General features: G+C 68.2%; 46 protein-coding genes and 2 rRNA genes (2 of these 48 running past the window's edge). 19 read left to right on the top strand and 29 right to left on the bottom strand.

Translation table 11 applies throughout. From position 1 onward, the window contains the following. The 8 genes from F0P95_RS05060 to F0P95_RS05025 form a co-directional block, all read right to left on the bottom strand. Nucleotides 1-1,905, bottom strand: the 5' portion of a protein-coding gene (locus tag F0P95_RS05060; protein WP_182335924.1) for an N-acetylmuramic acid 6-phosphate etherase family protein. 135 nt of this gene lie to the left of the window's left edge; the window shows 1,905 of its 2,040 coding nt (coding positions 1-1,905); the start codon lies at nucleotides 1,903-1,905; the stop codon falls past the left edge of the window. A gap of 58 nt (nucleotides 1,906-1,963) precedes the next feature. After that, on the bottom strand, nucleotides 1,964-2,722 hold the full coding sequence (locus tag F0P95_RS05055) for an N-acetylmuramoyl-L-alanine amidase (protein ID WP_182335923.1): 759 nt from the start codon (nucleotides 2,720-2,722) through the stop codon (nucleotides 1,964-1,966). Between the two features lie 143 nt (nucleotides 2,723-2,865). Beyond that, nucleotides 2,866-5,754: a TonB-dependent receptor domain-containing protein gene (locus tag F0P95_RS05050; protein ID WP_182335922.1), complete on the bottom strand. Its 2,889-nt coding sequence runs from the start codon at nucleotides 5,752-5,754 to the stop codon at nucleotides 2,866-2,868. 525 nt (nucleotides 5,755-6,279) lie between these two features. Next, nucleotides 6,280-7,836, bottom strand: coding sequence for a serine hydrolase domain-containing protein (locus F0P95_RS05045; protein ID WP_182335921.1), 1,557 nt, complete (start codon nucleotides 7,834-7,836; stop codon nucleotides 6,280-6,282). Between the two features lie 17 nt (nucleotides 7,837-7,853). Then, a complete protein-coding gene (locus F0P95_RS05040) occupies nucleotides 7,854-8,684 on the bottom strand; it encodes an N-acetylmuramoyl-L-alanine amidase (protein WP_182335920.1) in 831 nt (276 codons plus the stop codon). Beyond that, the gene (lysA, locus tag F0P95_RS05035; RefSeq protein ID WP_232528785.1) at nucleotides 8,681-9,925 is read right to left on the bottom strand and encodes a diaminopimelate decarboxylase; all 1,245 of its coding nucleotides are present in this window, start codon (nucleotides 9,923-9,925) and stop codon (nucleotides 8,681-8,683) included. The genes F0P95_RS05040 and lysA overlap by 4 nt, the downstream gene beginning before the upstream one ends. 130 nt (nucleotides 9,926-10,055) lie before the next feature. Beyond that, entirely contained in the window at nucleotides 10,056-13,049 is a 2,994-nt protein-coding gene (locus F0P95_RS05030) for a TonB-dependent receptor (protein WP_182335918.1), read from the bottom strand. Nucleotides 13,050-13,098: 49 nt separating this feature from the next. Next, nucleotides 13,099-14,583, bottom strand: a complete 1,485-nt coding sequence (locus F0P95_RS05025; RefSeq protein ID WP_425515909.1) for a transglutaminase-like domain-containing protein — start codon at nucleotides 14,581-14,583, stop codon at nucleotides 13,099-13,101. Between the two features lie 126 nt (nucleotides 14,584-14,709). Between F0P95_RS05025 and F0P95_RS05020 the strand changes: the two genes are divergently transcribed. The 7 genes from F0P95_RS05020 (at nucleotide 14,710) to F0P95_RS04990 (ending at nucleotide 22,486) form a co-directional block, all read left to right on the top strand. Next, the gene (locus F0P95_RS05020; protein ID WP_182335916.1) at nucleotides 14,710-16,158 is read left to right on the top strand and encodes a C40 family peptidase; all 1,449 of its coding nucleotides are present in this window, start codon (nucleotides 14,710-14,712) and stop codon (nucleotides 16,156-16,158) included. After that, entirely contained in the window at nucleotides 16,155-17,252 is a 1,098-nt protein-coding gene (locus F0P95_RS05015; protein WP_054661435.1) for a dipeptide epimerase, read from the top strand. The genes F0P95_RS05020 and F0P95_RS05015 overlap by 4 nt, the downstream gene beginning before the upstream one ends. A 78-nt stretch (nucleotides 17,253-17,330) precedes the next feature. Next, a complete protein-coding gene (locus F0P95_RS05010; protein WP_182335915.1) occupies nucleotides 17,331-17,468 on the top strand; it encodes a hypothetical protein in 138 nt (45 codons plus the stop codon). 677 nt (nucleotides 17,469-18,145) lie between these two features. After that, complete coding sequence (locus F0P95_RS05005) at nucleotides 18,146-19,000, top strand: MurR/RpiR family transcriptional regulator (protein WP_054661432.1); 855 nt, start codon at nucleotides 18,146-18,148, stop codon at nucleotides 18,998-19,000. A 71-nt stretch (nucleotides 19,001-19,071) separates the two neighbouring features. Beyond that, nucleotides 19,072-19,803, top strand: a complete 732-nt coding sequence (locus F0P95_RS05000) for a L,D-transpeptidase family protein (protein WP_182336785.1) — start codon at nucleotides 19,072-19,074, stop codon at nucleotides 19,801-19,803. Nucleotides 19,804-19,985: 182 nt separating this feature from the next. Further along, on the top strand, nucleotides 19,986-21,254 hold the full coding sequence (locus F0P95_RS04995; RefSeq protein ID WP_182335914.1) for a dicarboxylate/amino acid:cation symporter: 1,269 nt from the start codon (nucleotides 19,986-19,988) through the stop codon (nucleotides 21,252-21,254). Between the two features lie 86 nt (nucleotides 21,255-21,340). After that, nucleotides 21,341-22,486, top strand: coding sequence for a PQQ-dependent sugar dehydrogenase (locus F0P95_RS04990; RefSeq protein ID WP_182335913.1), 1,146 nt, complete (start codon nucleotides 21,341-21,343; stop codon nucleotides 22,484-22,486). Between the two features lie 60 nt (nucleotides 22,487-22,546). Here F0P95_RS04990 and F0P95_RS04985 read toward each other — a convergent pair whose 3' ends face one another. The 5 genes from F0P95_RS04985 to tsaD form a co-directional block, all read right to left on the bottom strand. Further along, nucleotides 22,547-23,041 carry a CcdC protein domain-containing protein gene (locus F0P95_RS04985; protein WP_182335912.1) on the bottom strand — a complete coding sequence of 165 codons (495 nt, stop codon included), beginning with the start codon at nucleotides 23,039-23,041 and terminating at the stop codon, nucleotides 22,547-22,549. Between the two features lie 99 nt (nucleotides 23,042-23,140). Continuing rightward, nucleotides 23,141-25,315 carry a glycoside hydrolase family 3 N-terminal domain-containing protein gene (locus F0P95_RS04980; protein WP_182336783.1) on the bottom strand — a complete coding sequence of 725 codons (2,175 nt, stop codon included), beginning with the start codon at nucleotides 25,313-25,315 and terminating at the stop codon, nucleotides 23,141-23,143. An 86-nt stretch (nucleotides 25,316-25,401) separates the two neighbouring features. Next, nucleotides 25,402-26,670 (bottom strand): mechanosensitive ion channel family protein, encoded by a 1,269-nt coding sequence (locus F0P95_RS04975; RefSeq protein ID WP_182335911.1) that lies wholly within the window; start codon nucleotides 26,668-26,670, stop codon nucleotides 25,402-25,404. Between the two features lie 68 nt (nucleotides 26,671-26,738). After that, nucleotides 26,739-27,092 carry a dihydroneopterin aldolase gene (gene folB, locus F0P95_RS04970; RefSeq protein WP_054661414.1) on the bottom strand — a complete coding sequence of 118 codons (354 nt, stop codon included), beginning with the start codon at nucleotides 27,090-27,092 and terminating at the stop codon, nucleotides 26,739-26,741. A 96-nt stretch (nucleotides 27,093-27,188) separates the two neighbouring features. Beyond that, nucleotides 27,189-28,214 (bottom strand): tRNA (adenosine(37)-N6)-threonylcarbamoyltransferase complex transferase subunit TsaD, encoded by a 1,026-nt coding sequence (gene tsaD / locus F0P95_RS04965; RefSeq protein ID WP_056931558.1) that lies wholly within the window; start codon nucleotides 28,212-28,214, stop codon nucleotides 27,189-27,191. Nucleotides 28,215-28,413: 199 nt separating this feature from the next. On the opposite strand from tsaD, the gene rpsU reads away from it, so the two are divergent. From rpsU to F0P95_RS04935, 6 genes are all read left to right on the top strand, one after another. Then, complete coding sequence (rpsU, locus tag F0P95_RS04960) at nucleotides 28,414-28,629, top strand: 30S ribosomal protein S21 (RefSeq protein WP_002808376.1); 216 nt, start codon at nucleotides 28,414-28,416, stop codon at nucleotides 28,627-28,629. A 135-nt stretch (nucleotides 28,630-28,764) separates the two neighbouring features. Then, a complete protein-coding gene (locus F0P95_RS04955; protein ID WP_056931559.1) occupies nucleotides 28,765-29,211 on the top strand; it encodes a GatB/YqeY domain-containing protein in 447 nt (148 codons plus the stop codon). A gap of 97 nt (nucleotides 29,212-29,308) precedes the next feature. Beyond that, entirely contained in the window at nucleotides 29,309-30,187 is an 879-nt protein-coding gene (locus tag F0P95_RS04950; protein ID WP_182335910.1) for a YihY/virulence factor BrkB family protein, read from the top strand. 57 nt (nucleotides 30,188-30,244) lie between these two features. After that, entirely contained in the window at nucleotides 30,245-31,978 is a 1,734-nt protein-coding gene (gene dnaG, locus F0P95_RS04945; RefSeq protein ID WP_182335909.1) for a DNA primase, read from the top strand. A 20-nt stretch (nucleotides 31,979-31,998) separates the two neighbouring features. Next, entirely contained in the window at nucleotides 31,999-32,496 is a 498-nt protein-coding gene (locus F0P95_RS04940) for a protein tyrosine phosphatase family protein (protein WP_182335908.1), read from the top strand. A gap of 34 nt (nucleotides 32,497-32,530) precedes the next feature. Beyond that, nucleotides 32,531-33,517 (top strand): bile acid:sodium symporter family protein, encoded by a 987-nt coding sequence (locus F0P95_RS04935; RefSeq protein ID WP_182335907.1) that lies wholly within the window; start codon nucleotides 32,531-32,533, stop codon nucleotides 33,515-33,517. A 64-nt stretch (nucleotides 33,518-33,581) separates the two neighbouring features. Here F0P95_RS04935 and cyoE read toward each other — a convergent pair whose 3' ends face one another. From cyoE to F0P95_RS04915, 4 genes are read right to left on the bottom strand one after another with little or no spacing between them, the layout of a single operon-like run. Next, nucleotides 33,582-34,475, bottom strand: a complete 894-nt coding sequence (gene cyoE, locus F0P95_RS04930; protein WP_182335906.1) for a heme o synthase — start codon at nucleotides 34,473-34,475, stop codon at nucleotides 33,582-33,584. A gap of 4 nt (nucleotides 34,476-34,479) precedes the next feature. After that, nucleotides 34,480-35,643, bottom strand: coding sequence for a COX15/CtaA family protein (locus F0P95_RS04925; RefSeq protein ID WP_182335905.1), 1,164 nt, complete (start codon nucleotides 35,641-35,643; stop codon nucleotides 34,480-34,482). An 11-nt stretch (nucleotides 35,644-35,654) separates the two neighbouring features. Then, the gene (locus F0P95_RS04920) at nucleotides 35,655-36,230 is read right to left on the bottom strand and encodes a hypothetical protein (RefSeq protein WP_054661388.1); all 576 of its coding nucleotides are present in this window, start codon (nucleotides 36,228-36,230) and stop codon (nucleotides 35,655-35,657) included. 27 nt (nucleotides 36,231-36,257) lie between these two features. Further along, nucleotides 36,258-36,971, bottom strand: a complete 714-nt coding sequence (locus F0P95_RS04915) for an SURF1 family protein (protein WP_182335904.1) — start codon at nucleotides 36,969-36,971, stop codon at nucleotides 36,258-36,260. A gap of 57 nt (nucleotides 36,972-37,028) precedes the next feature. Here F0P95_RS04915 and F0P95_RS04910 point away from each other — a divergent pair, with 57 nt between their 5' ends. Next, complete coding sequence (locus F0P95_RS04910; protein ID WP_054661382.1) at nucleotides 37,029-37,247, top strand: twin transmembrane helix small protein; 219 nt, start codon at nucleotides 37,029-37,031, stop codon at nucleotides 37,245-37,247. 81 nt (nucleotides 37,248-37,328) lie between these two features. Here the strand turns inward: F0P95_RS04910 and F0P95_RS04905 are convergent, their stop codons facing one another. From F0P95_RS04905 to F0P95_RS04885, 6 genes are all read right to left on the bottom strand, one after another. Continuing rightward, a complete protein-coding gene (locus F0P95_RS04905; protein WP_182335903.1) occupies nucleotides 37,329-38,204 on the bottom strand; it encodes a cytochrome c oxidase subunit 3 in 876 nt (291 codons plus the stop codon). A 21-nt stretch (nucleotides 38,205-38,225) separates the two neighbouring features. Then, entirely contained in the window at nucleotides 38,226-38,813 is a 588-nt protein-coding gene (locus F0P95_RS04900; protein WP_182335902.1) for a cytochrome c oxidase assembly protein, read from the bottom strand. After that, nucleotides 38,810-38,944 (bottom strand): hypothetical protein, encoded by a 135-nt coding sequence (locus tag F0P95_RS17655; RefSeq protein WP_256363883.1) that lies wholly within the window; start codon nucleotides 38,942-38,944, stop codon nucleotides 38,810-38,812. Before F0P95_RS17655 ends, F0P95_RS04900 begins: the two co-directional genes overlap by 4 nt. Nucleotides 38,945-38,955: 11 nt before the next feature. Further along, nucleotides 38,956-40,566, bottom strand: a complete 1,611-nt coding sequence (gene ctaD, locus F0P95_RS04895) for a cytochrome c oxidase subunit I (RefSeq protein WP_054661373.1) — start codon at nucleotides 40,564-40,566, stop codon at nucleotides 38,956-38,958. A 64-nt stretch (nucleotides 40,567-40,630) separates the two neighbouring features. Further along, complete coding sequence (gene coxB / locus F0P95_RS04890; RefSeq protein ID WP_182335901.1) at nucleotides 40,631-41,563, bottom strand: cytochrome c oxidase subunit II; 933 nt, start codon at nucleotides 41,561-41,563, stop codon at nucleotides 40,631-40,633. Between the two features lie 17 nt (nucleotides 41,564-41,580). Further along, on the bottom strand, nucleotides 41,581-42,054 hold the full coding sequence (locus tag F0P95_RS04885) for a DUF2244 domain-containing protein (protein WP_054661367.1): 474 nt from the start codon (nucleotides 42,052-42,054) through the stop codon (nucleotides 41,581-41,583). 303 nt (nucleotides 42,055-42,357) lie between these two features. Here F0P95_RS04885 and putA point away from each other — a divergent pair, with 303 nt between their 5' ends. Continuing rightward, nucleotides 42,358-45,564, top strand: coding sequence for a bifunctional proline dehydrogenase/L-glutamate gamma-semialdehyde dehydrogenase PutA (gene putA / locus F0P95_RS04880; RefSeq protein WP_182335900.1), 3,207 nt, complete (start codon nucleotides 42,358-42,360; stop codon nucleotides 45,562-45,564). Between the two features lie 72 nt (nucleotides 45,565-45,636). Here putA and pnuC read toward each other — a convergent pair whose 3' ends face one another. Further along, complete coding sequence (gene pnuC, locus F0P95_RS04875; RefSeq protein ID WP_182335899.1) at nucleotides 45,637-46,242, bottom strand: nicotinamide riboside transporter PnuC; 606 nt, start codon at nucleotides 46,240-46,242, stop codon at nucleotides 45,637-45,639. A gap of 124 nt (nucleotides 46,243-46,366) precedes the next feature. After that, nucleotides 46,367-47,746, bottom strand: coding sequence for an outer membrane protein transport protein (locus F0P95_RS04870; RefSeq protein ID WP_054661358.1), 1,380 nt, complete (start codon nucleotides 47,744-47,746; stop codon nucleotides 46,367-46,369). A 215-nt stretch (nucleotides 47,747-47,961) separates the two neighbouring features. Here F0P95_RS04870 and F0P95_RS04865 point away from each other — a divergent pair, with 215 nt between their 5' ends. Then, entirely contained in the window at nucleotides 47,962-48,654 is a 693-nt protein-coding gene (locus F0P95_RS04865; RefSeq protein ID WP_054661355.1) for a rhomboid family intramembrane serine protease, read from the top strand. Between the two features lie 39 nt (nucleotides 48,655-48,693). After that, nucleotides 48,694-49,017 carry a DUF1820 family protein gene (locus tag F0P95_RS04860; RefSeq protein WP_182335898.1) on the top strand — a complete coding sequence of 108 codons (324 nt, stop codon included), beginning with the start codon at nucleotides 48,694-48,696 and terminating at the stop codon, nucleotides 49,015-49,017. Nucleotides 49,018-49,170: 153 nt separating this feature from the next. Here the strand turns inward: F0P95_RS04860 and F0P95_RS04855 are convergent, their stop codons facing one another. Then, nucleotides 49,171-50,580, bottom strand: coding sequence for a S41 family peptidase (locus tag F0P95_RS04855; RefSeq protein WP_182335897.1), 1,410 nt, complete (start codon nucleotides 50,578-50,580; stop codon nucleotides 49,171-49,173). 114 nt (nucleotides 50,581-50,694) lie between these two features. Further along, complete coding sequence (locus tag F0P95_RS04850; RefSeq protein ID WP_269150864.1) at nucleotides 50,695-51,975, bottom strand: murein hydrolase activator EnvC family protein; 1,281 nt, start codon at nucleotides 51,973-51,975, stop codon at nucleotides 50,695-50,697. A gap of 91 nt (nucleotides 51,976-52,066) precedes the next feature. On the opposite strand from F0P95_RS04850, the gene F0P95_RS04845 reads away from it, so the two are divergent. Then, nucleotides 52,067-52,723: a DUF4097 family beta strand repeat-containing protein gene (locus tag F0P95_RS04845; RefSeq protein ID WP_182335895.1), complete on the top strand. Its 657-nt coding sequence runs from the start codon at nucleotides 52,067-52,069 to the stop codon at nucleotides 52,721-52,723. Between the two features lie 59 nt (nucleotides 52,724-52,782). Beyond that, nucleotides 52,783-54,498 (top strand): M28 family metallopeptidase, encoded by a 1,716-nt coding sequence (locus tag F0P95_RS04840; protein ID WP_182335894.1) that lies wholly within the window; start codon nucleotides 52,783-52,785, stop codon nucleotides 54,496-54,498. A gap of 532 nt (nucleotides 54,499-55,030) precedes the next feature. On the opposite strand, the gene rrf is transcribed toward F0P95_RS04840, so the two are convergent. Together rrf and F0P95_RS04830 are read right to left on the bottom strand one after the other, a co-directional pair. Then, nucleotides 55,031-55,145 (bottom strand): 5S ribosomal RNA (rrf, locus tag F0P95_RS04835). A gap of 124 nt (nucleotides 55,146-55,269) precedes the next feature. Continuing rightward, nucleotides 55,270-57,671 (bottom strand): 23S ribosomal RNA (locus tag F0P95_RS04830) (it continues 476 nt past the right edge of the window).

Here is a 57,671-nt window from a genome sequence, read left to right as displayed (position 1 = left end):
CGCCGCCTCCGGCAGGCGTGCGCGCTGGTCGATCGCCTCGTACAACACGGCATTGGCCTCGGCATAGCCCAGCAGGTCGGTGGCGCCATGCTGCGCGCGCCAGCGCTTGCCATCGAGCACGGCGTTGACGTGCGACTGGATCAGGTAGGTGGCACGGCCGATCAGCTTGAGATTGCCCGGCTGCACCGCGGTCATGGTGTTGCCCACGGTGCGCCCGAGCCGCGCCATCACCGCGGTCGAATGCGCGTTGAGCAGCATCTTCAGCGCCAGCGTGCGGTCCAGGCCGAGCGGATCGTTGCCCTGCGGCAGTTCCAGCGCGATGTCGCGGGGCATGCCGTCCAGCGCCTTGCCGGCATCGCCGGAGGCCGCGCCGCGCCCCACGGTGACGGTCAGCCGGCCGGCGCCGGCGTCGCCGAACGCCTGCCACCATTGCCGGGCCAGCGCATCCATCGGCTCGCCGGCATAGCGCAGCAGCACGCCCAGGTCGCCCGCCTGCGGCGGCAGCCGCTCGCGGTTGGCCGGCGACCAGGACAGGTCGTACAGCGCCTGCTGCTCGGCGCCGGCGCGTTCCAGGCTGCGCAGCGCGGTGACGCGCAGCGCCGGGTCGTCCACCTTCTGCTCGAACTGCGGGCGGTACTGCGCGGCATCCAGCCCGTGGAACGGGCGGTGCAGCAGTGCGTCCCAGGCCGCCTGCGGCGTCGCCACCGGCGCCCAGACGCGGATCCACGACGCCGGCGGCGTCGTATCGGTGCGGTCCAGCGGCGCCAGCCGGAATGTCGGCGCGCGTTCGGTCACGTCCACGAACACCGGCATCAGCGCCTGCCCGGCCAGGTAGGTGGCGTGGTGGCCACCGGCGTAGGCCTGGGCCTCGCGCACGGTCCACTGCGCCAGTTGCGGGGCGCTGGCGGCCACGCTGCGCTGCAGGCCGGCGAAGCCGCGCAGGCGGCTCTCGAGGGTGTCCTTGGCATCCAGCCCCAGGCGCCGTGCGTCGGCCGCGTCCAGCTGCGGCAGCAGCAGCGCGCGCAGCGCGTCTTCCAGCACCAGCCCCAGCGCGTACAGGCTGGTGGTGGTGGCCTGCATGCGGGTGGACCCGGTGATGGCCTGCGGGCCGGTGGGCAGCGCGATCTTGTGGATGCGCGCATCGTCGAGCACGCGACGGCTGCGCTCGAACGGGCGCAGCACCTCGTCCGGGTTGTTGTAGACGAACCAGACCCGGTCGGTACCCGCGCCACGCTGGTCGGCGGCGGCCAGCGCGGTGCCGATCACCGCCGAAGTCTCGCCTCCCTCGGTCACCGCGAACACCACGTCGTCGGCGCTGATGCCGTCGTCGCGCATCTGCAGCGCGCCGATCAGCTGCAGGTCCTCGAAGCCCTCCAGCGAGCTGATCAGCGCGCGGTCGCCGCCGGTGATTTCGCCGCGCACGCGCTCGCCCAGGCCCGCCGGCAACGCAGCGGCGACGCGCGGCCATGCCGGGTCGTCCTGCAGGCGCTTCCAGAACGGCCGCCACACGCCGCTCTCCAGCGTTTCGGCCAGGCGCCCGGTGGAGCCGGTGCCATAGAAATAGATGCGATGGCCGTCGCGCAGCGCACGCTGCACCGCCGCCGAGGCCGCATGCAGGCGGGCCATGCGCTGCGGATCATCGGCCAGCGCGGCGAAGGCGCGGGCCACGTCCTCGTCGACCGAGAACAGCTGCGACAGCGCCTGCGCCGGATCGTGCGCGGCCACTTCGCTCAGGTTCCAGGTGCGGGGATGACGCTGTTCGGTCAGCAGCGTGTGCAGCTGGAACTGGGTGCGCTGCTGCACGAATTCGGTGGAGGCCGGCGCCGGCGACAGGCCCAGCCGGCCGGTGCCGTCGGCGGCGAGGGCAGCCGGGCTGATCGCCGCCAGGCTCAGGGCGAACGTCATGGCGATGCGTCCGGTACGGGGGGAAGATGCACGGTTGGGTCGAGTCATGCGGCCGGCCTCAGCGGTGGGTGGCCGGTGCGGCCGGTGCGGGCGTGGCCAGCGCATGCAGGATGCGCAGGTCCTCGGCGTCCAGCTCGCTGCCGCCCTGGCCACGGAAATGGTTGCGGAACGCGCGCACGGTGGCGGCGCGGTCGTCCAGCGGGTAGCCGATCAGGCGCAGCGCGGTCCACGGGTCGAACCCGTCCGGTGCCGGCGGCGCATCGGCGGCCGGCCAACGGCCGAAGCCGGCGTCGGCCAGGCGCTTCCACGGGAACAGCGGGCCCGGGTCGGGCTTGCGCGTCGGCGCCAGGTCCTGGTGGCCGATGATCTGGCTGCGCGGGATGCGCAGGCGCGTGCACAGGTCGTCCAGCAGCACCAGCAGGCTCTGCATCTGCGCTTCGGCGAACGGCGACTTGCCGTCGTTGTCCAGCTCGATGCCGATGGAGGCGGAGTTGAGGTCGGTGAACGGGCCCCAGCTGCCGGCACCGGCATGCCAGGCGCGGCGCTCGTCGCTGACCAGCTGGTAGCGCGTGCCGTCGGCGCCGATCAGGTAATGCGCGCTGACCGGGCCGCCACTGTTGCGGCCGCGCAGCGTATCCAGGCTCTGCTGCACCGATTCCTGCTCGGTGAAGTGGATGACGATCAGGTTGGGCCGGCGCACGTCCTGGTTCGGCGAAGGCACCCAGCCTGCCAGCGGGTTGCGCGGCGGCGCGTGGCCGCAGGCGGTGAGCAGGGCCAGCAACGCGGCCGGGAGCAACAGCTTGGTGGACATCTTCATCAACGCCTCGCTTGCACGACGGTGGTGCGTGAATCAAGGCAGGACCGGCGAGCGGCCTGCCGACAACACGAAGAAAGCGCCTTCGCCGCCGCCGGTTGCCGGGCGGCGGCGAAAGGGGCCCGGGGACCGGGCCCGCGGTTGCGTCACTGGAAGCGGTACTCCAGCAGCAGGTTGAAGGAACGGCCGCGCGGGTCGGCCACGCGCGCTTCCCAGCCCGCGCCGTCGCCGTCGTCCAGGTAGCGGACGGTGAACGGCGGATCGGTGTTGAGCAGGTTGCGGATGCCGAACGTCGCCTTCAGGTTCTCCATGCCCGTCCAGGTCAGGCTGTAGTTGTAGGTGATGTAGGCATCGACGTTGCCGTCCCACGCCGGCGGGTTGTAGCCGTTGACGACGCCGCCCGGCTTCCAGTCCTTGTAGCCGCCACGGTAGACCTGGGTCAGCGTGTGCGCCCAGTCGCCCCTGGCCCAGCCGGCGCTGACGGTGTGCTTCCACCTGATCGGCAGGTTGTAGTAGCGCTCGTACTCGCCGACCAGGTTGTCGCTGTAGGGCAGGCTGTCGAAGGTCTTGGTCCTGAACGTGTCCAGGTAATTGCCGTTGAGGTGGATGTTCCAGGTACCGCCGGCCAGGTCGCCGCGCACGTTGGAGTCCAGCTCGATGCCACGGGTCAGGGTACCGCCGGTGTTGATGTAGCGCTGGTCGATGGCGATGATCTTGCCGCCCGAGTCGCGGATGAAGTTGGAGGCGTACAGCGGGTAGTTGGCCGTCATCGTCGACAGGTTGAAGCCGCTGCGGATCGTGTTGGTGCGCTCGATCTCCCACCAGTCGACGCTGACGTTGAAGTTGCCGTTGGGCGCGATCACGAAGCCGATGCTGCGCTGTTCGGCCTCTTCCGGCTTCAGGTTCGGATTGCCGCCGGTGATGATGTCCGGGCGGATCTGCTCGCTGCAGTTGGCCACGTCCGGGTTGTACTGGCCCTTCGGACAGGTCGCCGGATCGGCCAGGTCCAGGCCGGTGTACTGGGTCTCGGTGACGCCGCGGAACAGCTTGGCGAAATCGGGCACCTTGAAGCCGGTGCTGTAGGAGCCGCGGAACACCAGCCAGTCCATCGGCTGCCACTTGAACGAGTACTTCGGATTGGTGGTGCCACCGAAGCCGTCGTAACGGTCGTGGCGCACGGCCAGGTTGACCTCCAGGCTGTCGACCACCGGCAGGTTGACCTCGGCGAACACCGCCTTGACGTTGCGCTGCTTGGGCGACATGTAGTTGGAGGCATCGCCGGGAACACCGAACACGTAGGCGTTGCCGGCCACCCATTCGGCCGGGCCGCCGAACTCGTATTCCTCGCGGCGCAGGTCAACGCCCGCCGCCGCCTGCACGTCGTTGTCGCTCCACAGGCGGAAGCCGAGGCTGCCGCTGAAGCTGGCGTCGAAGGTGGTCGTGGTCGAGGTGCCTTCGTAGATCTGCAGGCCGCTGGCGTCGGCCGCGGCCAGCGCGTCGTAGGCCGCCTGCGACTGGCTCTGGCCCGGCATCAGGAACGGGTTGAGCACGCCGTTCTTCAGTGCCGCCTTCAGCTGCGGGGTGTAGTAGTAGCCACCGGCGGTCATCGACTCGGCCTTGCTCTGCGCGCGCGACAGGCCGATGTTGTAATCCCAGCTGCCGAGGCTGCCGGTCATGCCCAGCAGCGCGCGGTAGGCCTTGGTGGTGGTCTCGATCTGGCGCGGGCCGCAGACTTCGCAGCGCCAGCGGTAGGCGATGGGGCTGCCGTAGACCAGGTTGGCCTGGTTGCCGAAATAATCGTGCAGCTGGTTGTAGATGGCGTCGTAGGTCGCCTTGGTGTTGGCGTTGAGCTCGTAGGCATCGAGCTGGGTCGCGCTGGCGTTGATGCTGGTGGTGATCTGCTGCGCCTCGAACTGGCGCTTGGACGTCACCTTCGAGCCCATGAACTCGGCGAAGAACTCATGGTTTTCGCCGACCTTGAAGGTGGCGCGGCCGATGCCCTGCACCGTGTCCACTGGCTGCTGGATGGTGCGCGCGCGGCCGTAGTCCCAGGCGCAGCCGAAGCTGGCACCGGGGCTGGCCCAGATCTTGTCGCCGTAGTCGCCCATCATGTCGCCGCCGTTCTCGCAGCCGGCGCCGCCGGGCAGGCGCAACGTGTTGATGGTGGTCTTGGTGAGGCCGGTGACCGGGTCCTTCAGGCCGCCGCCGATCATGCTGCCGGTGCCGGTGACGATGTTGGCGAACGGCGTGCCGCGGGTATCCGGCGACAGGCCGCGGTCGGCCTGGAAGCTGTTGACGAAGTCGCGCTGGTTGCCGCGCAGGATCTTGTTCTGCTTGACGTTGACCGCGGCCCAGACGTTCCAGCGGTCGTTGTCCAGGTCGCCCCAGCCCCCCAGCAGGCTGCCGTGGAAGATGTTGCCGCCGCCTTCCTGGGTCACGTCCGCACCGGCGGTGAGGGTGATGCCCTGGTAGTTGTTGCGGGTGATGAAGTTGATCACGCCGCCGATGGCGTCGGTGCCGTACACGGCCGACGCGCCGTCGCGCAGCACTTCCACGCGCTCGATCGCGGCGAACGGGATCGAGTTCAGGTCGACCACCTGGCCCGCCAGGCCGTGCGCGGCGACGCGGCGGCCATTGAGCAGCACCAGGGTCGCGTCGGCACCCTGTCCGCGCAGGTTGGCGCCGGACACGCCGTTGTTGCCGCGGGTGCCCGGGGGGGCGACGCCGCTGTTGGCGGCCAGGCTGTCCGGGCCGCTGCTGGCGATGTTCAGCTGCTGCAGCAGCTGTTCGGCCGACGTGATGCCCTGGGCCTCGATCTCGGCCTTCTGGATGATGGTGACGGGCATCGCCGCTTCGACATCGGTGCGCTTGATGCGCGAGCCGGTGACTTCGATCTTGTCGAGCGTGCGCGCTTCGGGCGACGCGGCGGCGGCCGTGGGCTGGGACTGCGCGAACGCGGCCAGCGGGCTGCCGAGCGCCAGCAGCAGGGCGGCGCTCAGGTGGTGCATTCGTGGGGGACGTACGGTTGCGAACATGCTCTCTCTCCAGAAAGGGACGCGTAACGTGGGTGCTGCAGGAGCGATGCCGGCGCACTTACATATCCGTGCTGGCGGGGGTACGTCGACCATCCATCGATCCTCAAGGGGGGCGGCAGGATTCCGCCAAGGCAATGGGATCCACGGCCACCGCTGCGGGGGCCGTGCCTCTCCTTCCATGGTTGCACCGCACCGGGGAGCGTCCTTGTCTGCCGGCCTGCAACATGCCAAGCCCCGACTGCAGGCCTGTCCAGCGTCGGGATTGCCCGTCCGGGACGCTGCGTAGAGCAGGCCCGGGCGGAAAAAACGGCCAGCGCGCGCGCCCCCGTCCAAACCCCGTTTCACAGCTGTTTAACACGGGCCGAATCCGGTGGTCAATAAACTATTCCCCATACCCCAAGGCTATGGAAATAAAATATTTTCGTGATGCGGCGCACAACATCCGCGGCATCACCACCGGGCATCGCGTGGCCATGACGGACGTGCGGCCGGCATGGGCGCCGGCCGTCACCTTCACCCGCGTATTCAGGGGCAATCGCCGACGCGGCGGAATTCCAGGTCCGGGTAGTCGTAGCTGAAGTCGATATCCGGATCGATGGCGCGCATGCGCAGGGTGCGCTGCGCACCCTCGCCGGAAAACTCCAGCCATGCCTCGGCATCTTCACCCAGCCCCTGCCACTGCACCCAGGGGCGGCCAGCCGAACGCATGACCTGGCCGCGCAGGGCCGGCGATTTCACCGCGGCGAACGCGATGCCGGTACCAGCCGGACACAGCGTGACCTGTCCGAACCAGGGGTCGCTCCACACCCCGGCATCGGCGCCGAACTCACGCGCGGCGACCGCGACGGCCGGCGCCAACACCGGGCGCACGTGGCCCTCCGAGCGGCGCTGCGTGCGCTCCCGTTCCAGCAGCCCGGCGTAGTGCAGCACGTCATGGCCGGCGGCTGGCGCGGTCTGGCGCTTGAGCAGGGCCTGCATCAGCGCGGTGCGCGCGTCCTCGCCCTCGCCATTGATCAGGATCACCACGCCGCCACGCCGGTCCGGCAGCAGTGCCAGCGACGAGTACATGCCCGACAACGTGCCGGTATGGGCCACCTTCCATTGCCCGTCCATGTCCGACAGGCGCCAGCCGTAGCCGTAGGCCAGGAAGTGGGTGTTGTCCCAGTCGCGCAGGCGCTGGCCGATGGGCATCGGCATGTGCGCGGTCCACAGCGCGCGGCGCTGGGTGGCGTCGAGCCAGCCCGGCGCCCGCGCCGGATCGAGCAGCGCCTGCATCCAGCGCAGCATGTCATCGACGCTGCAGCGCACGCCGCCGGCGGCCATCGACGGGAAGTCGGACGCGACGTCGCCATCGCGCCCCACCACCACGTTGCGGCCGTCCTTGCGGTAATGCGGCTGGGCGACATTGCCCGCCTTCGCCGGCGACCAGTCGCCGACCTGGCAACGGTCCATGCCCAGCGGCACGAAGATCTCCTGCCGCACCAGCGCCGCGTAGGATTTGCCGCCGGCAGCGGCGGCCACCTCGCCGGCCACCACGTACAGCAGGTTGTCGTAGGCGTAGTCGGCGCGGAAGCTGCCGGCCGGCTTGAGGTGCGCCAGCCCGGCGATGATGTCCTGGCGGGTGAAGTGATTGGGCTCCGGCCACAGCATCAGGTCGCCGGCGCCCAGTCCCAGGCCGCTGTTGTGGATCAGCAGGTCGCGGACCTGCATGTTGCGCGTCACCCACGGGTCGTACATGCGGAACGCGGGCAGGTACCTGGTCACCGGATCGTCCCAGCGCAGGCGCCCGGCCTGCACCAGCCGCGCCAGCACCGCCGCGGTCATCGCCTTGGTGTTGGAGGCGATCTTGAACAGCGTGTCGCCGTCGACGCGCCGTCCCTCGCCGGCGGCCAGCTCGCCGCGGGTGGCGACATGCACCACCTTGCCGTCCTCGATCACGCCCACCGCCAGGCCCGGCAGGCGGTAATGCTCAAAGGCCTGCTGCACCGCCGCATCGTAGAACGCGGCATCGGCATCGGCGGCGGGTGCGGCGGCGTGGGCGATGCCCGGCAGCAGGGCGAGGCAGAGCAGGATCGGTTTCATCGACGCGCTCCGTGCCGTTACGGCGTATCGGCCGTGGTCGGCGCCGACGGCGCCCGGGCCTGCAGTAGCGACCGGCTCAGGCCGTACAGGATGCGCCGGTCCTCGGCATCGAGCTCGGCGCCCTGGCTGCGCATGCCGCGGAAATGATGGCGGAAGGACTGCAGGGCGTTGGCGCGGTCGTCCAGCGGATAGCCGATGGCGGCCATCGCCAGCCAGCCGTCGAACTCCGGCGGCGGATCGCCGGCGGCCGGGTCGGGCCAGATGCCGAAGCCGGCCTCGTGCAGGCGCTTCCAGGGGAACAGCGGGCCCGGGTCGATCTTGCGCCCCGGTGCCATGTCCTCATGGCCGATGACCTGCTGGCGCGGGATCCCCTGGCGCCGGGTCACGTCGTCGAGCAGCACGATCAGTTTTTCGATCTGCACATCCGGATACGGGCTGTAACCGTCGTTGTCGATCTCGATGCCGATCGACGCCGAGTTGAGATCGGTAAGGGTGCCCCAGCGCCCGTCGCCGGCGTGCCAGGCGCGCTTGCGCTCGTCCACCAGCTGGTACAGCGTGCCGTCCTTGCCCAGCAGGTAGTGCGCGCTGACCGGGCCGTTGCTGTTGGCGGTCCGCAGCGTGTGCAGGCTGCCCTCGGCGGTCTTGCCGGCGGTGTAGTGCAGCACCACGACCACCGGGCGCCGCGCATCGAAGTTCGGCGAACGTTCCCACCGGGCCAGCGGATTGCGGTGCGCGCACGCACTCAGCAGCACGAGCAGGAGCAGCGCAACCAGCAGCCGCGGCAGCCCATGGGCCGGCCCACGTCCACCGGCCCGCGCCTGGGCAGCACGGGCTTTCCGATGCGTCATGTCCGCCTCCAGTCATTGGCCGGCTGTTCGCCGGACAGCATTTCATCCAGGCTCTGGCGGCGGCGCACCACCGCATAGCGGTCGCCGTCCACCAGTACCTCGGCCGGCAGCGGGCGCGAGTTGTAGGTGGATCCCATCGAGGCGCCGTAGGCACCGGCGCCGAGGATCGCCACCAGGTCGCCGGCCTCGCAGCGCGGCAGCTCGCGTGCGGTGGCGAAGGTATCGCCGGTCTCGCACACCGGCCCCACCACGTCGTAGGTGGCGGGCTCGCGGGCGGCCGCCGCGCCCACCGGCACGATGTCGTGCCAGGCGTCGTACAGGCTGGGGCGCAGCAGGTCGTTCATCGCCGCGTCCAGCACCAGGAACCGGCGTGCCTGGCCGTGCTTTTCCAGCAGCACGCGGGTCAGCACGATGCCGGCCTCGGCAACCAGCCAGCGGCCCGGTTCGACCAGGATGCGCCCGCCGAAGCCGGCCAGCGCCTGGCGGATCGCATCGGCATACGCGCGCGCGTCCGGCGCCTGCTCGCCTTCGCGATAGCGCACGCCCAGCCCACCACCGACGTCGATGCTGGCGATGGCGTGCCCGGCGGCGGCCAGTTCCTTCCAGAACGCGGCCATGCGCGCCAGCGCCTCGCGCACCGGGTCCAGGCTCAGCAGCTGCGAGCCGATATGCATGTGCAGCCCGTCCAGGCGCACGTCGGGCCATTGCGCCTTCGCATCGAACCACGCGCGCGCCTCGGCGATGGAGACGCCGAACTTGTTCTCCGCCTTGCCGGTGGAGATCTTGGCGTGGGTCATGGCGTCCACGTCGGGATTGATCCGCACCGATGCGACTGCGGTGACGCCGCGCGCGGCGGCGATGCGCTGGATCGCGTCGAGCTCGGCACGCGATTCGATGTTGAAGCGGCCGATGCCGACGTCCAGCGCCAGCGCGATCTCGGCGTCGGACTTGCCCACGCCCGAGAACACGATGTCGGCCGCGGCGATGCCGGCACGCAGCGCGCGCTCCAGTTCGCCACCGGACACGATGTCAGCGCCCGCGCCCTCCTCGGCCAACAGGCGCAGTACCGCGCCGTTGCCGTTGGCCTTGACCGCGTAGCGGATGCCGGCGTCCAGCCCGGACAGCGCCTCGCGCAGCGCGCGCACACGCTGGCGGATGGCCGGCGCGGCATAGACATACAACGGGGTGCCTTCGCGGGCCGCCAGCGCGGGGAGATCAGCCTGCCGGAACGCCTCCGGCAAACCGCAGTGGTCATCTCGTGTGAATCCCTGATCCAAGGCATTGCTCCAAAAAAAGATGGCGGCCCCCATGCAAGGGCCGCCAGAGGAGGAACTCAGTACCACAAATCCATCATGGTGCGCCGCGGCCTGGTCAGAAGTTCCAGGTCACGACCAGATTCGTGTAGCGCGGTGCCTGCCAGTGGGTGCCCTCGCCGAAGTAAGGCATCTTCGTCCCCGGGGTGCTCTCGTAGCGGGAGTGGACGTTGACGACGGCCTGGCGGTTGAGCAGGTTGTAGACGGACAGGCGTGCCTTCAGGTCGATGCCTTCTACCGGCAGGGTCCACATCACGCTGGCGCCCAGGTCGACCACCCACGGCATGCGACCAAACGCACCACGCTCGGTGTAGACCAGCTCGCGGTTGGCCCAGCTCGAACAATTGGCGGTGCACAGCCAACCCGAACCACCACCGCTGTACTCGCCCGGGCCACCCGCATTGCGGTTGTCGTTCGGCCACACCACGCCAAACGCGGTGATCGGGCCGCCGGAACGTGCCGACAGGGTGCTGCCGAAGGACCACTGCTCGTTGAGCTTGAAGGTTCCGCGCAGCTTGAACTGGTGGCGCGCGTCATTGAACGTCACGCCATAGCGCTCGTTGACCGCTGGGTGGTCGTAGTACTGCACCAGGTTGGTGTCGTTGTAGCCGGTATCCGAGTTCACCGGCCCTTCGATGTTGCCTTCGCTCTTGGACAGGATGTAGCTGGCGTTGAACGCCCACTTGTCATTCCAGGCACGGTCGAGCTGGAACTCCAGCGCCTTGTAGGTACGCTTGGGCTTCTTGTAGCCCATGATGGCGCCGCTACCCGATGCCTTGTAACCGTCCTTGGACGAATCCAGGGTGACCCAGCTGTTGGTATCCGGGCACCACAGCTGATTGGTTTCACCCGGATTGATGATCGGCCAGTCACCCGAGTACCAGGGGCAGCCCTCGACATGGTTGATGCGCACGTCCTCGACGGCGCGGGTCATGCGCCGGTAGGTGGCGTTGACGCCGTATGACCACTCTTCGTTGAGCGCCTGCTGGAAGCCGAGGATGAACTCGTCCTGGAACACCTGCTTGAGGTCACGCGCCACCGCCGTGCGCACGTCCGAAGGTGCCGGAGCGTTGCCATCGGTATTGACCGGGCCGATCTGCTGGCCCAGCACGGGCACCAGGTAGGTGTTGCCGGTCGAGCTCTGCTTCTGCGACCAGCCCTGGAGCACGTAGTAGGTGTGCTCGTCGGTGGTGCCGCCGCCGAAGTAGTCGGCGATCTTGTTGGTCAGCGGGGTGTAGTAGCGGCCGGCGTTGCCGAACACCTTCATCGAGCCGTCACCCTGCACGTCCCAGCTGAAGCCCAGGCGCGGCGAGATCATGTCGCTGAAGGTGCTCTTGGCGAACGTGGCGCCGGAGGCCAGCTTGTTGTGGAACTGGTCGAAGCGCACGCCGAGGTTCAGCAGCAGGTTCGGGGTGACGTTCCAGTTGTCTTCCACGTAGAACGCCTGCGCCTTGGTGCTGACCGGCGAACCGGTGACCTTGTAGCGGGCATCGATGATGTCGGTGACGCCGGGCGGCAGCACCACGCCATTGACCGAGCTGCCGGCGTTGACCACCAGCGCCTGGTACATGAATCCGTCGCCCGGGTAGACCACCGAGCTGTCCGAATCCATCACTTCCTGGTCCAGGCCGAAGCGGAGCAGGTGGTCGCCCAAGGTCCACTCGAAGTCCAGACGCGCCGCTTCGCGCTTGTCGTCGCGACTGCTGATGGCGGCATTGGTCGGGTGGCAGCCCTCGTTGGTCTTCGGGCCGTACTTCTTGGTGTAGCTGGACGCCAGGGTGATGATGCTGCACTCGGCATCCATCGGGCTGTTGCTCACCGCGCTGCGCTTGTTGACGCCGTACATCGCCTTGGCGACGAAGTTGTCGGTCAGGGTGCCGGTGTAGGTCAGCGACCAGTTGTCGCCACCCGAGGAGCCGCTGCTCTGGCCGCTGGAGTCACCGAAGATGTTGGTATCCCAGTTGTAGTTGTCGTAACTGGTGGTGACCGAATCGGCCTTGTCCGAGAACGCGAGCAGCTCCAGGCGGTTTCTGTCGTTGATGTACCAGTCGAGCTTGGTGCCCCAGAAATCGTTGTTGCTCTTGGTCTTCCACGCCTCGGTGGCGTCGACGTCCTGCGACTTGCTGTCGCGGTTCTCGTACATCGCGAAGAAGAACAGCTTGTCCTTCAGGATCGGACCGGAAGCCCACACATTGGTCTTCATCAGCGGGCTGCGATCGCGGCTGGTGCGGTCACGCTCGTCGATGGTGCCATCGCGGTGGAAATGATCCTTCTTCGCCGAGGCCCACGCCGAGGGTTCCATCGTGACCTCGACGCCACCCTTGAACTCGTTGGTGCCCGAGCGGGTGATGGCGTTGATGACGCCGCCGGTGCTGCGGCCGAACTCGGCCGAGTAGCCACCGGTCTTGATCTGGAACTCCTGGTAGAAGTTGAACGGCACCGTCGAGAAACCCTGGCGACGGTACGGATCGGTGACGTTGAGGCCGTTGATGTAGGCCACGTTCTCGGCGACGGACGAGCCGCCGAAGCTCAGGCCGCCGAAGCTCGACCCGGAATTCACCACGCCCGGCGCCAGCAGCGCGACCGCGGCCACGCTCTGGTCCACCGGCATGCGCGAAAGCTCTTCGCGGCTGATGTTGAACGAGGACTCGGTTGAGTACACGTCTACCCGGTTGACGATGCGCGAACCGACCACCTGCACCGAGCCCAGCGTCACCGGACCGGTGTCGCTGCCACCGAGGTTGACGTTGGTGGTGCCGCCCAGCGAGACGTTGACCGCGACCGGCTCCTTGTCGGCCTGGCCGTCGCGCTTGACGCTCAGGCTGTAGTCGCCCACCGGCAGCTGGCTCAGGCGGTAGCTGCCGTCGCTGCCGGCGGTCACCGTGCGGGTCAGCCCGGTGGCGGTGTTGGTGATGGTGATCTGGTCACCGGAATTGGCGCGGCCGGCGATGGCGCCGGTGGCACTCTGCGCCATGACGGTCGGTGCGAGCGCCCCGAGGCACGCACCCAGCGCGACGCTGAGCGCCGCCTTTTTCAGCATTTTCCTGTTCATCCCCTGCTCTCTCCTGCAGTGTTGTGTATTACAGCGGTGTCACGAAGCGTCAATCTTCCGGTGGCGGCAAGACCTGCCACTGGAAGTCGTAGTTCCATTGGTCGAAATAGAGATTGCCGCCCGCCCACTCGGCCTCGCCGCGCTGCGAGTCCACGGTTTCGGAGCGGAAGTGCTGCTTGGCCGGTACCAGCGCCTGCGCGTAGTCGTCGTTGAACGCGATGCGGTAGGCATCCAGCCCGCCGAAGTAGAAATCGCGCACCGCCGGCACCGGGCTGTCGAGCGCGCCGGTGGTGACGTCCATCGGCACCCAGCCATACGGCGCCAGGTACAGCGCGCCCCAGTCGTGCAGGTTGCTGTAGCCGGTGTCGTTGTCCGAGTACACCATGCCCGACTGCCAGCGCGCGGGAATGCCGTTCAGGCGCAACAGGCTCATCAACAGCAGCGTCTGCTGCCCGCAGTCGGCGTGGGTGGCGTGCAGCGCGTGGTCGCTGATGTTGCCGATGGTCGAGTACTCGCGCGCGCCGCCCCACGGGATGCGGTCGACCGCATCGAACAGCTTGCGCGCGATCCGGTACGGGTTGGTCTCACCGTCCACCACGCGCCGTGAGAACTCGCGCAGCGCCGGGGTGAACACGATGTGCGGCGCGCGCTCGGCCAGGTACGGCGCCAGCGCAGGGTCGTCCGGCGTGGGTCGCACCGCGTCCGGGTCGATGGCGAAATGGCGCGCGTACACGGTGAGCTCATAGCTCACCGAGAACGCGGTCGGCGTGCCGGCGACCGCCTTGCGTTCCAGGTAGGCGGTGCGCTGCAGTGCGGCTTCCGGCGCGACCTGCGCACCGCCCGGCACGCTGCCCAGCAGGCGGATGTCCTGCTGCTGCCCGGGGATGGCGCGCGGGTACGGGATCCAGGCGCGTACCGTCTCGCCGGCCGGCACCGCATCGGCCTTGACCGTGAGCGACTGGGTGACCCGCAGCCGCCGCGGCGCGACGCTGCGGGTGGCACCGGCCTGCGCGAGCCTGAGCACTTCCAGGTGATGCGGCGTGACCACCTCGAACGGGCCGGGTGCGGGCGGCTTGATCGCCGGCGAGCGCCGCGCGGCCGCCGCGGTGCTGACCCGGAACAGGTTGGAGGGCGCGCGGTTGAACCAGCGGCGCTGGCCATCGATGTCCAGGTGTTCGATCAGCCCGGCTTCGTCCCAGGCGCGGAATTCGTCCTCGCGCAGATCGGGGATGTAGCGGCGCACCGCGGCCATCGCGCGTTCGCGGTCGAGGCCGAAATCCAGCTGCATGCGGCGCATGCGCTCGCGCTGGAACAGATAGGCGTCGCGCTGCGCCTGGCCCAGCGCCGGCTGTTGCAGTGCAGCGTCGATCTGCGAGCGCGCCCCGGCGAAATCGCCACGGTCCACGCGTGCGGCAAGCTGCTCGGGCGTCTCGGCAGCGCCCGCCGTGGCCGACAGCAGGCACAGCAGGCCAGCCATGAGCCGGTACCGGGCAGGCCTGAAAGCGACTGGGACTTGGCGCAACGCTGGATCCACGGCAACACTTCCACGGGTACGCGGGATAACGGTTGTGTAACACGCGTGCGACAATGGGTCAATAATTTATTCTTGATTTCAAGGAAGAAAGGAATAAGTATTCCAATGCACCCCGAGGGAGTCCCCATGTCCGCCATCCCCGTCCGTCCCCACCCGCGGCGCCTCGCCTGGGCCTGCTGGTCCCTGCTGATCGCCGCGCCGTTGTGTGCGGCACCGGCCTTCGCGCTCGGCGCGGCCACCGCGTCGCCACAGGACCATGCCGGCGTCATCGGCCTGCGCGAGGATTACCTCTCGGCTGCGCACTGGATCGCACAGGTGTCCGATCCGGACCGGGTGATCCTCGACCGCGCCGGCATTGCCGCGCAGAACGCGCGCATGCGCCAGCTGGATGCGTCCATCCATGACCTGCGCGCCCTGCCGGCGACCCTGCCGCGCGACTTCGTGCGCGCGCAGATCGAGGCGATTTCGCGTCCCCCGACCCGCACGCTGTACGACGTGCAGGGCAAGCCGGTCGACGCCGCGCAGCTGCGCGCCATCAGCGACAACCTGGCCATGGACCGCATCGCCGGCACGCGCCCGCCGCAGTACGGCCTGATCGTGCACCGCGCCGCGCTGCGCGCCTTCCCCACCGGCCTGCGCGTGTTCTCCAGCAGCGGCGACACCGACATCGACCGCTTCCAGGAATCGGCGCTGTTCCCCGGCGATGCCGTGGCGGTGCTGCATGAAAGCGCCGACGGCCAGTGGCTGTTCGTCGCCAGCGAGCGCTACGTGGCATGGGTGGAAAAGCGCTTCGTCGGCATCGGCGACGCGGCCCAGGTGTTCGGTTACGGCGCCAGCGGCCCGTACCGGGTGATCACCGGCGCCACCGCCACCACCACCTATACGCCGGAAGAACCCCGCGTCTCGCGCCTGCAGCTGGACATGGGCGTGCGCGTGCCGGTGCTGGCCGACTGGCCCGCACAGCAGCCGGTCAACGGCCAGCAGGGCCATGCCGCCCACGTCATCCAGCTGCCGGTACGCGATGACCAGGGTCGCCTGGGCTTCGCCCCGGCGCTGCTGCCGCGCTCGCAGGACAGCAGCGACGACTACCTGGCGCTGACCCCGCGCAACCTGCTCACCCAGGCCTTCAAGTTCCTGGGCGAGCGTTACGGCTGGGGCCATTCCTACGACACCCGCGACTGCAGCGGCTTCGTCTCCGAGGTCTACCGCAGCTTCGGCGTGCTGCTGCCGCGCAACACCAGCGCGCAGGCGGTGAGTCCGGCGCTGGACCGCATCGCCTTCGGCGAAACGGACGGCAAGGCGCGGCGCGATGCCGCGGTGGACGCACTGCAGGTCGGCGACCTGGTCTACATCCCCGGGCATGTGATGATGACCATCGGCCATGCCGACGGCATGGCCTGGATGATCCACGATACCTCCGGCGGCAGCTGGTTCGGTGCCGATGGCAAGCGGGTCCAGGCCCACCTCAATGGCGTCTCGGTAACGCCGCTGCAGCCGATGATGGCCAGCGACACCGCCAGCTACGTCGACCGCATCACCAACATCCAGCGCATCCGCTCGCATACCACCAAATGAAGATCACCGATATCGAACTGGGCATGCTGCGCGTGCCCCTGAAAACCCCGTTCAAGACCGCGCTGCGCACCGTCGAATCGGTCGAGGACATCGTGGTGCTGGTGCGTACCGATACCGGCCACACCGGCTACGGCGAGGCGCCGGCCACCGCGGTGATCACCGGCGATACCCATGGCTCGATCATCGAGGCCATCAACAACTTCATCAAGCCACGCCTGATCGGCGAGGACATCGCCAACCTCAACCGCATCTGCGGGCTGGTGCAGTCCTCGCTTGAGCGCAACACCAGCGCCAAGGCCGCGGTGGAGATCGCCATCTACGACCTGTGGGCGCAGCTGCACGGCGCGCCGCTGTACCAGATGCTCGGCGGCGGCGACCCGGTGATCACCACCGACATCACCATCAGCGTGGACTACATCGACAAGATGGTGGCCGACTCGCTGTCGGCGATCGAGCGCGGCTTCGAGTCGCTGAAGATCAAGGTCGGCAAGGACATCGGCCTGGACATCGAGCGGGTCAAGGCGATCCACGCCGCGGTCGAGGGCCGGGCGCTGCTGCGGCTTGACGCCAACCAGGGCTGGACCGCCAAGCAGGCGGTCTATGCCATGAGCGCGCTGGAGAACGCCGGCGTGGTGCTGGAGCTGCTGGAACAGCCGGTCAAGGCCGCCGACATCGACGGCATGAAGTACGTCACCGAGCGGGTCAACACCCCGGTGATGGCCGACGAGAGCGTATTCGGCCCGCACCAGGTGTTCGACCTGATCCACCAGCGCGCGGCCGACATCATCAACATCAAGCTGATGAAGACCGGTGGCATTTCCAACGCCATCAAGGTCGCCGACATCGCCTCGCTGTACGGCATTCCCTGCATGATCGGCTGCATGCTCGAGTCCAGCATCAGCGTGGCCGCGGCGGTGCACCTGGCGGTGGCCAAGTCCGGCGCGATCACCAAGGTGGACCTGGACGGGCCATCGCTGAGCCTGTTCAACCCGGTCACCGGCGGGGTGATCTTCAATGAGTCGGAGATCAGCATCACCGATGCGCCGGGACTGGGCATCACCGAGGTGCGCGGGCTGGAGATGCTGAAGGCATGACCGGCATGGCGACGGCAACCGACCTTGTTGCTGTCGCACTCCCTCCCGGGTGGGCCGCATCGCAGGAAGCAGTGGGGAATGCTTCTGCCGTCGCTTCTGCCGTCGCTTCTGCCGTCGCTTCTGCCGTCGCTTCTGCCGTTGCTTCTGCCGTTGCTTCTGCCGTTGCCGTTGCCGTTGCCGTTGCCGTTGCCCGTGAGTTTGCTCTTCGGCTTTTGACTTCCCCGGCCGTAGAGCGGGCCGAGCACCACAGCGGGCCGAGGGGCGAAGAGGCGCACGTGTCTGAGCGAAGCGAGTTGTGCGCCGTCCCCTTGGCACGCGAGGCGCGCAGGGGACCGGCGGGCGCAGCCCGACGGATCGCGTCCCGGCCCGTGCTTTCTCTTGGTTACTTCTCTTTGCACGAGCAAAGAGAAGTAACTCGCGCCCCGGAGGGGAGCGAAAGCCTTTGCTTCTGCCGCTGCCTGGGTCGTTGCTCCGGGAAGAAACAACAACCAAGGCAGAAGCTTGAAAGCACAGCTTTCGCCGCTGCTTCGCAGGAGCGAGCTACTTTTCTTTGCTCGTGCAAAGAAAAGCTAGCCAAAAGAAAGCACGCCCTGCCTCCGCGCCCGACGCGCTGCGCGCGCCGGGTCCACTCCGCCGCCGGGATTTTTCGACGAGACATCCCTGTCTCGTCGAAAAACGACGTGCATCCCTGCACGTCGCCCCTACGGGGTCTTATCCGTCGGCTCCGTCGCTGCGGAAGGGAACCCGGGAAGTCAAAAGCACATGCAACTACAAGAGCAACAGCCGATCTTCCCCCGGCTGCCTTGCCAACGTAACGTCCCGGTTGGATTCCAAGCCTTACCGCCTCCGCAAAATCCTTTTAGAGTCACCCCATCGCAGCCAACGGCCCGCCCATGCCACCCCTGGTAAAAATCCGCTCCGAACGCGAACAGATGTCGGCGATCGAACGGCGCATCGCCGACTTCATCCTCGACAACGCGCACCTGCTGCGCGACTACTCTTCGCAGCAGCTGGCCAATGCCCTGGGCATCAGCCAGTCGAGCGTGGTCAAGTTCAGCCAGAAGCTCGGGTTCAAGGGCTACCCGGATCTGAAGTACTCGGTCGGTGCGGCGGTGGCACTGGCCAGCAACGGCAATGGCGACGTCGCCGAATGGCCGCCGGAGAACGACCCGCACGGCTACCTGCAGGTGGCCGAGGGGCTGCGCCGCAGCAAGGCCGCGGCCGAGGAGGAGACCCGCGTCGCCAATCCGCAGGAAGAGGTGGAAGCGGTGATCGCGCTGATCGACGCCGCCCCCAAGGTATTCGTCTACGGACTGGGCGACGATGGCCTGTACGCCCGCGAATTCGCCATGCGCCTGGCGCTGCTGGGCATCCTCACCGTGCAGCATGCCGATCCGATCCTGATGACCGCCAACCTGTCGGCCGCGCGCCCTGGCGACGTGCTGCTGGTGTTCTCCGAATTCGGCAAGCTGCCGCAGCTGTGGCAGCTCTCGCGCCAGTTCCAGGAGATGGGCGGCAAGGTCGTGTCGATCACCCGCCACACCGCCAACCCGCTGCGCGCCCATGCCGATGCCTCGCTGGCGATCTGCGCGCACGACCCGCAGCCGCCGGTGGCGCAACTGCTGTACCGTTGCTCGTTGCAGTACCTGCTGGATTTCGTGTTCGTGCTGCTGTGCCATGCCAACTCCGACCGCCAGCGCCAGCTGGCGTTGAACCAGGAGCGCATCCAGCAGTTGATCGACAACTGATTGCCGGAGCCGTCGCCATGTCATTCCTGTTCCGTTCCCTCGCCCGCTGCCTGTTGCCGTCGCTTGCCGCGATGGGGGTGGCCGGCGCCGCCGCCGCGACGCCCGCCGCGCCGGTGCACGATGCGCGCCAGCTGGTAGTGGTGACCACGCCGTCGTGGGACACCCCGGCAGGCCGCCTGCAGGCCTACGAGCGCACCGCGCAGGGCTGGAAGCCGCATGGCGCCGGATTCGAAGTGGCGCTCGGCCGCAACGGCAGCGCATGGGGCCTGGGCCTGCATCCGGCGCAGCCGGACGGCCCGCAGAAACGCGAGGGCGACGGTCGCAGCCCGGCCGGCGTGTTCGGTATCGGCGAGGCCTTCGGCTACGCTCCGCGCGTGGACAGCGCACTGCCGTACCAGCCGATGCTGGCAAGCAGCTATTGCATGGATGTGCCGGATTCGCCGCTGTACAACCGCATCGTCGACGCCGAGGTGGTGGGCAGCGAGGCGGTGGAGGGGTCCACCGAACCGATGCGGCTGGACCTGCACAACCAGGGCGACCGCCGCTATCGCGAAGGCTTCGTGATCGAGCACAACCCCAGGGCCGAGCCCGGCCGCGGCAGCTGCATCTTCGCCCACCTGTGGCGACAGAGCGGCGAGGCGACGGCCGGCTGCACCGCGATGGAACCCGAGCGCATGTCCGCCCTGCTCGGCTGGCTGGATCCGGCGGCGCATCCGCTGTTCGTGCTGTTGCCCGAAGCCGAGTACCGGCGCCTGCAGCAGCACTGGGGCCTGCCTGCGCCTGCGGCCGATGCCGGTCATTGACCGGCGCCACGCCCGGGCGCTTCCGTATTCCCGCGGCAGGCGGTACCTGCCACGCCATGGATGGGCGAACCGGTCGCGTCAGGCATCGCCCTGATGCATGAGGCGCGCCCGGCAGTCGCGCCTCGCTCGTGGCACGGGCTCGCCCCCTGCCCTGTTCCCCTCCTTCCGCAACCCGGCCATCCATGACCACAACGACCCGACGTTTCCGGCTCTCCGCTCCCGTCAAAGTGCTGATCTCGCTGCTGGTCGGCGCGGTGGTCGGGCTGACGCTCACCCATCACGATCCGGCGCTCGCGCTGCAGGTCGCCGAGTTCGCCCGGCCGATCGGCCGGCTGTGGCTCAATGCACTGCAGATGACGGTGGTGCCGCTGGTCACCGCGCTGGTGATCGTCGGCGTCAATACCGCCAGCAACGCCGCCGCATCCGGGCGTACCGCACGCAACGCGATCCTGGTGTTCATCGTGCTGCTGGTCGCCGCGGCGAGCTTCTCGGCGGTGGTCACGCCGGCGCTGCTGGGCCTGGTACCGCATGACAGCGCGACCATGCAGACCTTCCGCGCCGCGCTGCACGCACCGGAAACACTGGCCAAGGCGCCGACCGCCGCGCAGTGGCTGTCCTCGCTGATTCCCAGCAACGTGCTGGCGGTGGCATCGGCCAACGCGATGCTGCCGCTGGTGGTGTTCGCGATGTTCTTCGGCTTCGCGCTGAGCCGGCAGGACAGCGAACGCCGCGACCGCATCCTGGAAATCATCAAGATCGTCGGCGACACCATGATCACCATCGTGCGCTGGGTGCTGTGGGCCGCGCCGCTGGGCGTGTTCGCGCTGGTGCTGGTGGTCTGCGCCGAGGTCGGCATGAGCGTGCTCGGCATCCTCGGCTATTACATCCTGTTGATGTGCGTGGTCTACATCCTGATCACCCTGCTGCTGTACGTGGTGGCGGTGCTGGCCGCGCGCGAGGGCCTGCGCCGCTTCGCCGCCGCGCTGGTGCCGGTGCAGGTCATCGCCGGCAGCACGCAGTCGTCGCTGGCCTCGCTGCCGGCGATGATCGACAGCGCGCGCAACCGGCTGGGCTACCCCACCGCGCTGACCTCGCTGGTGCTGCCGATGGCGGTCTCGCTGTTCCGGGTGACCAGCCCCGCGCAGTACATCGCCGTGGCCAGCTTCATCGCCTGGCTGTACGGCATCGACATCACCTTCTCGCAGTACGCGGTGGCAGTGCTGCTGGCCGCGGCGATCAGCATGGGCTCCACCGGCCTGCCGGGCCAGGCCAACTTCATGACCAACAACATGCCGGTCACGCAGAGCATGGGGCTGCCGGTGGAACCGCTGGGCGTGCTGCTGGCGGTCGATACGATCCCCGATGTGTTCTGCACCATCGGCAACACCACCGGCGACATGACCGCCACCTCGATCGTCGCCAAGCGCATGGCACCGGCCGACGACGCCTGACGCCGCGGCCGCGCGGACCGGCGTGCCTCGCGCGCCGGCTTCGCATAAGGTGTGCGGTTCCACCGCTTTCCGCCCTGGAGTTCGCCATGCCCCGCCCCCTGCTGCTCAGCCTGGCCCTTGCGCTGACGCCCGTCCTGTTCACCACCGCCTGCGCCGCGGATCCGGCCGCGCAGGCGGCGGTCAAGCCGGCGCAGTGGCCGTTCGCCGCCGCCGAGGTCGCCCGCTTCGACAGCCCGTGGGCAATGGCGTTCCTGCCCGACCGCAGCCTGCTGGTCACCGAGAAGGCAGGCAGGCTGGTGCATCTCGATCCGGCCAACGGCCGCCGCCACGCCATCGCCGGGGTACCCCAGGTGGCGCATGCCGGCCAGGGCGGTTTCGGCGATGTCGCCCTGCACCCGCAGTTCGCCCGCAACGGGCTGGTCTATTACAGCTATGCCGAGCCCGGCGAGAACGACACCCGCGGTGCCGCGGTGGCGCGCGCGCGGCTGGTGCTCGACGCCCAGGGCGGCGGCCGCCTGGCCGATGCGCAGGTGATCTGGCGGCAGACCCCGAAAGTCAGCGGCAACGGCCACTATGGCCACCGCCTGCTGTTCGGGCCCGACGGCAAGCTGTGGATCAGCTCCAGCGAACGGCAGAAGTTCGACCCCGCGCAGGACATGGGCGGCAACCTCGGCAAGATCATCCGCCTCAACGACGACGGCAGCGTGCCCGCCGACAACCCATTCGCCGCGCAGGGTTCGCCGGCCAACCAGGTGTGGTCGCTCGGCCACCGCAACATCCTCGGGCTGGCCTTCGACGCGCGCGGGCGGCTGTGGGAAAACGAGATGGGACCGAAGGGCGGCGACGAGTTGAACCTGATCCAGCGCGGCGGCAACTACGGCTACCCGCTGGTCTCCAACGGCGACCATTACGACGGCCGCGACATCCCCGACCACCACACCCGGCCGGAGTTCGTCGCGCCGAAGATCAGCTGGACGCCGGTCATTTCCCCGTCCAGCCTGATCATCTACGACGGTGCGCAGTTCCCGCAGTGGCGCGGCAATGGCTTCATCGGCGGGCTCTCGTCGCAGTCGCTGGTGCGCATCGCCTTCGACGGCGACAACGCGCGCGAGGCCGAACGCTTCGACATGGGCGCGCGCATCCGCGCGGTGACGCAGGGCCCCGATGGCGCGCTGTGGCTGCTGGAGGACGGCAGCAACGCACGCCTGCTCAAGCTGACGCCGCGCACGTAGCCGCCGCTGTCGTACGCGGGAGGGCGTGCCGTTGACGCCCCTCGCGCAGCGGGCCGCACGCTACGGTTTGTAGCGCAGGCTCAGGTGCAGGCCGATGGCCTGCGTCAGGCCGTAGCAGACCAGGGCGGCAGCCAGGCCCAGGGTCAGCGGGCTGGCGTTGGCGGCGCCGGGCGCCATGCCCTGGCTGAAGGCGCCGTCCTGCCAGCGCCAGGCCAGGCGCGCGACCAGCAGCAGCGACAGGGCGCCGCCGATCCACGGATTGGGCGTATAGCCGCGCCGGCCTTCGCGCGCGTCAAAGCGCGTGTGTTTCAACCCAAACCATCCCAACGCGATGCCGGCCAGCGCGCCCACGGACATGCCGGCGGCCACGTGCGGCACGAAGGCCGCCGCCAGCCCGAGCATCGCCGCCACCAGCGCCAGGATCACGATGCGCGCCAGGGTGCGACGCGGCTGCCAGGGCTGCCAGCCGAAGTGGCGGCGGAGCCGGCGGTAGTACATCCAGCCGAAACCGGCAGTCATCAGCCACGGCAGGTAGGTGGGCATCGGTGCAGGCATGGCGGGTCTCCGTGGGCGCGGCGACAGCATCGCACGCCCGCTGCCTGCTTCAAGATGCAGGGCGTCATCCCGGCCCGGCAGGCGGGTCGGGGCAGGCAGTCAGGGCGCCAGCAGTTCGAAGCGCATCGGTTCGCCATCGGCCGACGACGCGCACACCCACAGGTCGAACAGGCCGGGCTCGGCGGTGAACACGCCTTCGCTGTTGGTGAAGGCCAGTTGCCCGCGGTCGAGCCGGAACACCACGTCCCTGGCCTGGCCGGGCGCCAGCGCGATCTTCGCGAATGCCTTGAGCTCGCGCACCGGGCGCACGCGGCTGGCGACGCGGTCGTGCACGTACAGCTGCACCACTTCCTCGGCGGACACCGTGCCGGTGTTGGTGACCGTGGTGGTGACGACCAGTTCGCCATCCCAGTCCAGCTGCGGCGTGCTCAGGCGCGGCGCGCCGTAGGCGAACGTGGCGTAGCCCAGGCCGTGGCCGAAGGCGTACAGCGGCGCGTTGGGGATCTCGCGCCAGCGCGCCTTGAACTCGGACATGCCGGGCAGCTCCGGGCGGCCCGTGCGCGGGTGGTTGTAGAAATACGGCTGCTGCCCGGAGTGCTGCGGGAAGCTCACCGGCAGGCGGCCCGACGGGCTGTAGTCGCCGAACAGCACGTCGGCCACCGCATGACCGGTCTGGGTACCGAGGAACCAGGTCACCGCGATGGCCTGCGCATCGCGCACCGCGCCATGCAGCGCCAGCGCGCGGCCGTTGCGCAGCAGCACCACGACCGGCGTACCGGTGGCGGCGACCGCCTCGGCCAGGGCCTGCTGTACCGCCGGCACCACGATCTCCACCCGCGACTGCGCCTCGCCGCTGTAGCGCTGCGGCTCGCCCAGCGCCAGCACCACCACGTCGGCGCGGCGTGCCGCGGCGACCGCCGCCTCGATGCCGCCTTCGACCGCGTCTTCCAGCGCGCAGCCTGGCACCACCTCCAGCAGCGCCTGGTCGGCCAGTGCCGCGCGCATGCCGGCTTCCAGCGTCACGTAGCGCGTCTTGTCGCCGAACAGGGTCCAGCACCCTTCGATGTTGTCGCGGTCCCGGGCGAACGGCCCGATCAGCGCGATCTTCTGTCCGGCCCTGCGCAACGGCAGCAGCGCACCGTCGTTCTTCAGCAGCACGATCGAACGCCGCGCCGCGTCGCGGGCCAGCGCATCGTGCGCGGCGATGTGCGAAGTGTCGGCCTCGCGCGCCGGGTCCAGCGACCGGTAGGGGTCGTCGAACAGGCCAATGGCGTCCTTCAGGCGCAGGATGCGCCGCACCGACGCGTCCAGCGCCGCCATCGGCACCTGGCCGCTTTCGACCAGCCCCGGCAGGTGCGCGGCGTAGAAGCCGCTCTGCATGCTCAGGTCGAGCCCGGCCAGGAACGCCTTGGCCGTGGCATCGGTTTCGTCGGCGGCGTAGCCGTGGGCGATCAGCTCCATGTCGGCGGTGTAGTCCGATACCACCACGCCGTCGAACCCCCATTGCCCGCGCAGCAGGTCGGTCAGCAGCCAGCGGTTGGCGCTGGCCGGCACGCCGTTGATGTCGTTGAACGCGCTCATCAGCGCGCGCGCACCGGCTGCCAGCGCCGCCCTGAACGGCGGCAGGTGCACGTCGTGCAGGGTCTGCGGCGCGATATCCACCTGGGCGTACTCCATGCCGGCGGCGACCGCGCCATACCCGGCGAAGTGCTTGGGCGTGGCCAGCAGCGAATCGGCCGCGGCCAGGTCCGGGCCCTGGAAGCCGCGTACGCGTGCGGCGGCGAAGGCGCAGCCCAGCACCACGTCCTCGCCGGCCGATTCCGCGCCGCGGCCCCAGCGCTGGTCGCGGGCGATGTCCACCGCCGGCGCGTAGGTCCAGTGGATGCCGGCGGCGGTGGCCTCCACGGCGGTGGCGCGCGCGGTGCGCTCGGCCAGCGCCGGTTCGAAACTGGCCGCCTCGCCCAGCGGGATCGGGAACACCGTGCGCATGCCGTGGATCACGTCCGCGGCCAGCGCCACCGGGATCCCCAGCCGGCTCTCCTCGACCGCCACGCGCTGGATCTCGCGGCCCTGCACGGCGCCGACGCCGTTGAACAGGCAGCCGACGCGGCCGGCACGCACCTGCTCGAGCACCTGCCCGGCGTTGCGCACGTTGGTTTCGGGATTCACGTCCGGTGCGAACGGGCGGACCATGTCGGCGAACACGCCCAGCTGGCCCACCTTTTCTTCCAGGGTCATGCGGGCGATCAGGGATTCGATGCGGTCTGCCACCAGTGGCGGTCCTTGTGGAAACGCTTTCAGAGCGCGGATTCTAGCCTTGTCGCCGTGAAGCCCGCGATGCGCCGCAGGCCCCGCCGTAGCTAGCCCCGGCCCGCGCCCTCGCGCATCGCCATGAGCATGGCGTCGCTGGATTCCTGGAACACGCGCAGGCCGAACTCGGGCAGGATCGCCAGCAGGTGGTCGAACACGTCGGACTGGATCGCCTCGTACTCGCCCCACGCGGTGCTGACGGTGAAGCAGTAGATCTCCAGCGGCAGGCCCTGCGGCCCCGGCGCCAGCTGCCGCACCAGCAGGGTCATGCCCTGGTGGATGCCCGGATGGCTGCGCAGGTAGCGCTCGATGTAGGCGCGGAAGGTACCCAGGTTGGTCAGCCGGCGCGCATTGACCTCTTCCGGGTGCGCCTGCGCCACCTGCGTGTTCCAGCGCTCCAGTTCGGCGCGCTTGCCGGCCAGGTAGTCGTCGAGCAGGCCAAACCGCTCCAGCCGCGCCAGTGCCGCCGTGTCCAGGAAATGCACGCTGTGCTGGTCCAGGTACAGCGCGCGCTTGATCCGGCGCCCGCCCGCCTCCTCCATGCCGCGCCAGTTCTTGAACGAATCGGTGACCAGCTTCTTGGTCGGTATGGTGGTGATGGTCTTGTCGAAGTTCTGCACCGTCACCGTGTGCAGGGCGATGTCGATCACGTCGCCGTCGGCGTTCTGGCTCGGCATCTCGATCCAGTCGCCGATGCGCACGCGGCCATCGCCGCTGATCTGCACGCTGGCCACCAGCGACAGGATGGTGTCCTGGAAGATCAGCATCAGCACCGCGGTGGCCGCGCCCAGGCCGGTGACCAGGTAGCGCAGGTCCACGCCGGCCAGGGTGGCGACGATGGACAGGCCGGCGATCACGAAGATCACGATCCTGGCGACCTGCAGGTAGCCCTTGATCGGCTTGTTGCGTGCGTCCGGGCGCCGCTCGTAGAGGTCGTTGGCCGCATCCAGCGCATGCGACACCGCCAGCGCCACGGTCAGCACCGCCCAGGCCTGGCAGGCGCCGACCACGAACGTCACCACCCCGGGCGGCAGGTCCGGCACCACCTTGATGCCGGCGGCGATGACCTGGCTGGGCACCACGTTGGAAAGCCGCGCGATCACCCGCATCAGGTGGCTGCCGCGCCCGGTCTGGGCGCCGGGCAGGCGACTGAGCAGCCGGCGCAGGCCGCGCAGCAGGATGCGCTTGGTGACCCAGTTGGCCAGGCCCGCGGCCACCAGCAGTGCCAGGATCATCAAGGCCAGGTAGGCCCCGGGATAGGGTTCCAGTGTGTCCTGCAACTGCTCGAGCCACCGTACCGCCACCACCGCATCCACCATCCGTCGTCTCCTGTGTGTTTCCGTGTATTTCGTCGCGGGCGGTTACCGGCCGGACGCCGGCAATGCCCTCAGCCCCGTTCGCGCTCGATGATCACGCCCACCGCGCGCGCGCCGCGCACCGCGCCCGGCTTGCTCAGCTTCAGCCGCAGCCAGCGCACGTCGAATTCGTCCAGCACGATGGCCGCGCAGCGCTCGGCCAGGGTTTCCACCAGGCCGAAATCGGATCCACCCACGTATTCCTGCAGGCGCCGGCTGACCGCCTTGTAATTGAGGGTGTCGGCAATGTCGTCGGTCGCCGCCGGCCTGCGGTTGTCGAACCCCATCTCCAGGTCGAACACCAGGGTCTGGCGGATGCGCCGCTCCCAGTCGTAGATGCCGATCAGGGCTTCGATCTCCAGCCCCTCGATGAATACCTTGTCCATTGCGTTCGTCGCGGTGAATGAACGGACATGGTAACGAGCCGCCGCTGAGCCTGCCGTTACACGGGACTGCCAGGACCCACGCGCCCGGGTGCGCGGCTACACCGGCGGCAGCGTGGCCATGTCCCAGCGCGGCACCACCTTCACCTCGGCCGGGCTGTGCTGGCCGGCCTGCAGGCGCAGCGCGCCGGCGAAGGCGATCATCGCGCCGTTGTCGGTGCACAGCGCCGGGCGCGGGAAGCACACGCGGCCGCCGCGGCGCTGCGCGGCATCCTGCAACCGGGCCCGCAGCCGCTTGTTGGCCCCGACCCCGCCGGCCACCACCAGTACATCGCAGCCGGCCGCATCCAGCGCGCGCTCGCACTTGATCGCCAGCGTATCGACCACCGCGTCCTCGAAACCACGCGCGATGTCGGCGCGGGTCTGTTCGCCCTGGTCGCTGTCGCGCCAGGCCAGCAGCACCTGGGTCTTGAGCCCGGAGAAACTGAAATCCAGCCCCGGCCGGTCGGTCATCGGCCGCGCGAACCTGAACCGGCCCGGCGTGCCGGCCTCGGCCAGCCGCGCCAGCTGCGGCCCGCCCGGGTACGGCAGGCCCATCAGCTTGGCGGTCTTGTCGAAGGCCTCGCCGGCGGCGTCGTCCAGGGTTTCGCCGAGCAGGCGGTAGCTGCCGATGGCGTCCACCGCCACCAGTTGGGTGTGCCCGCCGGAGACCAGCAGCGCCACGAACGGCGGCGCCGGCGGGTCGTCTTCCATCAACGGCGCCAGCAGGTGGCCTTCCATGTGGTGCACGCCGATGGCCGGCACGTCCAGCGCCCACGCCAGCGAACGCGCCACCCCGGCGCCGACCAGCAGCGCGCCGACCAGCCCGGGGCCGGCGGTGTAGGCCACGCCATCGAGCTCGGAGACGGCGATGCCGGCCTCGTCCAGGGTCTGCCGGATCAGCGGCAGGGTCTTGCGCACATGGTCGCGACTGGCCAGCTCCGGCACCACGCCGCCGTATTCGGCATGCAGCGCGATCTGGCTGTAGACCGCATGGGCGCGCAGGGCGTCGACGCCCGTCAGCGCGGTGTCGTACACCGCCACGCCGGTTTCGTCGCAGGAGGATTCGATGCCAAGGACTTTCATGCCGGTATTGTGAACCTCCGGCCGCGTGTTTACGAACCGCCCGGGGCCCGCTGCGGCAGCGCGCGCCATGGCCCACGGCGTCGACCATGGGCCGGCCGCCACGATCCCGGCCTGCCAGCCCACTTGCGCCCGGATTCAAAGCCGATATAATGCGCGGCTCACCGGGCGTGACCCGGTCTCACTGTGTCCCGGAGATTCCATGCCCAGCGTCAAAGTCCGCGAGAACGAACCTTTCGAGTTTGCGCTCCGCCGCTTCAAGCGCACCTGCGAAAAGGCCGGCGTGCTGGCCGAGACCCGCAAGCGCGAGTTCTACGAAAAGCCGACCCAGGAACGCAAGCGCAAGGCTGCTGCTGCCGTGAAGCGCCAGCTGCGTCGTTCCTCGCGCGACGTCACCAAGCGTCAGCGCCTGTACTGATCGGACGCAACTCCTGAACGGGGGCCTCGGCCTTCCGTGACCGGAGTGGAAGCCGGCACGCGCGAGCGTAGCCGGCTTTTTGCGTTCCCGCGCCCCGTGCGCACCCCCGCATTCCGATCCCGCAAGAGGTGATCCATGAGCCTGAAACAGCAACTGACCGACGACATGAAGGCCGCCATGAAGGGCGGCGACAAGCACTCCCTCGGCGTGATCCGCCTGATCAACGCGGCGATCAAGCAGAAGGAAGTGGACGAGCGCATCGAACTGGACGACGCCGCGGTGATCGCGGTGCTGGACAAGATGGTCAAGCAGCGCAAGGACTCGGTGACCCAGTACGAGGCGGCCAACCGCGAGGACCTGGCCAAGGTCGAGCGCGACGAGATCGTGGTGATCGAGCGCTACCTGCCGGCCAAGCTGGGCGAGGCCGAGATCCTGGCCGCGATCAATGCCGCGATCACCGAAACCGGCGCCAGCAGCGCGGCCGACATCGGCAAGCTGATGGGCGTGCTCAAGCCGCTGCTGGCCGGCCAGGCCGACATGGGCCTGGTGTCGAAGCTGGTCAAGCAGGCCCTGGCCGGCTGAGCCCGGCGCATCCGCCCCGCCGGTGCCGCCACCGGCGGGCCGGCGCGCCGTCGTCCATCACGGCGGCTACGCGGCCGGGTATGCCATCCTGCGCGGCATGGCGCCCCTGTCACCGGACATGACGCACCGCCTGGAGCGGTTGCAGCAGAGCCTGCCGGCCGCCCTGGTCCGCCGCTTCACCGAAGCGGACGTGATGACCCAGGCGGCATCGCTGGCGTTCTACACCCTGCTCTCGCTGGCACCGCTGCTGGTGCTGCTGCTGTGGCTGACCGCCTCGCTCTATCCGCCCGCGCAGCAGGCGCTGGTCGGCCAGATCGGCGACCTGGCCGGCCACAGCGTGGCCGAAGTCGCCGACACCGTGATCGCCAACGCCACCGCCCAGCCCGACCTGGGCTCGCTGGCCGGCGCGTGGAGCCTGTTGCTGCTGTTCATCGGTGCCACCGTCGTGTTCGCCCAGCTGCAGGCCGCCCTGAACCGCATCTTCCGCGCCGACCTGCAGCGCTTCGACGGCGCGCTCGGCTGGCTGAAGAAGCGCATCTTCTCGGCCGGGGTGGTGCTGGCCCTGGGGTTCCTGCTGATCGTGTCGATGGTCGCCACCACCGCGCTGCAGGTGGTGTTCGCGCACCTGCCCTCGCTGCTGCCGGCAGTGGGCTACGTCTCCACCCTGCTGCTCTACACCCTGGGCTTCGCCTTCCTCTACCACTACCTGCCCGACCGGCCGGTCGCCTGGCGCCAGGCCTTCGGCGGCGGCGCCATCACCGCCGTGCTGTTCACCCTGGGCCGCTACGGCATCGGCCTGTACATCGCCAATGCCGCGCCCGGCAGCGCCTACGGCTCGATGGGCACGCTGGTGATCATGCTGGTCTGGGTGTACTACGCCAGCGTGGTGTTCTTCGCCGGCGCCCTGGTCACCGCGGTCATCGACGAACGCGCGCATCGGCGCGCGGCCACCGCCGTTCCGGGGCCGGGCCTCTAGTACACTTGCCGCACACCTTCGCCATGTACCGCCCGCAGCGGTGCTCCACTCCCTCGCATGGCCCGAATCCCCGACGCGTTCATCGACGACCTGCTCGCCCGCTCCGACATCGTCGAAGTGGTCGGCTCGCGCGTGCCGCTCAAGCGCCAGGGCAAGGAATACGCGGCGCGCTGCCCGTTCCACGACGAGCGTTCGGCTTCGTTCACCGTCTCGCCGACCAAGCAGTTCTACCACTGCTTCGGCTGCGGCGCGCACGGCACCGCGATCAGCTTCCTGATGAACTACGACCGCCTCGAGTTCCTCGACGCGGTGGAGGAACTGGCCAAGCGTGCCGGCATGGAGGTACCGCGCGACGCCAACCCGCGCAGCCCGCAGCAGCAGGATGACAGCCGCGACCAGTACTCCGCGCTCGACGCCGCCGCGCGCTTCTTCCAGAAGCAGCTGGAGGGCAGCGACAAGGCGCTGGCCTACCTCGACGGCCGCGGTGTGGACGCCGATACCCGCGCACGCTTTTCCATCGGCTATGCGCCGGACGGCTACAGCGCGCTGAAGGACGCGCTGGGCAAGGACGAGCGGCGGATGAAGCTGCTCGACCGCGTCGGCCTGTTCTCCAAGAACGACCGCGGCCATGTCTACGACAAGTTCCGCGACCGGGTGATGTTCCCGATCTTCGACCGCCGTGGCCGGGTCATCGCCTTCGGCGGCCGGGTCATGCAGAAGGACGACGGCCCCAAGTACCTCAACTCGCCCGAGACCGCGCTGTTCCACAAGGGCCGCGAGCTGTACGGGTTGTGGCAGGTGCGCCAGGCCAACCAGAAGATCGAGCGGCTGATCGTGGTCGAGGGCTACATGGACGTGGTCAGCCTGTTCCAGTTCGGCGTCACCCAGGCGGTGGCGACCCTGGGTACCGCGACCACGCCCGACCATGCCGAGCTGCTGTTCCGCAATGCGCCGGACGTGTACTTCTGCTTCGATGGCGACGCCGCCGGCCGCCGCGCGGCATGGCGCGCGCTGGAATCGGTGCTGCCGCGGATGAAGGACGGGCGCCAGGCGTTCTTCCTGTTCCTGCCCGACGGCGAGGACCCGGACACCATCGTCCGCAAGGAAGGCGCCGAGGCCTTCGACGCGCGCCTGAAGCAGGCTACGCCGCTGTCGCAGTTCTTCTTCGACGAACTCACCCGCGAGATCAACCTGGGCACGCTCGACGGCAAGGCGCGCCTGGCCGAACGCGCCAGGCCGATGCTGGCGCAGATCCCCGATGGTGCCTTCGGCGACCTGATGAAGCAGGAACTGCAGCGCCTGACCGGGATCGGCCGCGCCGCTGCCGGAGGCGCGCCGGCGGCAGCGCCCATGCGCCGCGCGGCGGTCGCGCCGGTGCAGAAACGCAGCCTGGTGCGCGCGGCCATCGCCATCCTGCTGCAGCAGCCCTCGCTGGCGCTGAGCCTGGAGGGCCACCATGCCATCGCCGGCCTGCGCCTGGCCGGCATCGAGCTGCTGCTGGAACTGCTGGAGCTGGTGCAGCAGCGCCCGGACATCAGCACCGGCGCGCTGCTGGAGCACTTCGACGGCCGCGAGGAACAGGCCGCGCTGCACCGGCTGGCGGCCGTCGCCCTGCCCGGCGACGAAGCCAGCTGGACCCAGGAGCTGCACGACGCCATCGTGCAGCTGGAGAAGCAGCTGCTGCAGCAACGCCTGGACGAACTGCAGGCCAAGCAGCGCCAGCAGGGTCTGGACGAGACCGACAAGTTCGAACTGCGCGAGCTGCTCAAGGCACGCGCGACGATGCGCTGAAGCGCGGACGGAGCAAAGCGATGCACCCACACCTGCCGAAACTGCTGTTCCTGCTGCTGGCCTGCGCCGGCTCCACCGCTGCCGCCGGGCAGGCGCTGAAGCAGCCGCGCCCGGACCTGTTCACCAGCGGCCAGCCCAGCGCGCAGCAGCTGCGCGATGCCGTGCGCTCGGGCGTGACCACCGTCATCGACCTGCGCATGCCGCACGAGGATCGCGGCTATGACGAGGCCGCTGCCGCCGAGGCGCTGGGCCTGCGCTACGTGCGCCTGCCCATCGATGGCGCGGCCGGCATCAGCGAAGCCAACGCGCGCACGCTCGACCGCCTGCTCAGGCAGGACCCCGGCACCACCCTGCTGCACTGCGCCTCGGGCAACCGCGCCGGCGCACTGCTGGCGCTGGTACGGGCGCGCGTGCAGGGAGCGCCGGTCGACGACGCCCTGCAGTTCGGCCGCGACGCCGGGCTGACCTCGCTGGAACCGGCCGTGCGCGCGGCGCTGGAGCGCCCCGCGCAGCCTTGAGCCCGCCGCCACGCCGACAAGGACACTCCCGCCGATGACCCGCTGGTGGTCGCGCCTGCGACCGGACAACTTCACCCTCGCCCTGCTCGCCACCGTGGCCCTGGCCAGCGTGCTGCCGATGACCGGCGCTGCCGCGCACGGCCTGGACCGCTTCACCGACCTGGCCATCGCCGCGCTGTTCTTCCTGCATGGCGCGCGACTGCCGCGCGAATCCATCGTCGCCGGCATGCTGCACTGGCGCCTGCACCTGGTCATTCTGGCCTGCACGTTCATGCTGTTCCCGCTGCTGGGGCTGGCGTTCCGGCCGCTCGCCGGGTGGGCACTGACGCCCGACCTCTACGTCGGCGTGCTGTTCCTGTGCGCGCTGCCGTCCACGGTGCAGTCTTCCATCGCCTTCACCTCGATGGCCGGCGGCAACATCCCGGCGGCGGTGTGCGCGGCCTCGCTGTCGAGCATCCTCGGCGTGTTCCTGACCCCGCTGCTGATGGGCGTGCTGGCCGGCAGCCAGGGTGGCATGGCCGATCCGCTGCACGCGGTCGGCGCGATCATGCTGCAGCTGCTGGTGCCGTTCGTCGCCGGCCACCTGCTGCGGCCGTGGATCGCGCGCTGGGTGGAGCGGCGGCGCGCGCTGCTGCGCTACACCGACCAGGGCACGGTACTGCTGGTGGTCTATGGCGCGTTCGGCGAATCGGTGGTGGAAGGCCTGTGGCACAAGACCCCGGTCGGCGCGCTGCTCGCCGCGGCGGGGGTGGCCGTGGTGCTGCTGGCCATCGCCATGCCCGGCATCACCTGGCTGGCGCGGCGGCTGGGATTCAGCCGCGAGGACGAGATTCCCATCGTGTTCTGCGGCTCCAAGAAGAGCCTGGCCACCGGCGTGCCGATCGCCAAGGTCCTGTTCGCCGGCGGCAGCCTCGGCGCGATCGTGCTGCCGATCATGATCTACCACCAGCTGCAGCTGATCGTCTGCGCGGTGGTGGCGCAGCGTTACGCGCGGCGCAAGCCGGAAACCGGCACCCGCTGAGCCCCGGTGGCGGACGCGGCGGGCGCCTGCCGTCACCGCTCCGCGCAGGCCGCTGGCCCGGCCCTCACAGCCAGGGCAGCAGCCAGTGGTCCACCAGCAGGAAGGCGAACAGCGCCATCAGGTAGACCACCGAGTAACCGAACATCTGCATGTTGAACATCTCGTCCGGCGGGTCCTGCATCTTCCACGCGTACCACAGGAACACCAGGTTCAGCACGGTGGCGCCGCCGAGATAGAACACCCCGCTCATGCCCAGCGCCACCGGCAGCAGGGTCACCACCACCAGCACCACCGAATAGAACAGGATCTGCCGGCGGGTGTGCGCCACGCCATGGGTGACCGGCAGCATCGGTACCGCGGCCTTGGCGTAATCGGCGCGGCGGAAGATCGCCAGCGCCCAGAAATGCGGCGGCGTCCACACGAAGATGATCAGCACCAGCAGCGAGGCGTAGGCCCAGTCGGAGCCGCCCTGCATGCCGGTCACCGCCGCCCAGCCGAGCAGTGGCGGGGTCGCGCCGGCCAGGCCGCCGATCACGATGTTCTGCGACGTCGCCCGCTTCAGGTACACGGTGTAGACCACCGCGTAGCCGATCAACGACGCGAACGTCAGCACCGCGGTGATCACGTTCACCCACAGCACCAGGATGGTCATCGACAGCGCGGTCAGCGCGCCAGCGAACACCAGCACCTGCCGCGGCGTCACCTTGCCCACCACCAGGGGCCGCCACGAGGTGCGGGCCATCTGCGCGTCGATGCGCGCATCCAGCAGCTGGTTGATCGCCGCGGCGGCTCCCGCCGACAGCCAGATGCCGATGAAGGCCACCGCGCCGGTCGTCGCCTGCGCGGCGGTCGGCCAGCCCGGGATCGCCAGGAACATGCCCACCAGCGCGGTGAACACGATCAGGGCCACCACCTTGGGCTTGGTCAGGTCCCAGTAATCACGCAACGTCGTACTCATCGGCTCACTCCGGGGCACGCAGCCGCGCCAGCAGCGAGACCAGCACGAACAACAGGCACACGGCGCCGCCGTTGTGCATCACCGCCACTGCCAGCGGCAGCGCGAGCTTGACGTTGAGCACGCCCAGGCTGACCTGCAGCAGCACCAGCACGCCCAGCGCGCTGGCCCAGCCGCGCATGCCCGGCAGGCGGAACATGCGCACCGACAGCACCAGCAGGTACACCGCCACGACCACGGCCATCATCCGGTGCGCCATCTGGATGGCGATGCGCGAGGCGCCGTCCAGCACCCCGCCTTCGTAGTCCACGCCGATGCCGCGCCACAGGGTGAAGCCCTCGCCGTAGCTCTGCGTCGGCCACCACTGGCTCACGCAGCGCGGGAAGTTGTCCAGCGATGCACTGCCGCCGCCGCAGGCCAGCGCGGCGTAGTTGGCGCTGACCCAGCCGCCCAGCGCGATCTGCAGCACCAGCAGCGCCAGCCCCACGCGCAGCCACCAGCGCAGGCGCGGGGCCTGCGCCAGGGTGATCGGCAGGTGCGTGGCCCTCCAGGCCATCCACACCAGCAGGCCGAACAGCAGCATCCCGCCGAGCAGGTGGCCCATGACCACGATGGGCTTGAGCAGCCAGGTCACGGTCCACATGCCCAGCAGCGCCTGGAAGATCACCACCGCCAGGGTCAGCATCGCCGCGCGCGACAGGTCGATGTTGGACCAGCGCAGCGCCGCCAGCAGCAGGATCGCCTCGCCGCCGATCGCCAGCACGCTGGAAGCGACATGTTCACCGCGCATGTACAGGGGGATGGCCAGCGCCACCAGCACCGAGGCGGTGACCACCTGGGCCACGCCCCGGCGGTGACGGCGTGCGGCCAGCAACGCCAGGGTCAGCACCTCCAGGCCCAGCAGGCCGGCCAGGAAACGGTGCACCTGTTCGCGCCAGGCCTTGTGGCTTTCCAGCGGACGGATCTCGCTGGCCACGTGCTGCGCGGCCTCCACCTGCGTCTGCGGCCAGGTGACGCGGCCATAGCAGGTCGGCCAGTCCGGGCAGCTGAGGCCGGCATCGGACAGGCGCACGAACGAGCCGAACATGATCGTGCTCGCGGTCATGATCAGGGCGAACCACGCCAGGCGGTGGAAATTGCGGTGCAGCGCCGGACGCGCGGGGGCATTCATTCGGATGGAACTCACTTCAGTTTCAACAGCCTGGAAAGATCGGTGCGCAGGCCGCCCGGGTCGAAGCCGGGCGCATAACGCAGGACCACGAAGCCGTTGGGATCGATCACGTAAACCGGGATGCCGGCGGGGTCGTCCACCCCCGGCAGTTTCGCGCGCAACGCCGGCGAGGCCTGCAGCACCTTCAGCGCCGGCGAGGCCACCACCTGTTCCGGCGGCGTGCCCAGCCACAATATCTCGACATTATCGGCGTTGTGGCCGAACAGTCGCCATACGGTGTCCAGCTGCTGCGACAAAGTGACGCAGGCCGGCGCGCAGTCGGCCGCAGGCGCCAGCACGATGCGCCAGTGGCGGGCGGCCGGGTTCCATTCATAAGCGCTGCCGTCGGCCAGCCGCAGCTGTTCCTGGCGCAGGTCCAGCGCCGGCTCGAACAGCTGCCCGTGGTTGCGGTTCACCTGCGGCATCCAGCCGGAGAAGCGCAGGATGCCTGCCAGCGCCATCGACCCGAAGAACATGGCGAAGATGAGCAGCAGCACGCGGCGGCCGCGCTTGCGGATGACGAGTTGTTCCGGGGTCAGGGCATTCATGTGCGGCATTTTCCCATGGCTTGGCGTTCAGCGCCCGCGGCGGCGGCGGACATGCAGCACCCCGGCGATCACCAGCACCGCCAGCGCCATGGCGAACCACTGCACCGCGTAGCCCAGATGGCGCGAAGGCGGCAGGGTGTTGGGCAGCAGGTCCAGGTCGCGGGTGTAACCCAGCGGCGAGGCCGGATCCAGCCGCAGCACCTGGCCGGCCAGCGCGGCGGCCGGCAGCTGCAACTGCGCGGCAATGGCCGCGGTGTCCACGCGCGTGGCCAGCCACACCCGTGGCTGCGCGGTGGCCGCCAGCGCCGGCCCCAGCGCCAGGCCCGGCGACGGCGGCGGTGCCCACAGGCCCTGCACCTCGATCCGCCCCTGCAACGGCGCGATGCGCGGCAACCGGCGGTCGGCCGGCAAGGGCAGCCAGCCCAGATCGACCAGCACCACGCCGGCGTCCACGCGCGCGGCCTGGTACACCTTCAGCCCGGCACGCCCGTCGCGCAGCTGGTTGTCCAGCAGCACCGTGGCCGGCAGGAACTCCAGCGTGTCATGCACCCAGTGCAGCGTTGCCGGCGCACGCATCGCCTGCGCCAGCGCCAGCCCATGGCTGCGGTCCGGCGGCGCCTGCGCCAGCAGTGCCTGCTTCTCGTGCATGCGCTGCAACTGCCAGGCGCCCAGCGTACTGAACAGCGCGGCCACCGCGAACGCCAGCAACCAGCCCAGCAGACCCGTGTGCTGTCGCGTCATGACAACGGCGCCGCGAGCGGGTGAGATAGCGACGCCTTCCCACATTTCGAGCCGTGCATGAATGATTCGCTGAAGACACTGCTGGTGATCGCGTTCCTGATCGTCATCGTCTGGAATCTTGGCGCCGGGCTGTACTACCTGATGATCGACCGCGGCCAGACCAAGCGCACGGTCAATGCCCTGACCCGGCGCATCGTGCTGTCGGTGGTGCTGATCCTGCTGGTGATCCTGGGCATCTACAGCGGCTGGATCAAGCCGCACGGCGTCGGCGGCTGACACCGGGCGCGCCCATGAAGTGAACCAGGGAGCGGTGCGCCGGGACCCGGTCCCGATGCCCCGCTCCCTGCGTCTTGCCGCTTACAGCACGTAGACGAACAGGAACAGCATCAGCCACACCACGTCGACGAAGTGCCAGTACCACGCCGCGGCCTCGAAGCCGAAGTGGTTGTCGCGGGTGAAGTGGCCCTTGGCCGAACGCAGCCACATCACGATCAGCATGATCGTGCCCAGGGCCACGTGCGCGCCATGGAAGCCGGTGAGCATGAAGAAGGTGGAACCATAGATGCCCGAGCCCAGGGTCAGGTTGAGCTCGCCGTAGGCGTGCATGTACTCCTCGACCTGGAAGAACAGGAACACGCAGCCCAGCAGCACGGTGGCGCCCAGCCAGATCAGCAGCTGCTTGCGGTTGCCGGCCTTGAGCGCATGGTGGGCGATGGTCAGGGTCGCGCCGGAGCTGAGCAGGATCAGCGTGTTGAGCAGCGGCAGGCCCCACGCCGGGATGGTCTGGAACATGCCGCCGATGCCACCCGGGCCATTGCTCGGCCAGGCCGCCGAATAGCCGTCCCACAGCATCTCGTTGGTCGCCACCCCGTGGCCTTCGCCGCCCAGCCAGGGCAGGCCGTAGACGCGGGTGTAGAACAGCGCGCCGAAGAAGGCGGCGAAGAACATCACTTCCGAGAAGATGAACCAGACCATCCCCATGCGGAACGAGCCATCGACCTGGCGGTTGTAGTTGCCGCCGACCGACTCGCGGATCACATCGCCGAACCACAGGAACAAGGTGAACACCAGCATCGCCAGGCCCACGAAGAAGGTCCAGCGGCCCCAACTGGCGTCGTTGAGCCAGCTGGCCACTCCGACCATCAGCACCAGCATGGAAATCGAGCCGACGAAGGGCCAGCGACTCTGGCTCGGCACGAAGTAGACGTTGGCATCAGGCGTGTTATGGGCCATGGCTTGCTTCCGGATCCGTGGTCAGGGGGCCGCGTGCGACGAGCCGCCGGCCGAGGCCGGTGCCAGCTGCGCCGTCAGCGCGTCGTTCTTGAAGAAGGTGTAGGACAGGGTGATCGTGCGGACATCTGCGGGCAGGTCCGGATCGACGATGAAACGTACCGGCATCTCGCGCTGCTCGCCGGCCTGCAGGGTCTGCGCGGTGAAGCAGAAACACTCGGTCTTGTTGAAATAGCCCGACGCGCGCGCCGGTGCCACCGAGGGCACGGCGCTGCCGACCAGCGCGTGGTCGCTGTCGTTGCGGGCGAAATACAGCGCCTCGTTCAATTCGCCGGGCACCACGTCCATGGTCAGCTTTTCCGGATGGAAGGCCCACGGCAGCTTGGAATTGACGCCGCCATCGAACTCCACCCGCACCAGGCGCTTGACGGTGGCGGCCCCGGACGCGGCCGCCTGGCTGGCGCCGCGCTCGAGGCGGACGCCGAACACCTTCTCGCAGGCGATGCGGTACAGCGGCACCAGCGAGAACGTCAACACGAACACGCCCAGCGCCACGCCGAGCAGCCGGACGATGCCGGCATTGCGTTCGGGCCGGGGCACGGGCGTGGTCAATGCGCAAGCACCCCGGACAGGATGAAGCCGGCGTAGATCAGCACCGCGATCACGCCCACCACCAGCGCCGTGCGCCGCGACCGGCGGCGGCGCAGGGCCAGTTCATCGGGTTGCCAGTCGGGACGGCTCATCGTCGCGCGCCTCAATGGGTCACGTCGTCGTGAGCCAGGTCACCCGGCCGGATCACCGGCGGCACGGTGAAGGTATGCGCCGGCGCCGGCGACGGCACGGTCCACTCCAGGCCCTTGGCGCTTTCCCAGGCGCGCGCCTCGGCGCGCTGGCCGCTGCGCAGCGAGGACAGCAGGATGGCGGCCATCAGGAACGGGGTGACGAACATGCCGAACGCACCGATCGAGCTGACCAGGTTCCAGTCGGCGAACACCGGGTTGTAGTCCGGAATGCGGCGCGGCATGCCGGCCAGGCCCAGGAAGTGCTGCGGGAAGAACAGCAGGTTGACGAACACCATCGTCCACCAGAAATGCACCTTGCCCCAGAACTCGTTGTACATGCGCCCGGTCCACTTCGGCCACCAGTAGTAGACCGCGGCGATCAGCGCCAGTACCGCGCCGGTGACCAGCACGTAGTGGAAGTGCGCCACCACGAAGTAGGTGTCGTGGTACTGGAAGTCGGCCGGCACGATGGCCAGCATCAGGCCGGAGAAGCCGCCGATGCTGAACAGCACCACGAAGGCGATGGAGAACAGCATCGGGGTTTCAAACGTCAGCGCGCCCTTCCACATGGTGCTGACCCAGTTGAACACCTTCACGCCGGTCGGGATCGAGATCAGCATGGTGGCGAACATGAAGTAGATCTCGCCGCCCAGCGGCATGCCCACCGTGAACATGTGGTGGGCCCACACGATGAACGACAGGAACGCGATGGCCGCGGTGGCGTACACCATCGCCTGGTAGCCGAACAGCGGCTTGCGGCTGAAGGTGGGGATGATCTCGCTGATCACGCCGAACGCCGGCAGGATCATGATGTAGACCTCGGGATGCCCGAAGAACCAGAAGATGTGCTGGTACATCACCGGGTCGCCGCCGCCGGCGGCGTTGAAGAAGCTGGTGCCGAAGAACTTGTCGGTCAGCAGCATGGTCACCGCGCCGGCCAGCACCGGCATCACCGCGATCAGCAGGAACGCGGTGATCAGCCAGGTCCAGCAGAAGATCGGCATCTTCAGCAGGTCGATGCCCGGGGCGCGCATGTTGAGCACGGTGGCGATGATGTTGATCGCGCCCATGATCGAACTGATGCCGGCCACGTGGATGGCGAACACGCTGAAGGCGACGTTGTAGCCGCCCTGCAGCGACAGCGGCGGGTACATGGTCCAGCCACCGGCGGGCGCGCCACCGGGCAGGAACAGGGTCAGCAGCAGCAGGGTGAAGGCCACCGGCAGCAGCCAGAACGACCAGTTGTTCATGCGCGGCAGGGCCATGTCCGGCGCACCGATCTGCAGCGGGATCATCCAGTTGGCGAGGCCGACGAACGCCGGCATCACGCCACCGAAGATCATCACCAGCGCGTGCACGGTGGTCATCTGGTTGAAGAATTCCGGCTTCATGTGCTGCAGCCCGGGCTCCATCAGCTCCAGGCGGATCAGCACCGACATGAAGGCGCCGATGATGAACATCAGGAAGCTGAAAAGCAGGTACAGCGTACCGATGTCCTTGTGGTTGGTCGAAAAGAACCAACGCTCGAAGAAGCCTTGCCGGTGGCCGTGATGATCGGAGTGGCCCACTGCGGAGTTCGCCATTGCAGCTATACCTCGTTATCCAGTTTCCAGGCATCGCGCCGGCAACGGCCGGCGCGCAGTGGTATCAGGCGCCGGGCGCCACGGGAGCCGGTTCCGCGGCGGGCGCGGCCTCCGGCTGCGGGGCGTCGGTGGCGGGTGCGGCGGCCGGCGCGGGCTCGGTGGCCGCTGCCGGGGCGGGCTTGCGCGAGGCCAGCCAGGCCTTGAACTCGTCCTTGGACACGGCCTTGACCACGATCGGCATGAAGCCATGGTCCTTGCCGCACAGTTCGGCGCACTGGCCGCGGTACACGCCTTCCTGCTCGATGTTGGTCCAGCGCTCGTTGATGAAGCCCGGCACGGCGTCCTGCTTCCAGCCCAGTGCCGGCACCCACCACGCATGCACCACGTCGTCGGAGGTGATCACGAAGCGGACCTTGGTATCGACCGGCAGCACCAGCGGGTTGTCCACGTCCAGCAGGTAGTGCGGGTCCGATGCCATGGTCGGCACCGCGCCGCTCTGCCGCACCTGGTCGGACTTGCGGTCCAGGCGGCTGGTGAAGGCCACGTCCTCGCCCAGGTATTCGTACTTCCACATCCACTGGTAGCCGGTGATCTTCACCGTCATCTCGGAGTCGCGGGTGTCGTACATGGAAATCAGCTTGGCCGTGGCCGGCCACGCCATCACCACCAGGATGATGATCGGGATGACGGTCCAGATGACCTCGGCCTTGGTGTTGTGCGAGAACTGCGCCGCCACCGCGCCCTTGGACTTGCGGAACTTGATGATCGCGTAGGCCATCGCGGCGAACACGATCAGGCCGATGATCGTGCACACCCACAGCGCCACCATGTGCGCGTCCCACGCCATGCGCGCGGTATGGGTGACGCCCTTGCCCATGTTGAGCTGCCAGGGTTTCGGATCACCCGCCTGGGCCCATGCCACGGGTGCGGCCAGCGCCATCGCCGCCAACCCCAGAGCCTGCCTGCACCACACTCCCCACCTGTTGCTTTGCTTCATTGCCTAGACCCTTGACGTCATCGGTTGCGGCCGTCACTGGCCGCGAGCAAGCCATCCAGCGTCGCCGCCAGTTCCCTGCGTTCGGCGGGTGCGAGGAGACTCCCCACTTCGACCCGCTTTCCGCTGGAGACCAGCACGACCCGTTCGTCCTCGATCACCAGGCGCACCCAGTAAGGGTGGGCACGGAAGACCGGCGGACATCCGGCTGCGGGAATCACTTCCACGCAGTCCGGTCCAACCCGGATCTCTTCCCGGCGTTCGCCGCTGCGCCATGACGCGCGCAGGGCAGCTCCCACCAGGAAGCAATGCAATAGCGCGAAGACCGGGGCGAAAACGTTTCCAGACAGCCAACCCAGGCCTGCGGAGAACGCCATCAACCCTGCCAGCGCGATGAACAACAGGACGAACTGCCGGGCGCTGAGCGCCCGTGGGGGATGCAGCACCAGCTGCGCACGTGAGCCGTCGGAAACCAGCCGAAGCATCTCGATCATGTCGCAACCGCGTCCGTACCGCGGAAAACGGATTCGATGGTAGCCCCGCCCAATCACCCCGGCAAGCTCTCATTCATGATTGTTGTGATTGCTGCACTGCACACCGGATTTCCGCCCGCATCGAATCGACATCGGCAACAAATTTGCCGGATTCAGCACAAATTGATGGAAACCGGAAATCTGTACCGAATCCCACGCGTGCCAATGGTTCCGCCACTTCATAAAGGCTTCCGGAGGGCTGGGAAATTCGGCGCCAAGGATTAAAATGGCCGAATCCCAACGTGTCCCGATGTGGTCATGCCCATGAATGCAACACCGTCCACCCACACCGCCGCGGCACGGCCGCTGCTCTCGCCCGAACTGCCGCCGGCACCGGCCGCCCTGCGCCAGGCCATCACCGATGCCTGGCTGAAAGACGAGGCCAGCCATGTGCGCGAACTGCTGGAACAGGCCCGCCTGCCGGCCGCCGAGCAGGCCCAGGTCCAGGCCACCGCCGCCGACCTGGTGCGCCGGGTGCGCGCCCGCGCCCGCAACCAGGGCGCGATCGAGGCGTTCATGCGCCAGTACGACCTGGGCAGCGAGGAGGGCGTGCTGCTGATGTGCGTGGCCGAGGCGCTGCTGCGCATCCCCGACCAGGAAACCGCCGACAAGCTGATCCGCGACAAGCTCGGCGAAGCCGACTGGAAGCGCCACATGGGCCAGTCCGACTCGGTGCTGGTCAACGCCTCGACCTGGGGCCTGATGCTGACCGGCCACCTGGTCGACCTGGCCGACGACACCAAGCGCGACGTGCACGGCGCCTTCAAGCGCCTGATCGGCCGCGTCGGCGAACCGGTGATCCGCCTGGCCGTGCGCCAGGCGATGAAGATCATGGGCCACCAGTTCGTCATGGGCCGCACCATCGACGAGGCCCTGGCGCGTTCGCACAAGGGCGACAACGGCAACTACCGCTACTCCTTCGACATGCTCGGCGAAGGCGCGCTGACCATGAAGGACGCGCTGCGCTACCTGGAAGACTACCGGCGCGCGATCCACGCCATCGGCAAGGACAACCTGGCGCGCGGCGGCAAGGCCGACGGCGACGTGACCCGCTCGCATGGCATCTCGATCAAGCTCTCGGCGCTGTACCCGCGCTATGAGCATGCCAAGCGCGAGCGCGTGCTCGCGGACCTGGTGCCGGGCGTGCTGGAACTGGCGCAGCTGGCCAGGTCCTACGGCATCGGCTGCACCGTCGACGCCGAGGAAGCCGACCGCCTGGAGCTTTCGCTGGACATCATCGAACGGGTGGTCAGCGATCCTTCGCTCAAGGGCTGGGAAGGCTTCGGCATCGTGGTGCAGGCCTACCAGAAGCGCACCCCGTACACGATCGACTACCTGGCCGACCTGGCCCGCCGCATCGGCCACCGCCTGCAGGTACGCCTGGTCAAGGGCGCCTATTGGGACGCGGAGATCAAGCGCGCGCAGATCGACGGCCTGCCCGGCTACCCGGTGTTCACCCGCAAGCAGAACACCGACGTGTCCTACCTGGCCTGCGCCAGGCGGCTGTTCGGCCACAGCGACGTGCTGTACCCGATGTTCGCCACCCACAACGCGGCCACCATCGCCGCGGTGAAGCAGATCGCGCAGGGCCGCACCTACGAGCACCAGAAGCTGCACGGCATGGGTGACGACCTGTACGCCGAGGTGGTCCCCGCCGATCGCCTCGACGTGCCCTGCCGCGTCTACGCACCGGTCGGTTCGCACGAGGACCTGCTGCCCTACCTGGTGCGCCGCCTGCTCGAGAACGGCGCCAATTCAAGCTTCGTCAACCGCATCACCGACGAGGACGTGTCGATCGACGACCTGATCCGCGACCCGGTCGAAGCGGTGTCCTCGTTCGCCTCCATCCCGCATCCCAAGATCCCGCTGCCGGTCGACCTGCTGCGCAGCCAGAACCACGACAGGAACAACTCCATGGGCATCAACCTCGCCAACGACAACGCACTGCGTGCCCTCGCCGGGCAGCTCAACGCCGCCGTCAAGCCGTGGCAGGCCGCCCCGCTGGTGCCGGGCGCCAGCGCCAGCGGCGCCACCGTGCCGGTCACCAACCCGGCCGACCACCGCGAAGTGGTCGGCCACTGGCAGGCCGCCGACAGCGCCACCGTGCAGCAGGCGCTGGCCAACGCCGTCGCCGCGCAGCCGGGCTGGAACCGTACCCCGTCCGCCAGCCGCGCCGCGATCCTGGAACATGCCGCCGACCAGCTGGAAGCGCGCATCGCCGAGTTCATGGCGCTGTGCGTGAAGGAAGCCGGCAAGAGCCTGCCGGACAGCGTCGCCGAAGTCCGCGAGGCGGTGGATTTCCTGCGCTACTACGCCAAGCAGGCGCGCGAGCAGTTCGGTCATGCCGAAACGCTGCCGAGCCCGACCGGCGAGAGCAATGAGCTGCAGCTGCACGGCCGCGGCGTGTTCGTCTGCATCAGCCCGTGGAACTTCCCGCTGGCGATCTTCCTGGGCCAGGTCAGCGCCGCGCTGGCCGCCGGCAACAGCGTCATCGCCAAGCCGGCCGAGCAGACCAACCTGGTCGGCTACTACGCGGTGAAGCTGCTGCACGATGCCGGCGTGCCTGCCGACGTGCTGCAGTTCCTGCCGGGCGACGGCGCCACCGTCGGTGCCGCGCTCACCGCCGACCCGCGGGTGGCTGGCGTGGCATTCACCGGCTCGACCGAAACCGCCCGCGCCATCAACCGCGCGATGGCCGCGCGCGATGCCGCCATCGGCGTGCTGATCGCCGAGACCGGCGGCCAGAACGCCTTCATCGCCGACTCCTCGGCGCTGCCGGAACAGCTGGTCAAGGACGCGATCGGCTCGGCCTTCACCTCGGCCGGCCAGCGCTGCTCGGCCGCGCGCGTGCTGTTCGTGCAGGACGACATCGCCGACAAGGTGATGGGCATGCTGTCCGGCGCGATGGCCGAACTGAAGGTCGGCGACCCGGGCGAGCTGTCCACCGACGTCGGCCCGGTGATCGATGCCGACGCACTGCGCATTCTCGAAGAGCACGCCGCGCGCATGGATGCCGAAGCGCGCCTGATCGCCGCCGCGCCGCTGTCCGACGCCACTGCGCACGGCACCTTCTTCGCGCCGCGCGCGTATGAGCTCAGGCACCTCGGCCAGCTGCACCGGGAGATCTTCGGGCCGGTCCTGCACGTGATCCGCTGGAAGGCCGACCAGCTCGATGCGGTGATCGACCAGATCAACGCCACCGGCTACGGCCTGACCCTGGGCGTGCACTCGCGCATCGACGAAACCGTCGAGCGCATCGCCTCGCGCGTCAACGTCGGCAATGTCTACGTCAACCGCAACCAGATCGGCGCGGTGGTCGGGGTGCAGCCGTTCGGCGGCCAGGGCCTGTCCGGTACCGGCCCCAAGGCCGGTGGCCCGCACTACCTGTTGCGCTTCGCCACCGAAAAGACGGTGACGGTGAACACCACCGCCGCCGGCGGCAACGCCTCGCTGCTGACCCTGGGCGACTGATTGCCTGCATGATCCGGTGAACGAAAAACCCCGCGAAAGCGGGGTTTTTCACAGGCGCCGCCCGGCTTCGACTCAGGCGCCGGCATCGGCCAGCGACGCATCCGCCTGTCCGCGCATCAGGCGGCGCCAGTGGCGCAGCGCCACCAGCGCGTTGATCCAGAAGCCCACGTACAGGATCGAGGTCAGGTGCAGGCCGCGGCTGTAGTACAAGGGCACCGCGATGCTGTTCACCAGCAGCCACAGCCACCACGATTCCAGCTTGCGCCGCATCATCAGCAGCTGCGCGATCACGCTCAGCACCAGCACCGCCGAGTCGACATACGGCGCATAGGCGTTGGTCAGGCGGGTCAGCATCCAGCCGTAGCCGAACGTGGCCAGCACCGCCAGCGGCGCCAGCCAGGCCCATGCGCGCGGTCGCAACGAGGTGATCGGCAGCGGCGCACCCTGGTCGCCGCGCAGCCACTGCCACCAGCCCAGCACGCTGATCGCGATGAAGAAGAACTGCAGCACCATGTCCGCGTACAGGTGCGATCGCTCGAATACCAGCGCGAACAGCGCGCAGCCGACGATGCCCAGCCACCAGGTGTGCACGTTGTTGCGGCCGGCCAAGAGAATGGAGCCGGCGACGGCGATGTTGGCGGCCAGCTCCAGCTGGAACGCGGGGTCGGAGAGATTCATTGCCCATTGTCGCCCGGCGCATGCGCCCGGGCCATGGCATCGCGCGGCACCGGCCCCTGCCCGCAAAAGCGAAGGACCCCGCTCGCGCGGGGCCCTCCGGTCTGTCGCATCCAGCGTGCCTGGATCAGAACTTGTAGTTCATCGAGGCGGCCAGGACGTCGCCGCCGACCTTGTACTTGCCCTGCAGCACGTTGCCGGTGCTGCTGGTGGCGTTGATCGCCGGGTCGTTGGTGAACAGGTGGGTGTAGCCGAAGTTGAACTCGGTGTTCTCCTTCGGGGTCCAGCCCAGGCCGAACGACAGCCACTTGCGGGTCACGTCCGGCACGCGCACGTCGCGGTGCGAGTAGGTGGTCGGGGTTTCGTCGTAGGCCACGCCGCCACGCAGGGTGATGGTGTCGGACAGCTTGTACTCGGTACCGATCGAAGCGAAGGTGGTGTCCTTGTAGCCGAACACCAGCACGTTGTCCGGCTGGTTGGACGCGAAGTCCACGGTCACCTTGTCGAACGCCGGCGCCCAGGCGGTGCGGGTCACGTCGCCCATCACCATCCAGCGGTCGTTGAGCTTGTGGGTCACGCTCAGCGTAGCCGTGGCCGGCAGGGTCACGGTGGCCTTGCCGCTGGAATCGACGAACAGTCCCTTGGCCGTCAGGCCCAGCGCGGCGTCGACCTTGCCCGGCACCTCGAAGCGGGCCTTGCCGCCGGTGATCTTGTGCTCGACCTTGGAACGGTAGCTCAGCGCGATGTTGGTGTTCTCGGTCGGGCTGAAGGTACCGCCGATCACGTAGCCGACGGCATTGTTGTTGCCCTCGACGGTGGCGTAGCCGTCGGCGCTGCCCGGCACCAGGCCCAGCGCGGCGCTGGCACCCTTGCTGGCGCTGTAGGCCACGGCGCCGAAGTCCACGGCATTGGCCAGTTCGATGGTCAGGTGCTCGACGAACACGCTGGCGCCGAAGGACACGTACGGGTTGACGTCATACGAGAACGCGGCGCCCAGGTCGACGGCCTTCAGGTCGGTCTTGGTGCCGTGGTAACGGCCCACCCAGTCGCGGTCGTATTCGGTCTTGAAGCCGAACGGCGCGGTCAGCGACAGGCCGAAGTGCATGTTGTCGTTCTCGCCGAACGGCACGTGGAAGTACGCGGCCGGGACCGGGGCGATCATGCCGGCGTTGCCGCCGTTGCCGCCGGAGATCGGCGTGCCCTTGCCAGCGCCGGTCGGGCCGGCGTTGCGGGCGCTGTAGATCTCTTCCATCTTGGCCGAGAAGCTGATGGCGCTCACGTCGGCCTGGAACTGGCGGCCGTCGAGCAGGCGCATCGACGCCGGGTTGGTGGCGATCACCGAAGCGTCATCCCAGGCAGAGGCGGAACCGGCGAAAGCGCGGCCCAGGCCCTTGGCGCTGTTTTCCTTGAGCTGGAACGCGGCGGCGTCGGCGTGGCTGAAAGCCAGGGCACCGGCGATGCCGACGGCCAGAGCGGTGACACGAGCGAGGGTGGAAGCGGTATGCATGTTGGAAGCTCTCTCCGTAGGGCGGTGATGATTCGTTGTGCGCCTGCACCCCAGTACCGCCAAGCGGCCCTGCGATGCGCCGGATTCCCCTCCCGACATACGACGCCGTATGCAGTATCCATCAAGCTTGTTAACTAAACAATAACGCCGCCGTATTCATTTATTTCCGCTCCCTCACCCTGCACGGGCCCTCCTCGGGGTAGGCTTGCGCGCCCATGTTCGTTTCCATTCCCTCCCGCGACAAACCCGGACTCCGCTGGGCAGTGCCACTGCTGTTCGCGGCAATCTGGCTGGCCTTCCTCTGGTCGATCTCGCGGCCGGACGAAGCACGGCGGTCGCTGTGGATGGACTGGGGCGCGCTGTCCACCGGCCTGGGCAACCCGCAGGACTGGTGGGCGGCACTGCGCGACGGCAGCGTGCTGCGCCTGTTCACCGCGCTGTTCCTGCACGCGGACTGGTCGCACCTGCTCGGCAACCTGGTGTTCCTGCTGATCTTCGGGCTGCCGGCCGAACGCGTGCTGGGGCCATGGCGGCTGTTGTTGTTGTTCCTGCTGGGCGGTGCCGCGGCCAACCTGGCGGCGCTGTACGCCATGGGATCGCCCGACCAGATCATCATCGGCGCCAGCGGCGCGGTGTCGGCGCTGCTGGGGGCCTACCTGGCGCTGTTCCCCGGCGCGCGGCTGGGCGTGGTGCTGCCGCTGGGGCTGTTCCTGGAGTTCGTCCGGGCGCCGGCCTATCTGCTGATCGGGGTATGGGCCGCCCTGCAGGTGGTTTTCGCCTACATCGGCCCGAGCTTCGGCATGGTGGCGTGGTCGGCGCACCTGTCCGGCTTCCTGTTCGGCATCGTCTATGGGCTGTATGTGCGCGCCGCGATCGCCCGGCGACTGCGCAAGCGCCACGGTTTCTAGCGGCCGCCCCCCCATGCGCGCCATCCTTATAATCGCGCCATGAGCAGCAAGCCCCTGTACAAGATCACGTTCCTCAACCACGGCAAGGTCTACGAGCTGTATGCCCGGCACGTGGGCAGCAGCCACCTGTGGGGATTCAACGAAATCGCCGAACTGGTGTTCGACCTCCATGACGGCCTGGTGGTCGACCCCACCGAGGAACGCCTGCGCGAGGAGTTCGCTGGCACCAAGGTGCTGCACCTGCCGATGCAGAGCATCGTGCGCATCGAGGAAGTGGAAAAGAAGGGCCAATCAGCGATCCGCGACGCAGCCACCGGGGAGAAGGTGGTCACGCCGTTCCCGATGCCCGCCAAGCCGCGCTGAGTACCGCATCGCGCAGCCATTGCCGCCGGTGACGTGGCGGCAGGAGGGAACATCGCCCGCCCGCTGCCGCATTTCGTCCGTGCGCCGTCCGGCATCCCCGCTCCGCTCCCGTGCGGATGACGCGCACGCCCCCCGGGGCGCGCGCGGGGAAAGTCACTTGCCGCTGTCGACGGCTTCCGGTTTGGCCGGCACGCTGACGCCCGTCGGCGTCGGCGTCGGCGCTGCTTCCGGCTTCGCCGGGACCGCCGGCCGTGCCGCAGCCGCGGGCCGGGCAGCGAGCGAGCCGGGCTGCTTGAGTTCGCGCAGGGCCGAGCGCACCGGTCCATCGCCCGGCAACACCACGCCGGTGGCCATGCCACTGGCCTCGTCGTCGCCACGCAGGTGGCCCGGCAGCTTGGCCTCGCTGAAATCGGCAATGGAAGCCGGCACGTCCTTGCCGGCGGCAGCCGGATCCGCGGCCAGCTCCACGTCCGGCACGATGCCGGTGGCCTGGATCGAACGGCCGCTGGGGGTGTAGTAACGCGCGGTGGTCAGTTTGACCGAGTCGCCGTTGTCCAGCGGCAGCACGGTCTGCACCGAGCCCTTGCCGAACGTGCGGCTGCCGACGATGCGCGCGCGCCGGTTGTCATGCAGCGCGCCGGCCAGCACCTCAGAGGCGCTGGCCGAACCGGCATCCACCAGCACCACCACCGGCGCCCCCTGCATCAGGTCGCCGGGCGTGGCCTCGAACTTCGCATCGCTGACCGAGATGCGGCCGCGGGTACTCACGATCACGCCCTTTTCCAGCAGATCGTCGGCCACCTGCACCGCCGCGGTGAGCAGGCCGCCCGGATTGCTGCGCAGGTCCAGCACCAGGCCCTTCAGCCTGCCACCAGCCTGCGACTGCAGCTGGGTGAGGTGCTTCTGGAAGTCCGCGCCGGTATCGGCCTGGAAGGTGCTGATGCGCACATAGCCATAGCCCGGCTCCAGCATCCGGCTGCGCACGCTGGTGACGCGGATGGTCTCGCGGGTGACGGTGACGTCGAACGGCTTTTCGTCGCCCCGCTCGATGGTCAGCACGACCTTGCTGCCAGCCGGGCCGCGCAGCGGCTCCATCGCCTCGTACGCACTGATCGGCTTGCCGTCGATGGCCACGATCAGGTCGCCTGCGCGCAGTCCGGCACGCGCGGCGGGCGTTTCGTCGATCGGCGACACCACCTTGAGCGCGCCGTCCTGCTGCAGCAGCTCGACGCCGATGCCTTCGTAGGCGCCCGTGGCCTGCTCGTCGAAGGCCTGGGCATCTTCCTTGTCGAAATAGGTGCTGTGCGGATCCAGGTCCAGCAGCAGGCCGCGGACCGCCGACTGCATCAGCTTCTTGTCGTCCACGGGGTCCACGTAGGCCGCGCGCACCGCGTTGTACACCGCGACGAAGCGGCGGATCTCGTCCAGCGGCACCCGCGAGGTGACCGACTCCTTGGCATCGGGGTCGTCCGCCTTCGGCGTCTTGTCCGGGGCACTCTGCGCCAGGCCGATGGCCGGCGACAGTGCGAACAGCAGGGCAGCAGCAAGGCCGGCTACACGCATGAACCACTCCATGAAAACGGATGCGCACCATGCGCGTCGGACCGATTATGCGCGAAGCCCGGTGGAATTCACGTTGAACGAGGCCGTCGGCGGCGCCCCCCGCTCAGCCGGCGCTCACTGGCGCTGCAGCCAGGTGGCCGGGTCCACCGGCTGGCCATTGCGGCGCAATTCGAAGTAAAGCGCCGCCACCCCCTGGCCACCGGAGTTGCCGACCCGCGCCACCGCCTCGCCGCGGCGCACGCGCGCGCCCGGATCGCGTAGCAGGGTGTCATTGTGGGCATACAGGCTCATGTAGCCATTGCCGTGGTCCACGATCAGGATCATGCCGTAGCCGGTCATCCAGTCGGAGAAGACCACCGTGCCGTCGGCGACCGCAGTCACCGTCGTGCCGGGTGGGGCGCCGATCAGCACGCCGCTGCTGGTGCGCCCGTCCGGCAGGCGCCCGCCGTAGCGGGCCAGCAGGTTGCCGGACAACGGCCAGCCCAACCCGCCGACCTTCGGTGCCGGTGCATTCGCGGTGACCCGCGGTGGCACCTTGCCGGGCGTGGGCCGTGCCGCTCCCGTGGCCGCCTGGCGCGACTGCTCGGCGGCGGCACGGCGCGCTGCCGCCTTGCGTTCGGCCTCGGCGCGTGCGGCCGCCGCGCGCAGGCTGGACAGCAGCTGTTCGAGCGCCCGCGCGTCCTTGCCCAGCACCTTCTCCCGCTCGCTGCGGTCCTGGTAGCGCTGGTCCAGCTCCGCCGCCAGCTGTGCCCGCTTGCGACGGTCCTCGGCCAGCGCCGCGGCCTGTTCGCGCTGCTGCGTACGCGCCTGCTCCAGCTCGCGGCTGCGCGCGAGGATTTCCTGCTCGTTCGATGAAAGTGCCTGCAGATCGCCCGCCAGCGAGGCGATGGTCCGCGCCCGCTCGCGCTGCAGGTAGCGGTGATAGGCCAGTTCGCGGTTGGCGTCGGCCACCCGGTCCTGCGACAGCAGCAACTTCAGCGGGGCATGGTTGCCCAGCCGATACGCAGCGCGCAGCAGCGCGGCGAGCTGCCCGCGCTGCCGCCCCAGGTTGGCTTCAAGCACGACGCGGCGTTGCTGCAGTTCCGCCAGCGCCTGCTGTTCGCGGCGCATCGCCGCCTCGGTCTCGGCCACCGTCCGGCCGCTGCGGGCGACCTTCTGGTCGGCCTCGCGCAGCCGCCGCGACGCCGCCTCGCGCTCGCCCTGCAGGCGCTGCCGCTCCTGGGCCACGTCCTTGAGCTCGCCACGCAGCTGCTGCAGCTTCTTCTCCGCATCACGGGGCGTGTTCTGCGCGGGTGCGGCGGGAACCACCAGCGACAACGCCAGCAGGCAGCCGGCGGCCCAGGCCGGCAATGCCGGGGAACGGGCGGACTGGCGGCGGCGGCGGGACGGTCGCAATGGCGTTCCAGTGACTTCAGGCAGATGCGGATTGTACCCAGCCATGCTGCCATCCATCCTTGCCCACAGGAATTCCCGACGGAGACGCGCGATGAAACGATTCCTTCTTCTGCTGGCCCTGGGACTGGCCAGCCCGCTGGCAATGGCGGCCGACGACATCAGCAAGGTGAATGGGAGCATCCGTACCGAATCCGGCACCGCCTACCGCGACCTGGACACCGTCAACGGCAGCATCCACCTGGCCAAGGGCGTGCAGGCGCGCGGCGTGGAGACGGTCAACGGCAGCATAAATGCCGACGACAACGTGCAGGCGCGCAGCCTGGAGACGGTGAACGGCGCGATCCGTGGCGGACGCGGGCTGGTCTTGTCCGGCGACGTGGAAACCGTCAACGGCAGCATCTTCATCGACCAGGGCGGTCGCATCGGCGGCGGCGTGGAAACCGTCAACGGCGGCATCGGCCTGGTTGGCACCGAGGTCGGCCGCAACATCGAGACCGTCAACGGCGACATCACCGTCGGCATCGGCTCGCACGTGAAGGGCGGCATCCGCGTGACCAAGCCGTCGTTCAGCCTGTCGCTGACGCCGCCGCGCAAGCCGCGGGTGATCATCGGCCCCAATGCGAAGGTGGACGGCCCGCTGAACTTCGAACGCGAGGTGACGCTGTACGTGCACGACAGCGCCTCGATCGGCCCGGTCAGCGGTGCCACCGTGCGCCGCTTCGACAGCGAGGCCGCGCCGAAGGATTGAGCGCTTCCCGGCTGGCTTGCCTAGAATCGGGCTTCACCCTTCATACGGAGCCCGGTTCCATGCCCCGCAGATTCCTGTTGTGCCTCGCCGCGGGCGCGGCGCTGGCAGCGTGCCGGCAAGAGGCCGCATCGCCCCCGGCACCTGCGCCCGCGCCCACACCGGTGCATGCGTTCTCCACCGGCATCAACGCCGCGGACTTCGCCGAGCTGGTGAAGACGCTGGCGTCCGACGGGTTCGAAGGGCGCGCGCCGGGCAGCCGCGGCGAGCAGCTCACCGTCGAGTACATCCGCGACCAGATGCAGCGCATCGGCCTGCAACCGGGCAACGGCGACAGCTGGTTCCAGGAGGTGCCGATGACCGAAACCATCGCCGACCCCACGACCGTGCTCACGCTCCGGCATGGCGACAGCCGGCGCACGCTCGCCTTCGGCAGCGACATGGTGGTCGGCACCCGCAGCGGCCAGCCGGAAGTGAAGATCGACGCCAGCGACATGGTGTTCGTCGGCTATGGCGTGGATGCGCCGGAACAGGACTGGAACGACTATGCCGGCCAGGACTGGAAGGGCAAGACCGTGGTGATGTTCGTCAACGACCCCGGCTTCCACGCTGACGATGCCCGCCTGTTCGAGGGCAAGCGCATGACCTATTACGGGCGCTGGACCTACAAGTTCGAGGAGGCCGCGCGCAAGGGCGCCGCCGCGGCGCTGATCGTGCATGACACCGCGGGTGCGTCGTACGGCTGGGACGTGGTGCGCAGCTCCTGGGGCGGTGCGCAGTACGACCTTCCGGTCGCCGAGGACAAGGAGCCGCGCCTGCAGGCGCAGGGCTGGTTGAGTGCGGAAGCGGCGCGGCAACTGTTCGCCGGGGCCGGGCTCGACCTGGACAAGGCCTACCGCGATGCCGGCAGGCGCGGCTTCAAGCCGATGCCGCTGCGCACCACGCTGTCGCTCGACCTGAAGAGCAGCATCGCCGAGAAGAAGTCGCGCAACGTGGTCGGCGTCCTTCCCGGCGCCAGCCGCGCCGACGAGGCCGTGCTCTACATGGCGCACTGGGACCATCTCGGCAGGCACGAGGGGCAGGCACACGACGCGCAGGCGGGCGACGACATCTACAACGGTGCGGTGGACAACGCTACCGGCGTGGCCGGCATCCTCGAAATCGCCGATGCCATGATCCACCAGCAGCCGGCGCCGCAGCGCTCGGTGGTGTTCCTGGCGGTGACGCTGGAAGAGTCCGGACTGCTCGGCTCGCGGTACTACGTCAACCATCCCACCTTCCCGCTGGACAAGATCGCCGGCGTGATCAACATCGACGCGATGTCGGTCAATGGTCGCACCCGCGACATGACCGTCACCGGGTATGGCAGCTCCGAGCTGGAGGACATCCTCAAGCCGTTGGCCAGGGAACAGAACCGCACCCTGCACGCGGAATCGGCGGTGCAGAGCGGCTTTTACTTCCGCTCGGATCACTTCAACTTCGCCAAGGCCGGCGTCCCCGCGCTCTACGCCGGCGGCGGCCGGGATCTGCTGGAAGGCGGCATCGACGCCGGCAGGAAGGCCGCCGAAGCCTACGCCCGCGAGCGTTACCACAGCCCGCGCGACGAGTACGACGCTGCCACCTGGAAGCTCGACGGCACCATGCAGGACGTCGAGCTCCTGTACGGCGTCGGCCGCGAACTGGCGGGTGGCGACAGTTGGCCCAACTGGTACGAAGGCAACCCGTTCAAGGCCAACCGCGACCGCATGATGGAGGGCCGGCGCGGCGCCAGTGAATAAGCGGCGCCGCCCCGCGCGGACCGTCCAATGGCAATGGCGGACCAGCTGGTACCTGGGAGCATCCGGACATCGCGCTTGAAAGCCCTCCCGATTCTTCGCCAGACGCAGGAAGGGCGTCTTGAGACGGTGATGTCGAACAGTTTTGGTTTTGGGGGTACGAACGCGACGCTGGTATTCGGCCGGGTGTAAGGCCGGGACATCGAGTAGGTTCAAGCAACGGCGCCTGAGGGCGCCGTTGTCGTATGCGCGGTGGGCGCGGATCTACGTGAGGCAGCCCGTGCTGCACGCGTTCGCGTGCGAGGCTCCGTTCCGGCGCAGGCGCCCGGCCCGCGAGGGCCCTGGCCTTTGTCTCTGTCGCGCGCCTGCAGGGCAGGCCGTCGCCGTGCACCACCCGCAGTAACGCAGAATTGAGTGCCTGTAACCCGCCAACGGCGCCTTTTGGCGCTGTTTTGGCTTATGCGGCCGCCGGGTTTTGGATGCCGTAAAAAAGCAAACCCCCGCTGCCTTGGCAGCGGGGGTTTGGGGATAAAGCCCCTGGCGATGACCTACTCTCGCATGGCTTGAGCCACACTACCATCGGCGCAGCTGCGTTTCACTTCCGAGTTCGGGATGGGATCGGGTGGTTCCACAGCGCTAATTTCACCAGGGAGAGGGTTGGAGGGTCGCTATCCATTGGAGCAGGATAAAGCGCCAGCCTCTCGTAGGTCTTGTGACGTAGCGTGCACTTGGGTCCATCGACATGTCATGTCGGCCAAGGCAACTTGAGGTTATATGGTCAAGCCACACGGATCATTAGTATCAGTTAGCTCAACGCGTTGCCGCGCTTACACACCTGACCTATCAACCACGTAGTCTACATGGTTCCTTCAGGGGGCTTGTGCCCCGGGAAGTCTCATCTTGAGGCGCGCTTCCCGCTTAGATGCTTTCAGCGGTTATCGCTTCCGAACATAGCTACCCGGCAATGCCACTGGCGTGACAACCGGAACACCAGAGGTTCGTCCACTCCGGTCCTCTCGTACTAGGAGCAGCCCCTCTCAAACTTCCAACGCCCATGGCAGATAGGGACCGAACTGTCTCACGACGTTCTGAACCCAGCTCGCGTACCACTTTAAATGGCGAACAGCCATACCCTTGGGACCGACTACAGCCCCAGGATGTGATGAGCCGACATCGAGGTGCCAAACACCGCCGTCGATATGAACTCTTGGGCGGTATCAGCCTGTTATCCCCGGAGTACCTTTTATCCGTTGAGCGATGGCCCTTCCATACAGAACCACCGGATCACTAAGTCCTACTTTCGTACCTGCTTGATCCGTCGATCTTGCAGTCAAGCACGCTTATGCCTTTGCACACAGTGCGCGATGTCCGACCGCGCTGAGCGTACCTTCGAGCTCCTCCGTTACTCTTTAGGAGGAGACCGCCCCAGTCAAACTACCCACCATACACGGTCCCCGACCCGGATAACGGGCCTAGGTTAGAACGTCAAGCACGACAGGGTGGTATTTCAAGGATGGCTCCACTGCAGCTGGCGCCACAGTTTCATAGCCTCCCACCTATCCTACACAGACGAACTCAACGTTCAGTGTAAAGCTATAGTAAAGGTTCACGGGGTCTTTCCGTCTTGCCACGGGAACGCTGCATCTTCACAGCGATTTCAATTTCACTGAGTCTCGGGTGGAGACAGCGCCGCTGTCGTTACGCCATTCGTGCAGGTCGGAACTTACCCGACAAGGAATTTCGCTACCTTAGGACCGTTATAGTTACGGCCGCCGTTTACTGGGGCTTCGATCAAGAGCTTCGCCTTGCGGCTGACCCCATCAATTAACCTTCCAGCACCGGGCAGGCGTCACACCCTATACGTCCACTTTCGTGTTTGCAGAGTGCTGTGTTTTTGATAAACAGTCGCAGCGGCCTGGTCACTTCGACCATCGCCAGCTATAGCCCGCATGGGCCACCGGCAATGGTGCACCTTCTCCCGAAGTTACGGTGCCATGTTGCCTAGTTCCTTCACCCGAGTTCTCTCAAGCGCCTGAGAATTCTCATCCTACCCACCTGTGTCGGTTTACGGTACGGTCTGCGTAAGCTGAAGCTTAGGAGCTTTTCCTGGAAGCGTGGTATCAGTGACTTCGTCTTAAAGACTCGTCTCGGTGCTCGGTCTTAAAGGATCCCGGATTTGCCAAAGATCCAAACCTACCGCCTTTCCCCAGGACAACCAACGCCTGGTACACCTAACCTTCTCCGTCCCTCCATCGCACTTACGCGAGGTGCAGGAATATTAACCTGCTTCCCATCGACTACGCATTTCTGCCTCGCCTTAGGGGCCGACTCACCCTGCGCCGATTAACGTTGCGCAAGGAAACCTTGGGCTTTCGGCGTGCGGGTTTTTCACCCGCATTATCGTTACTCATGTCAGCATTCGCACTTCCGATACCTCCAGCAGACTTCTCAATCCACCTTCGCAGGCTTACGGAACGCTCCTCTACCGCGCATAACAAAGTTATGCACCCCAAGCTTCGGTTCTGTGCTTAGCCCCGTTAAATCTTCCCCGCAGACCGACTCGACCAGTGAGCTATTACGCTTTCTTTAAAGGGTGGCTGCTTCTAAGCCAACCTCCTGGCTGTCTGTGCCTTTCCACATGGTTTTCCACTTAGCACAAAATTTGGGACCTTAGCTGTGGGTCTGGGTTGTTTCCCTTTTCACGACGGACGTTAGCACCCGCCGTGTGTCTCCCATACAGTCCGTCTCGGTATTCGGAGTTTGCAATGGTTTGGTAAGTCGCGATGACCCCCTAGCCATAACAGTGCTCTACCCCCGAGAGGATACATATGAGGCGCTACCTAAATAGCTTTCGAGGAGAACCAGCTATCTCCGGGTTCGATTAGCTTTTCACTCCTAATCACACCTCATCCCCTACCTTTGCAACGGGAGTGGGTTCGGGCCTCCAGTGCGTGTTACCGCACCTTCACCCTGGGCATGACTAGATCACCCGGTTTCGGGTCTACTGCCCGCGACTATGCGCCCTTATCAGACTCGGTTTCCCTTCGCCTCCCCTATACGGTTAAGCTTGCCACGAACAGTAAGTCGCTGACCCATTATACAAAAGGTACGCAGTCACTCTTTCGAGCTCCTACTGCTTGTACGCACACGGTTTCAGGTTCTATTTCACTCCCCTC

The sequence above is a fragment of the Stenotrophomonas acidaminiphila genome (genome assembly GCF_014109845.1).
Lineage (GTDB): Bacteria > Pseudomonadota > Gammaproteobacteria > Xanthomonadales > Xanthomonadaceae > Stenotrophomonas > Stenotrophomonas acidaminiphila.
This window is presented reverse-complemented; position numbering and strand designations above follow the sequence as displayed.

Bases quoted from the DNA above. Each gene is read 5' to 3' on its own strand.
- coxB (WP_182335901.1), bottom strand. From the start codon at position 41,563: ATGAAGCAAAGCAACAGGTGGGGAGTGTGGTGCAGGCAGGCTCTGGGG.
- F0P95_RS04935 (WP_182335907.1), top strand. From the start codon at position 32,531: ATGACCCGCTGGTGGTCGCGCCTGCGACCGGACAACTTCACCCTCGCC.
- cyoE (WP_182335906.1), bottom strand. From the start codon at position 34,475: ATGAGTACGACGTTGCGTGATTACTGGGACCTGACCAAGCCCAAGGTG.
- F0P95_RS04975 (WP_182335911.1), bottom strand. From the start codon at position 26,670: ATGGTGGATGCGGTGGTGGCGGTACGGTGGCTCGAGCAGTTGCAGGAC.
- F0P95_RS05015 (WP_054661435.1), top strand. From the start codon at position 16,155: ATGAAGATCACCGATATCGAACTGGGCATGCTGCGCGTGCCCCTGAAA.
- F0P95_RS04915 (WP_182335904.1), bottom strand. From the start codon at position 36,971: ATGACGCGACAGCACACGGGTCTGCTGGGCTGGTTGCTGGCGTTCGCG.
- F0P95_RS04885 (WP_054661367.1), bottom strand. From the start codon at position 42,054: ATGATCGAGATGCTTCGGCTGGTTTCCGACGGCTCACGTGCGCAGCTG.
- F0P95_RS17655 (WP_256363883.1), bottom strand. From the start codon at position 38,944: ATGAGCCGTCCCGACTGGCAACCCGATGAACTGGCCCTGCGCCGCCGC.
- F0P95_RS05050 (WP_182335922.1), bottom strand. From the start codon at position 5,754: ATGTTCGCAACCGTACGTCCCCCACGAATGCACCACCTGAGCGCCGCC.
- F0P95_RS05005 (WP_054661432.1), top strand. From the start codon at position 18,146: ATGCCACCCCTGGTAAAAATCCGCTCCGAACGCGAACAGATGTCGGCG.
- F0P95_RS04920 (WP_054661388.1), bottom strand. From the start codon at position 36,230: ATGAATGCCCTGACCCCGGAACAACTCGTCATCCGCAAGCGCGGCCGC.
- F0P95_RS05020 (WP_182335916.1), top strand. From the start codon at position 14,710: ATGTCCGCCATCCCCGTCCGTCCCCACCCGCGGCGCCTCGCCTGGGCC.
- F0P95_RS04855 (WP_182335897.1), bottom strand. From the start codon at position 50,580: ATGCGTGTAGCCGGCCTTGCTGCTGCCCTGCTGTTCGCACTGTCGCCG.
- F0P95_RS04840 (WP_182335894.1), top strand. From the start codon at position 52,783: ATGCCCCGCAGATTCCTGTTGTGCCTCGCCGCGGGCGCGGCGCTGGCA.
- ctaD (WP_054661373.1), bottom strand. From the start codon at position 40,566: ATGGCGAACTCCGCAGTGGGCCACTCCGATCATCACGGCCACCGGCAA.
- F0P95_RS05040 (WP_182335920.1), bottom strand. From the start codon at position 8,684: ATGACGCATCGGAAAGCCCGTGCTGCCCAGGCGCGGGCCGGTGGACGT.
- tsaD (WP_056931558.1), bottom strand. From the start codon at position 28,214: ATGAAAGTCCTTGGCATCGAATCCTCCTGCGACGAAACCGGCGTGGCG.
- F0P95_RS04955 (WP_056931559.1), top strand. From the start codon at position 28,765: ATGAGCCTGAAACAGCAACTGACCGACGACATGAAGGCCGCCATGAAG.
- F0P95_RS05055 (WP_182335923.1), bottom strand. From the start codon at position 2,722: ATGAAGATGTCCACCAAGCTGTTGCTCCCGGCCGCGTTGCTGGCCCTG.
- F0P95_RS05000 (WP_182336785.1), top strand. From the start codon at position 19,072: ATGGGGGTGGCCGGCGCCGCCGCCGCGACGCCCGCCGCGCCGGTGCAC.
- F0P95_RS04950 (WP_182335910.1), top strand. From the start codon at position 29,309: ATGGCGCCCCTGTCACCGGACATGACGCACCGCCTGGAGCGGTTGCAG.
- F0P95_RS04995 (WP_182335914.1), top strand. From the start codon at position 19,986: ATGACCACAACGACCCGACGTTTCCGGCTCTCCGCTCCCGTCAAAGTG.
- F0P95_RS04985 (WP_182335912.1), bottom strand. From the start codon at position 23,041: ATGCCTGCACCGATGCCCACCTACCTGCCGTGGCTGATGACTGCCGGT.
- F0P95_RS04905 (WP_182335903.1), bottom strand. From the start codon at position 38,204: ATGGCCCATAACACGCCTGATGCCAACGTCTACTTCGTGCCGAGCCAG.
- F0P95_RS05030 (WP_182335918.1), bottom strand. From the start codon at position 13,049: ATGAACAGGAAAATGCTGAAAAAGGCGGCGCTCAGCGTCGCGCTGGGT.
- F0P95_RS04865 (WP_054661355.1), top strand. From the start codon at position 47,962: ATGTTCGTTTCCATTCCCTCCCGCGACAAACCCGGACTCCGCTGGGCA.
- dnaG (WP_182335909.1), top strand. From the start codon at position 30,245: ATGGCCCGAATCCCCGACGCGTTCATCGACGACCTGCTCGCCCGCTCC.
- F0P95_RS05045 (WP_182335921.1), bottom strand. From the start codon at position 7,836: ATGAAACCGATCCTGCTCTGCCTCGCCCTGCTGCCGGGCATCGCCCAC.
- pnuC (WP_182335899.1), bottom strand. From the start codon at position 46,242: ATGAATCTCTCCGACCCCGCGTTCCAGCTGGAGCTGGCCGCCAACATC.
- F0P95_RS04845 (WP_182335895.1), top strand. From the start codon at position 52,067: ATGAAACGATTCCTTCTTCTGCTGGCCCTGGGACTGGCCAGCCCGCTG.
- F0P95_RS04990 (WP_182335913.1), top strand. From the start codon at position 21,341: ATGCCCCGCCCCCTGCTGCTCAGCCTGGCCCTTGCGCTGACGCCCGTC.
- folB (WP_054661414.1), bottom strand. From the start codon at position 27,092: ATGGACAAGGTATTCATCGAGGGGCTGGAGATCGAAGCCCTGATCGGC.
- F0P95_RS04925 (WP_182335905.1), bottom strand. From the start codon at position 35,643: ATGAATGCCCCCGCGCGTCCGGCGCTGCACCGCAATTTCCACCGCCTG.
- F0P95_RS05010 (WP_182335915.1), top strand. From the start codon at position 17,331: ATGCTTCTGCCGTCGCTTCTGCCGTCGCTTCTGCCGTCGCTTCTGCCG.
- F0P95_RS04910 (WP_054661382.1), top strand. From the start codon at position 37,029: ATGAATGATTCGCTGAAGACACTGCTGGTGATCGCGTTCCTGATCGTC.
- putA (WP_182335900.1), top strand. From the start codon at position 42,358: ATGAATGCAACACCGTCCACCCACACCGCCGCGGCACGGCCGCTGCTC.
- rpsU (WP_002808376.1), top strand. From the start codon at position 28,414: ATGCCCAGCGTCAAAGTCCGCGAGAACGAACCTTTCGAGTTTGCGCTC.
- F0P95_RS04940 (WP_182335908.1), top strand. From the start codon at position 31,999: ATGCACCCACACCTGCCGAAACTGCTGTTCCTGCTGCTGGCCTGCGCC.
- F0P95_RS04860 (WP_182335898.1), top strand. From the start codon at position 48,694: ATGAGCAGCAAGCCCCTGTACAAGATCACGTTCCTCAACCACGGCAAG.
- F0P95_RS04870 (WP_054661358.1), bottom strand. From the start codon at position 47,746: ATGCATACCGCTTCCACCCTCGCTCGTGTCACCGCTCTGGCCGTCGGC.